The 43328-nt window shown below is 70.1% G+C and carries 42 protein-coding genes and 6 pseudogenes (1 of these 48 only partly in view); 26 read left to right on the top strand and 22 right to left on the bottom strand.

Annotated elements, in window-relative coordinates; translation table 11 throughout:
* Positions 1-316 precede the first annotated feature (316 nt).
* Positions 317-685, bottom strand: a complete 369-nt coding sequence (locus tag ACFY3I_RS40885; protein WP_390866024.1) for an ArsR family transcriptional regulator — start codon at positions 683-685, stop codon at positions 317-319.
* Between the two features lie 274 nt (positions 686-959).
* Here ACFY3I_RS40885 and ACFY3I_RS40880 point away from each other — a divergent pair, with 274 nt between their 5' ends.
* A complete protein-coding gene (locus tag ACFY3I_RS40880; RefSeq protein ID WP_390866016.1) occupies positions 960-1250 on the top strand; it encodes an STAS domain-containing protein in 291 nt (96 codons plus the stop codon).
* A pseudogene (locus tag ACFY3I_RS40875) lies at positions 1247-1438 on the top strand (transposase); the annotation flags it as partial. The gene ACFY3I_RS40880 and the pseudogene ACFY3I_RS40875, both read left to right, overlap by 4 nt.
* Positions 1439-1521: 83 nt before the next feature.
* Here ACFY3I_RS40875 and ACFY3I_RS40870 read toward each other — a convergent pair.
* Complete coding sequence (locus tag ACFY3I_RS40870; RefSeq protein ID WP_390866015.1) at positions 1522-2691, bottom strand: alpha/beta hydrolase family protein; 1170 nt, start codon at positions 2689-2691, stop codon at positions 1522-1524.
* Between the two features lie 94 nt (positions 2692-2785).
* On the opposite strand from ACFY3I_RS40870, the gene ACFY3I_RS40865 reads away from it, so the two are divergent.
* The gene (locus ACFY3I_RS40865; RefSeq protein WP_390866014.1) at positions 2786-3406 is read left to right on the top strand and encodes a TetR/AcrR family transcriptional regulator; all 621 of its coding nucleotides are present in this window, start codon (positions 2786-2788) and stop codon (positions 3404-3406) included.
* Between the two features lie 116 nt (positions 3407-3522).
* Here ACFY3I_RS40865 and ACFY3I_RS40860 read toward each other — a convergent pair whose 3' ends face one another.
* The 4 genes and pseudogenes from ACFY3I_RS40860 to ACFY3I_RS40845 all read right to left on the bottom strand — a co-directional run bounded on the left by ACFY3I_RS40860 (position 3523) and on the right by ACFY3I_RS40845 (position 6668).
* Positions 3523-3666: a hypothetical protein gene (locus tag ACFY3I_RS40860; RefSeq protein WP_390866026.1), complete on the bottom strand. Its 144-nt coding sequence runs from the start codon at positions 3664-3666 to the stop codon at positions 3523-3525.
* 46 nt (positions 3667-3712) lie between these two features.
* Positions 3713-3799, bottom strand: a pseudogene (locus tag ACFY3I_RS40855) (hypothetical protein); the annotation flags it as partial.
* 367 nt (positions 3800-4166) lie between these two features.
* Positions 4167-5258 (bottom strand): alkene reductase, encoded by a 1092-nt coding sequence (locus tag ACFY3I_RS40850; protein WP_390866013.1) that lies wholly within the window; start codon positions 5256-5258, stop codon positions 4167-4169.
* A gap of 888 nt (positions 5259-6146) precedes the next feature.
* A complete protein-coding gene (locus tag ACFY3I_RS40845; protein WP_390866012.1) occupies positions 6147-6668 on the bottom strand; it encodes a MarR family winged helix-turn-helix transcriptional regulator in 522 nt (173 codons plus the stop codon).
* A gap of 141 nt (positions 6669-6809) precedes the next feature.
* Here ACFY3I_RS40845 and ACFY3I_RS40840 point away from each other — a divergent pair, with 141 nt between their 5' ends.
* From ACFY3I_RS40840 to ACFY3I_RS40815, 6 genes and pseudogenes are all read left to right on the top strand, one after another.
* A complete protein-coding gene (locus ACFY3I_RS40840) occupies positions 6810-7373 on the top strand; it encodes an NADPH-dependent FMN reductase (RefSeq protein WP_390866011.1) in 564 nt (187 codons plus the stop codon).
* Between the two features lie 181 nt (positions 7374-7554).
* Positions 7555-7929: pseudogene (locus ACFY3I_RS40835) on the top strand (hypothetical protein); the annotation flags it as partial.
* 103 nt (positions 7930-8032) lie between these two features.
* Complete coding sequence (locus ACFY3I_RS40830) at positions 8033-9133, top strand: Gfo/Idh/MocA family protein (RefSeq protein ID WP_390866010.1); 1101 nt, start codon at positions 8033-8035, stop codon at positions 9131-9133.
* A 114-nt stretch (positions 9134-9247) separates the two neighbouring features.
* Complete coding sequence (locus ACFY3I_RS40825; RefSeq protein WP_390866009.1) at positions 9248-9820, top strand: DoxX family protein; 573 nt, start codon at positions 9248-9250, stop codon at positions 9818-9820.
* Positions 9821-10100: 280 nt separating this feature from the next.
* Positions 10101-10319, top strand: a complete 219-nt coding sequence (locus ACFY3I_RS40820) for a hypothetical protein (RefSeq protein ID WP_390866023.1) — start codon at positions 10101-10103, stop codon at positions 10317-10319.
* On the top strand, positions 10283-10447 hold the full coding sequence (locus ACFY3I_RS40815) for a hypothetical protein (protein ID WP_390866008.1): 165 nt from the start codon (positions 10283-10285) through the stop codon (positions 10445-10447). Before ACFY3I_RS40820 ends, ACFY3I_RS40815 begins: the two co-directional genes overlap by 37 nt.
* Positions 10448-10697: 250 nt before the next feature.
* Here the strand turns inward: ACFY3I_RS40815 and ACFY3I_RS40810 are convergent, their stop codons facing one another.
* Positions 10698-12188: an MFS transporter gene (locus tag ACFY3I_RS40810; RefSeq protein WP_390866007.1), complete on the bottom strand. Its 1491-nt coding sequence runs from the start codon at positions 12186-12188 to the stop codon at positions 10698-10700.
* Positions 12189-12431: 243 nt separating this feature from the next.
* Complete coding sequence (locus tag ACFY3I_RS40805; RefSeq protein ID WP_390866006.1) at positions 12432-13247, bottom strand: alpha/beta fold hydrolase; 816 nt, start codon at positions 13245-13247, stop codon at positions 12432-12434.
* Positions 13248-13427: 180 nt separating this feature from the next.
* Between ACFY3I_RS40805 and ACFY3I_RS40800 the strand changes: the two genes are divergently transcribed.
* Positions 13428-14000: a CGNR zinc finger domain-containing protein gene (locus ACFY3I_RS40800; protein ID WP_390866005.1), complete on the top strand. Its 573-nt coding sequence runs from the start codon at positions 13428-13430 to the stop codon at positions 13998-14000.
* A gap of 277 nt (positions 14001-14277) precedes the next feature.
* On the opposite strand, the gene ACFY3I_RS40795 is transcribed toward ACFY3I_RS40800, so the two are convergent.
* The 4 genes from ACFY3I_RS40795 to ACFY3I_RS40780 are packed head-to-tail and all read right to left on the bottom strand — an operon-like array spanning position 14278 to position 19470.
* Complete coding sequence (locus ACFY3I_RS40795) at positions 14278-16197, bottom strand: glycogen debranching N-terminal domain-containing protein (protein WP_390866004.1); 1920 nt, start codon at positions 16195-16197, stop codon at positions 14278-14280.
* The gene (locus ACFY3I_RS40790) at positions 16194-17612 is read right to left on the bottom strand and encodes a trehalase family glycosidase (protein WP_390866003.1); all 1419 of its coding nucleotides are present in this window, start codon (positions 17610-17612) and stop codon (positions 16194-16196) included. The genes ACFY3I_RS40795 and ACFY3I_RS40790 overlap by 4 nt, the downstream gene beginning before the upstream one ends.
* Entirely contained in the window at positions 17609-18412 is an 804-nt protein-coding gene (locus tag ACFY3I_RS40785) for a sugar phosphate isomerase/epimerase family protein (protein ID WP_390866002.1), read from the bottom strand. The genes ACFY3I_RS40790 and ACFY3I_RS40785 overlap by 4 nt, the downstream gene beginning before the upstream one ends.
* Before the next feature lie 11 nt (positions 18413-18423).
* On the bottom strand, positions 18424-19470 hold the full coding sequence (locus ACFY3I_RS40780; RefSeq protein WP_390866001.1) for a zinc-binding alcohol dehydrogenase: 1047 nt from the start codon (positions 19468-19470) through the stop codon (positions 18424-18426).
* Between the two features lie 127 nt (positions 19471-19597).
* Between ACFY3I_RS40780 and ACFY3I_RS40775 the strand changes: the two genes are divergently transcribed.
* The 9 genes from ACFY3I_RS40775 to ACFY3I_RS40735 all read left to right on the top strand — a co-directional run bounded on the left by ACFY3I_RS40775 (position 19598) and on the right by ACFY3I_RS40735 (position 29299).
* Positions 19598-21001, top strand: a complete 1404-nt coding sequence (locus ACFY3I_RS40775; protein WP_390866000.1) for an ABC transporter substrate-binding protein — start codon at positions 19598-19600, stop codon at positions 20999-21001.
* 29 nt (positions 21002-21030) lie between these two features.
* A complete protein-coding gene (locus tag ACFY3I_RS40770) occupies positions 21031-22050 on the top strand; it encodes a carbohydrate ABC transporter permease (RefSeq protein ID WP_390865999.1) in 1020 nt (339 codons plus the stop codon).
* A gap of 29 nt (positions 22051-22079) precedes the next feature.
* Positions 22080-22946 (top strand): carbohydrate ABC transporter permease, encoded by an 867-nt coding sequence (locus ACFY3I_RS40765; RefSeq protein WP_390866022.1) that lies wholly within the window; start codon positions 22080-22082, stop codon positions 22944-22946.
* A gap of 17 nt (positions 22947-22963) precedes the next feature.
* Positions 22964-24169 (top strand): ROK family protein, encoded by a 1206-nt coding sequence (locus ACFY3I_RS40760; RefSeq protein WP_390865998.1) that lies wholly within the window; start codon positions 22964-22966, stop codon positions 24167-24169.
* A 110-nt stretch (positions 24170-24279) separates the two neighbouring features.
* Positions 24280-25173 (top strand): Gfo/Idh/MocA family protein, encoded by an 894-nt coding sequence (locus ACFY3I_RS40755; protein ID WP_390865997.1) that lies wholly within the window; start codon positions 24280-24282, stop codon positions 25171-25173.
* A 464-nt stretch (positions 25174-25637) separates the two neighbouring features.
* Complete coding sequence (locus ACFY3I_RS40750; RefSeq protein ID WP_390865996.1) at positions 25638-26276, top strand: RNA polymerase sigma factor; 639 nt, start codon at positions 25638-25640, stop codon at positions 26274-26276.
* A complete protein-coding gene (locus ACFY3I_RS40745; protein ID WP_390865995.1) occupies positions 26273-27331 on the top strand; it encodes a CU044_5270 family protein in 1059 nt (352 codons plus the stop codon). Before ACFY3I_RS40750 ends, ACFY3I_RS40745 begins: the two co-directional genes overlap by 4 nt.
* A 373-nt stretch (positions 27332-27704) precedes the next feature.
* Positions 27705-28310: a TetR/AcrR family transcriptional regulator gene (locus ACFY3I_RS40740; protein WP_390865994.1), complete on the top strand. Its 606-nt coding sequence runs from the start codon at positions 27705-27707 to the stop codon at positions 28308-28310.
* A 44-nt stretch (positions 28311-28354) separates the two neighbouring features.
* Positions 28355-29299 (top strand): DMT family transporter, encoded by a 945-nt coding sequence (locus ACFY3I_RS40735; protein WP_390866021.1) that lies wholly within the window; start codon positions 28355-28357, stop codon positions 29297-29299.
* A gap of 50 nt (positions 29300-29349) precedes the next feature.
* On the opposite strand, the pseudogene ACFY3I_RS40730 reads toward ACFY3I_RS40735, so the two are convergent.
* The 4 genes and pseudogenes from ACFY3I_RS40730 to ACFY3I_RS40715 all read right to left on the bottom strand — a co-directional run.
* Positions 29350-29987, bottom strand: a pseudogene (locus ACFY3I_RS40730) (Tn3 family transposase); the annotation flags it as partial.
* A gap of 119 nt (positions 29988-30106) precedes the next feature.
* The gene (locus tag ACFY3I_RS40725) at positions 30107-30958 is read right to left on the bottom strand and encodes a methyltransferase domain-containing protein (RefSeq protein ID WP_390865993.1); all 852 of its coding nucleotides are present in this window, start codon (positions 30956-30958) and stop codon (positions 30107-30109) included.
* A gap of 322 nt (positions 30959-31280) precedes the next feature.
* Positions 31281-32111: an arylamine N-acetyltransferase gene (locus ACFY3I_RS40720; protein WP_390865992.1), complete on the bottom strand. Its 831-nt coding sequence runs from the start codon at positions 32109-32111 to the stop codon at positions 31281-31283.
* A gap of 136 nt (positions 32112-32247) precedes the next feature.
* Positions 32248-32868 carry a TetR/AcrR family transcriptional regulator gene (locus tag ACFY3I_RS40715; RefSeq protein ID WP_390865991.1) on the bottom strand — a complete coding sequence of 207 codons (621 nt, stop codon included), beginning with the start codon at positions 32866-32868 and terminating at the stop codon, positions 32248-32250.
* Between the two features lie 123 nt (positions 32869-32991).
* Between ACFY3I_RS40715 and ACFY3I_RS40710 the strand changes: the two genes are divergently transcribed.
* The 4 genes and pseudogenes from ACFY3I_RS40710 to ACFY3I_RS40695 form a co-directional block, all read left to right on the top strand.
* Positions 32992-33933 carry an amidohydrolase family protein gene (locus tag ACFY3I_RS40710; RefSeq protein ID WP_390865990.1) on the top strand — a complete coding sequence of 314 codons (942 nt, stop codon included), beginning with the start codon at positions 32992-32994 and terminating at the stop codon, positions 33931-33933.
* A 39-nt stretch (positions 33934-33972) separates the two neighbouring features.
* Entirely contained in the window at positions 33973-34857 is an 885-nt protein-coding gene (locus tag ACFY3I_RS40705; protein ID WP_390865989.1) for an alpha/beta hydrolase fold domain-containing protein, read from the top strand.
* A 37-nt stretch (positions 34858-34894) separates the two neighbouring features.
* Positions 34895-35128 (top strand): annotated as a pseudogene (locus tag ACFY3I_RS40700) (integrase core domain-containing protein); the annotation flags it as partial.
* Positions 35110-35301: pseudogene (locus tag ACFY3I_RS40695) on the top strand (transposase family protein); the annotation flags it as partial. The pseudogenes ACFY3I_RS40700 and ACFY3I_RS40695, both read left to right, overlap by 19 nt.
* A 1-nt stretch (position 35302) precedes the next feature.
* On the opposite strand, the gene ACFY3I_RS40690 reads toward ACFY3I_RS40695, so the two are convergent.
* The 4 genes from ACFY3I_RS40690 to ACFY3I_RS40675 form a co-directional block, all read right to left on the bottom strand.
* On the bottom strand, positions 35303-36892 hold the full coding sequence (locus ACFY3I_RS40690; RefSeq protein WP_390865988.1) for a phytoene desaturase family protein: 1590 nt from the start codon (positions 36890-36892) through the stop codon (positions 35303-35305).
* Positions 36885-37355, bottom strand: a complete 471-nt coding sequence (locus tag ACFY3I_RS40685; RefSeq protein WP_390865987.1) for an SRPBCC family protein — start codon at positions 37353-37355, stop codon at positions 36885-36887. The genes ACFY3I_RS40690 and ACFY3I_RS40685 overlap by 8 nt, the downstream gene beginning before the upstream one ends.
* 859 nt (positions 37356-38214) lie before the next feature.
* Positions 38215-38388, bottom strand: coding sequence for a hypothetical protein (locus tag ACFY3I_RS40680; protein WP_390865986.1), 174 nt, complete (start codon positions 38386-38388; stop codon positions 38215-38217).
* A gap of 184 nt (positions 38389-38572) precedes the next feature.
* Entirely contained in the window at positions 38573-39442 is an 870-nt protein-coding gene (locus ACFY3I_RS40675) for a UbiA family prenyltransferase (RefSeq protein WP_390865985.1), read from the bottom strand.
* Between the two features lie 148 nt (positions 39443-39590).
* Here ACFY3I_RS40675 and ACFY3I_RS40670 point away from each other — a divergent pair, with 148 nt between their 5' ends.
* The 3 genes from ACFY3I_RS40670 to ACFY3I_RS40660 are packed head-to-tail and all read left to right on the top strand — an operon-like array spanning position 39591 to position 42237.
* On the top strand, positions 39591-40658 hold the full coding sequence (locus tag ACFY3I_RS40670; protein WP_390865984.1) for a type III polyketide synthase: 1068 nt from the start codon (positions 39591-39593) through the stop codon (positions 40656-40658).
* Positions 40659-40684: 26 nt separating this feature from the next.
* Positions 40685-41227 carry an isoprenylcysteine carboxyl methyltransferase family protein gene (locus ACFY3I_RS40665; protein WP_390865983.1) on the top strand — a complete coding sequence of 181 codons (543 nt, stop codon included), beginning with the start codon at positions 40685-40687 and terminating at the stop codon, positions 41225-41227.
* Positions 41224-42237 (top strand): NAD(P)/FAD-dependent oxidoreductase, encoded by a 1014-nt coding sequence (locus ACFY3I_RS40660; RefSeq protein ID WP_390865982.1) that lies wholly within the window; start codon positions 41224-41226, stop codon positions 42235-42237. The genes ACFY3I_RS40665 and ACFY3I_RS40660 overlap by 4 nt, the downstream gene beginning before the upstream one ends.
* A 353-nt stretch (positions 42238-42590) precedes the next feature.
* Here ACFY3I_RS40660 and ACFY3I_RS40655 read toward each other — a convergent pair whose 3' ends face one another.
* Both ACFY3I_RS40655 and ACFY3I_RS40650 read right to left on the bottom strand, forming a co-directional pair.
* Complete coding sequence (locus tag ACFY3I_RS40655; RefSeq protein ID WP_390865981.1) at positions 42591-42950, bottom strand: STAS domain-containing protein; 360 nt, start codon at positions 42948-42950, stop codon at positions 42591-42593.
* Positions 42947-43328, bottom strand: the end of a protein-coding gene (locus tag ACFY3I_RS40650) for a PP2C family protein-serine/threonine phosphatase (protein WP_390865980.1). The gene runs 899 nt beyond the window's last position; the window shows 382 of its 1281 coding nt (coding positions 900-1281); its start codon lies beyond the right edge, outside the window; the stop codon is at positions 42947-42949. Before ACFY3I_RS40650 ends, ACFY3I_RS40655 begins: the two co-directional genes overlap by 4 nt.

The raw sequence follows: 43328 nt of genomic DNA, 5'->3' as shown, positions 1-43328 counted from the left end.
CGTGCGCCACGGCTGCCGGCGGTCCGGGGCGGCAGCGAACCGGTGGCCCGTTCCCTAGGGGCGCCGGCGGCCGGCTGTCACCGTCGGCTGCCCTCGCCCACCGCGGGCCGCACACAGCGTGAGGGCCCGCTCGGCGGGGGCGCCCCCGACCGTCAGTCACTCCCACCCATATGACGTGCACCCTGACGTAGACGAACCAGAACGCTTCGGACAGCGTGATCGTCGCCGTCCATCGGACGTCCTCCGGCCGTGGCGCGCGTGGCGCCGGTGCACCGTCGCCTGCCGGCTCGATCCCGGACGGCATGCTGGTTGCAGATCAGCCTTCACGCTTGTCGGCTGCGGTTTCGGCCAGACGTGCAGAGTCGTGACGGTCAACGAGTGTCAGCAGATCCGCGACGGTTGCCGGGGCATCCGCGGGGTGACGCAGGAACGTGCCGAGGCGATGCGGTAGACGTTGGAGCGGCCTTCCTGACATGGGTGAGGTTGCCGCCCTCTTCCAGGTCCGTGATGACCTTCTGCACTGCTCGCTGTCCGTGATGATCTTCTGCACGGCTCGCTCGGTGAGCCGGCAGCGGACGGCGATGTCGCGGACGCGGGTGGTGTTGTCGGCGGCGATGACGGCCAGCACCCGGGCGTGATCGGTCAGGAAGGTCCAGCCTGCGTGCGGCTCTTGCGCTCCGTCCATGCCCTCCACACTACGAGTCTGTTTCACGTCTCCGAAGAGGCGACTTTCCATTCGTGTAGTGGTTGACGTGAAAGGCAGGTGAGGTGAATCTGAAGGTAGTAAGACGGTATGCGCGAGAGCTGAGCATGTCCCACTACATGTCCATTTCCTCTGACTGGAAGGTCTGCCACGGGTGTGGCAGACCGTTTGCGCACCCGCACCCGCTGCCGCCCGTGGCCCTGCGGGCGGACGCGGCAGGGGACAAGGTCGTCGTGACGGTCACCGGTGTGAAGCCTTGGAGGACTCCCTCGGCGGCCTGGAGCTGGATCTCGCGGGCGTCGACTTCTGTGACTGCTCCGGCCTCAACGCCCTGCTGCGCTTGCGCCACCAGGCCCGCGAGAGAGGAAAAGGCTTCGTCCTGCTTCCCACCAGCCCGGCCGTGGAGATGCTGCTCTCCCTGACCAGCGCTCTCCCCCTCTTCCGCACGGAGCCGGCAGAACCCGGCGACACGCCCGCCGCCAACGACGCGCCGGCAGCTCACCCGGCACATCGAGACGGCAGCACCGAACCGACCACGCCCACGTGACTGAAGACCCGCAGGGGCAGACCTGGAGGGCATGGCTCGCAGACCTGAGGAACCGCGGCGTCGAGGACGTCCTGGTCGCCTGCTGCGATGGGCTGAAGGGGCTGCCGGAATCGGTCCAGAACATCTGGCCACACGCGGACGTCCAGGTCTGCGTCGTCCATATGGCCAGAAAAGCCTCAAGTAGGCCTCGACCAGGCACTGATCGCAGTTCGCCCAAGGAACTCCGCCAGGTCTGCACGGCGGCCACCGAACCTCTGGCCGCCGTGCGCCGTCAGCGCGCGAGCAGGGTGTCGAGCCAGTCGAAGGTGCGCTGGTGGAAGAGGGAAATGGCGCCTTCGTGGCAGTGTTCGCCCGCACCTTCGTCCTCGTGGAAGAGGATCAGTTCCCTCTGGCAGGTCATCTCGTCGACCAGGCGCTGTGGCTGGCCTTTGAAGAACTGGTCGTTCTCGGCGTCGAGGACGAGGGTCGGGCAGGTGATCCGGTCGGCGACGCCGGCCATGGTGTAGGCCTCGGTGGCCTTGACCATCTCCTCGAGACCCGAGAGGCCCAGGGTCCACTGACCGTTGCGCACCACCCACCGTACCTGGGTGTCCCGCGCCACCATCTCCTCGATGCCGCCGGGCGTAGTAGCGGCGCGGTCGGCCAGCCCCGCGACGACATCGTGGAAGTCGTAGACACCGTCGTGCAGCACGCACGCGGCGATGCGGTGTTCGAAGGCGGCCGCTCTGGCGGCCAGGTACCCTCCGAGGCTCGTACCGATCAGGACGAGCCTGTCGGAGTCCAGTTCGGGCACGGTGAGTGCGAAGTCGACGGCCGGGGTGACCACTGCTTCCCAGTCGGGCCGGAAGTGCAGGCCCTGCTCGCGCACGTTGCTGCCCTGTCCGGGACCGTCGAAGGTGAGGACGTTGTAGCCGCGGCGCAGTGCGCCCGCGGCCAGGGCCAGGTAGTTCTCCTCCAGGGTGGAGTCGTACCCGCCGTGGTAGACCACTGTCGGACGCGAGGTTCCCGATTCGTCGACGAGGAAGAGGTAGCCCGGCAGCGTGGTGTCCTCGTACGGGATGCGCACGGCGCGGGCCGGGGTGTCCAGCAGGGCGGACGCGTCGGCGAACGCCTGCTGCGAGGCCTTGGCCAGCCGCGCCGACTCGGTGTCGGCGGCAGGGTTCTCGCGGCGGTAGAAGTCGGCGGTGCGGTAGTAGTTGGATGCGCGCAGCAACGCCTCGCGAGCGCTGACCTTGTGGCCTGCGGCCAGCGCGTCCCGGCCGATACGCTCGACGCGCGACGCGGTGGCGGCCCACCTGGCCGACCAGGCTTCCTCATCGCCCTCCGGGATCTCCCTGCAAGTGACCAGGACCTCCCCCAGGTCGGCTCCGCCGTAGGCGGCATAGCCCGCAGCCCGCAGGGCCTCGAAGGAGAAGGACTCGTCGTCATAGAGAAACTTCATCACCGGCTCCCTTCGATTCATGGAACGGAACGATCCCGTTCCGTTCCATTGTAACTCGTGGAACGGAACCGTTCCGTTCGATAAACTCAGGGGTATGACGGGGCAGCAGAAGAAGGGCCGGACGGCGACCGGTGGGGCGGTCCTGCGGGAGCGGGTGACCGAGGCGATCACGGAGGCGGCCTTCGCCGAACTCGCGGAGACCGGTTACGCACGGTTGTCGATGGACGCGGTGGCCCGGCGCGCCGGGGTGGGCAAGGCCGCGCTCTACCGACGCTGGCCTTCCAAGGCGGCGATGATCATGGATCTGGTCCGCGGCAGAGTCGCCGACTCACTTCCCCGCATACCGGCCACCGGTGACCTGCACACCGATCTGCGTGAACTCCTCGCCGCCTACCGCAGCCAGCTGGCCAACCCCCTGCTCGCCCTGATCGGAGCCGAACTGCTCGCGGAGTCCCGCCGGGACAATACCCTTGCGCAGATGCTGCACGCGGAAGTGGCCGCGCCACGGCGGCGCGCGGCACTCGCGATCCTGCAGAGCGCGATCGACCAGGGCGAACTACCCGCCACGTTGGACGTGGACCTCGCCACCGATCTCCTCATCGCACCGCTCGCCTTCCGCATGGTGATCCTGGACGAGCACAGTGACGACGACTACCTGGAGACACTGACCACCGCCACACTCGCGGCACTGAAGGCGGCCGTCCGACGGCACTGATCACCAGGACGCTGGGCGACAGGGCCGCAAACGGCTCCTTACGCCAGCTCGCCCTTGGTCGCGAAGGCCCGTTCATCCGGGATCTTCGCCGCCCCGCACCGCTCACGGCCGGCTGTTCAGGTCTTGGGCAGGTACAACTCCCAGTCCACCAGGGCCCGTCCGCGTTGGGTGGCACAGGCTGCGAACACCCCGGTTCGGGAGTTGTCGATCTCTCCCGAGGTGCCGGTGTACTGCCGGCTCTCGCCCCCCCGCAGACGCACTGCCCTTCTTGACGAACCCGGTGTCGTCGATGATCAGCACACCACCCGGGCCGGGGCTCTCCGCCACGTAGTCCCGCACATCATCACGGACCGCGCCCGCATTCCAGCGGGCTTCCGCCGGCAGGTACTGCATCCGGCCGGATCTCGATGACCTGCCCATTCGGCAGGCTGCCGGCTGTTCTTCCGCGCCACCGGAGCCGGCAAGCCCCTCACCTACCCGCGTGCCCGCTGTGCCGGCCGGACACCGAGCTGGGCATCGCCTCCAACTGAACCTCCACAACGCGCGCTGGGCGGTGACTCACCAAGGTGCAGGCGGGAATCACTCGTCGGCGTTCAAGCCGACTCCACGGCCCGGCCCGCGATGCCGCGACAAGGAGAAGCCACTCGGGTCACGGGCCCGTGCGATCGCCGGTCAGGCCCTCAGGCCCTCAGGCCCTCAGGCGCTCAGGCGCTCAGGCGCTCAGGCGCTCAGGCGCTCAGGCGCTCAGGCGCTCAGGCGCTCAGGCGCTCAGGGTGGGGTAGTCGGTGTAGCCGGTCGCGTCGCCGCCGGAGATGACCTCGGGCCGCAATTCGTTGAACGGGGAGCCCTCCGCGAGGCGGCGCGGCAGGTCGGGGTTGGCGATGAAGAGGCGGCCGAATGCGATCGCGTCGGCCCAGCCCGCGCGCAGGACGCGGGCGCTCTTGTCGGGGGTGTAGTTGCCGGCGGCGATGATGACGCCGGCATAAGCCTCGCGGAGCTTGATCCGGAAGTCGTCGTCGAGCCCTGGGCCGCCGACCCAGTCAGGCTCGCACAGGTGCAGGTAACCCAGTTCACGCCTGTTGAGTTCACCGGCGATGTGCAGCCCCATCTCCAGGCCGTCACGGTCGTCGAGGCCGCCAGCCTTGATCATGGGTGAAATGCGCATGCCGACGTGGGCCGGATCCCAGGCATCCACGACGGCGTCGACTACCTCGAGGGGAAAACGGGCGCGGTTGTGGAGGCTGCCGCCGTACTCGTCCTCGCGGTGGTTGCTGCTGGTGGACATGAACTGCTGGAGCAGGTAGCCGTTGGCACCGTGGATCTCGACCATGTCGAAGCCGGCGGCGCGGGCGTTGAGGGTCGCACGGCGGTAGTCGTCGATGACGCGGGGCAGTTCGCCGGCTGCCAGGGCGCGGGGGGCGGGCGCGTCGACGGAGATGAGGTTGCCGTCGGGGCCCTGGATCCTGGTGGTGCCCCTGAACGGCAGGGCGCTGGCGGAGACGCCCGGTTCGCCGCCGTGGACGGCCGGGTGAGTGATGCGGCCGACGTGCCACAGCTGGAGGGCGATCCTGCCTCCCTCCTCGTGGACGGCGTCGGTGACGCGGCGCCACCCGGCGACCTGCTCCTCGGAGTGGATGCCCGGGGTGGCGTGGTAGCCCTTGCCCTCGGGACTGATCTGGGTGCCTTCGGTGACGATCAGACCCGCCCCGGCGCGCTGCGTGTAGTAGTCGCGCATGAGGTCGGTGGGCACGTCGCCGGGCTGGGCGGCGCGCATGCGGGTCAGGGGTGCCATGAACACGCGGTTACGGGTGGTGAAGGCGGGCAGGGCGAGCCCGTCGGTCAGATTGGGCATGTGAATCCCTCCTGCCGGCGTCGACCGGCGGTGATCGGGTGGTCTTGCGGATGTCCTGGCAACCTGCTGCCGGGCAGGCAGGTCTGCTTCAGTCGAGGCTGTGCGCGGCAGTTCGAGGCGGGGCGCGGACAGGCCGTCGCGCTGGTGAAGCGCGACAGCCCCGGGGCGCCAGCCCCTTTTCGGTCAGTCAGTGCTCGGCGCAGGCGCTGCCCTCCGATGCCGGAGCAACGGTGCGCGAGGACATCGCGTTCGACGAGCTCTGCGAGGCGGGCGCGGAGGATGTTCCTGGCGCAGCCGAGGCTGCGGTGGAACTCACTGAACCGGATCGTGGCGGGCAGGGCGTCACGGACGATGAGCCTTGTGCACCTGGTCCCTCCTTCCGGCCATTGGTTTCATCATTAAACCACATGGCCGGACCGCGGAACTGCACACCCTCTTCACGGCGCACATTGCATGCGCAATGTATTTTTGCTGGTTTCGTCATGAAACCACCACCAGCCCCACCTGCGGCCGCCGCCGACCGCCGAATCGAGACTCCCGAGAAATTCTCACATGATGAGCACTGGAGGACGGTAGACTCCGTGGTCACGAGCCAGAGCGGTTCGCGAGCGGCGGCACTCGTCCAAAGTGTTCACCAACGCAAAGCAACCTGGACTTGCCCGGGATGACGACGGAAACCCGACCCGTCTCTCCGCGGACGGCAGCCGCCCGGGATGGTCTCCTGATCGGCATCAACTGGAGCGGACGGCGCCAGGTCGGCTGGAGTTTCTCTCCCAGCGAGTTCTCAACCGGCCTCCGGCGACGAGCTCGCCCGGGGCAGGAGCGAGTGTTCCTCGGCATTCCTGGTCCGTGTCCACCACCACGGCCATCACCGCGCGGCCCCTGGTGTCAGGGTTGAGAGGCGGTGCCCTTGCAGGCGGCCCTCTGCTCCTGACGGTCGATCATTTCACCGATCTTCTCGGCGGCGGTGCGCAGGGTGCCCAGCTCGGCGGGGTCGAGCACGTCGAAGACGAGGTCACGCACCTGGGCCACGTGCCCTGGGGCAGCCTCGGTGAGGTGGGCGTGACCTGCGTCGGTAAGGATCGCCTGGGTGTACCGGCCGTTGGCGGGGTCGGGTTCGCGGCGGACGAAGCCCCGGCGTTCCAGCCTGCTGATCATGTGCGAGAGGCGTGACTGCTCGGAGTTGGCGAGGACGGCCAGGTCACTCATGCGCATGCGGTGTCCCGGCTGGTCGGAGAGCCCGGCAAGGACGTAGTACTCGACGTAACTGAGCTGAGCGTCCCGCTGGAGCTGCGCCCCCAGCGCGGCGGGCAGTCTGTGCAGCACCATCGCGAACTGCTGCCACGTCTCACGTTCAGCCGTAGTAAGCCAGCGGGGCTGATCGCTCGTCGACGGAGGCTGTTCAGACATGCCAGGAGTCTATCCGGCATGAACGCTCACACATCAGAGGCCGGACTTGAAATTTCATGAGTAGCCGACTTAGGGTCGGACATGAAAGTTCATATGAAGGGGCCGGCCTTGTCTCGGCGGCCCGTCAAGGAAGAAGACTCCATGAGTGACCTGAAGATCGCCGTCGTCCTCGGCAGCACCCGTCCCGGCCGCAACGGCAAGGCCGTCGCGGACTGGGTGGTGGACCGCTCCGGTGCCCGCGCCGGCGTCGACTACGAACTGATCGACCTTGCCGACTACCCGCTGCCTCACCTGGACGAGGCCTTCCCGCCGGCCATGGGGCAGTACCAGGGCGAGCACACCAAGGCGTGGGCGGCCAGGATCGCGGAGTTCGACGGGTACATCTTCGTGACCCCCGAGTACAACCACTCGACCTCCGGCGTACTCAAGAACGCGATCGACTACCTCTACGACGAGTGGAACAACAAGGCCGCCGCCTTCGTCTCCTACGGCTCCCTCGGCGGAGCTCGGGCCATCGAGCACCTGCGGGGCGTGGCCAGCGAACTGCAGGTCGCCCACGTACGCCAGCAGCTGTCCTTCTCACTGGTCACCGACTTCGAGAACTTCTCCGTCTTCAAGCCGGCCGAGCACCACGACGCCGCCGCGACCACTCTGTTCGAGCAGCTGGAATCCTGGGCCCGCGCCCTCAAGACGGTCCGAGCCTGACACCTCCAACCGCCGGAACGCGAGCCCGGGGACTCCCCTTGCCGTAACCGTGCAAGAACGCGAACGCCGCGCCCAAGGTATGTCCGGCCGACTCCACGGCTGAACCCGCAGCGGGGCCTGCGTCCCAGGGCCCCGCTGCGGGTGTGATGACGGCCCGGGGGCCAACCACCGGCCACGACCGGTGTCCGTCAAGCCCGCCTGGCTGGGTTTCATCGACTCCGGAATACCGGAAGACGATCCGCTTCCCGAGGGCTGCTTCGCGCTGGAGCCGGTGGAGAAGGCGGCCGAACCGCTGGTCCGGTTCATCCGGGAGTTCCGACCCCACGTGATCACCGACCACCCGGGTGCGGTGCGCCGACTGGTTCGAGGTACGCGACCGGGCACTGATCGCCCACGCCACCCAAATGGACCCGGACGGCCCGTGTTCCGGGTGCTGCTCGACGTCCGGCGTGAGATCTGGCCGACCGAAGAGTACGAACTCGCCCGCTCGCCGGCCGACACCTCACTCCCCGAGGACGCCCTGTTCGCCGGCGTCTCCGCCCACATCACCGCCTGACGCTCTCCCTGCCCGCTCCGGCCCTCAACGCCGCCCTCATGTGAGAACGGCCGCCGTCGTGCCGTTCGCCAAACAGTGACTCGAATGACAGAGGAGTCTCACCATGCCATCCCTCGAACCGGCCCCCATCGGCGTGGGCATCGTCGGTCTTTCCGCCAGGCGCGGCTGGGCCTCCCAGGCCCACCTGCCCGCGCTGCGACAGCTGGGTGGCTTTGAACTGCGCGCACTCTCTGCGAGCAGCGCCGCGTCTGCGCGGCAGGCCTCGGAGAAGTACGCGGTCGCACGGTCCTTCGGGACGGCCCGCGAACTGGCGGAGGCCGACGACGTCGACCTGGTGGTGGTCACCGTGAAGGTGCCGGATCACCGGGAGATCATTCAATCCGCCCTGGCTGCGGGGAAGATGGTGTTCTCCGAATGGCCGTTGGGCAACGGACTGGCCGAGGCCGAGGAGCTGGCCGCCACCGCTGCCGATCGTGGGCTGCGCACCTTCACCGGACTGCAGGCACTGTCGGCTCCGGTCGTGCGCTACCTGCGCGACCTGGTCGCCGACGGCTACGTCGGCGAGGTGCTCTCAACAAGCCTGGTTGCCTCGGGCGGTGGCTGGGGAGCGGTCTTCCCTGAAAACGGCACCTACCTGCTGGATCGCGCCAACGGTGCAACGATGCTGACCATCCCGTTCGGGCACGCCATGGCCGGCCTGACCATGGTGCTCGGGGATGTCGAGAAGGTCACCGCTGTCACCGCCACGCGCCACCGGGAAGTCAGGGACCCGCAGTCCGGACAGGTCTACCGGCCCAACGTCGCCGACCAGGTGGTGCTCGCCGGCGTGCTTTCCTCCGGCGCCGTGGCCTGCGTCCACTACCGCGGCGGCACGTCCCGCGGAACCAACTTCCACTGGGAGATCAACGGAACGGACGGAGACCTGGTTGTCACCGGCGACATGGGACACCTTCAGTTGGGTGAGTTCAGCATCGACGGGGCCCACGGATCCGACGCCAGGCCGATCCGACTCACCGTGCCCGAACGGTACTTCGACCCCGCGCTCCAGGAACTGCGCGGCACTCCCGCGTACAACGTCGGCGCCGCGTACGCGCAGATCCAGCGTGATCTGACACAGGGCGGCTCCGAGGTGCCCGACTTCGCCCATGGTGCCCGACACCACCGGCTGCTCGACCGGATCGAGCGCGCGGCGGAGGACGTCTGACTCCTCGGCGAAGCCGCCCCGGCAGGCCGCTTCACCAGGGGCCGTCTGCCACTGCGTGCGGCTCTGAAGGACCTCAGCTGCGGTTGCCGCGTCCGATGCTCCATCAAGACCTTCGTGTCGGTACCGGTCAACAGCCCGAGGGGGGAGCGCGATGCGGGCGGTCCGGTTGCGGGCCGCCCCGCGGTGCGCCGTCCCGCCCTCACGCCACGAACGCCCCGCTTCACCGAGCGGCGTGCGCCACCCGTTTCATCTGTCAAGGAAGAAGATATGTCTAATTCTGTACAGGAAGCCCGTAAAGTTGAGGGAAAGGCCCGAACCCGAAACATCGTCCTGTGGGTCCTTCAGGTCATCCTGGCCGTCGTATTCGTCATGGCGGGGGGTTCGAAGTTGGCCGGCGCCAAGGCCATGGTCGACCTCTTCCAGGAGGTCGGTGTCGGGCAATGGCTTCGTTACGTCACCGGCTCCCTGGAGGTGGCCGGGGCCATACTGGTACTCGTTCCCCGACTGAGCGCCCTGGGCGGCCTGGCACTCACCGGAGTCATGGCCGGCGGATTCCTGACCTGCTTGTTCGTCATCGACCAAAGTCCGGCACCGACAGCGGTGCTGCTCGTCCTGGCAGCGGTCGTCACGTGGAACCGCCGCGCGCTCACGCTGAGCACCATCAGCAGAGGCGGGGCGCCCGCTTGATCGGGCCGGGGCCGACCGGAGGACCCAGGCCTCCGCGAGGTAGTCGTCCTACCCGGATTTTCTTCGCGGTCCGCGACACAGCCGCGGATCATCCGGCAAGAGATGACGTTCGTCCCGTCGTAGCCCCGGACGCCATGCCTGCACTGCTCGGCAATGTGCCTGGAGACGGCGACATGCAGCGCGGTGACATGCTGTTCAGTCTGCGGTGAGTCCCTGAGGGGCTTGCGGTGGCCGACGCCCAGGCCGTCCGCGTTCATGCGGACCGGGCGTCGACCACCCGCTGGCCGCGGAACCGAGCGTTGCGGTGGACGAGCTGGAGGACGACACGCTCTTGTTCGTCGACGGCGGCTGCGGGCGCTTCATCCGCGAGGCGTACCAACGGGCCGACGTGTCCTTCCGTCCGACGCACCGGGTCAGTGAGCTGTCCACTCTGGTAGCCATGGTGCGAACGGGTGTGGGGGGATGTCGGTCGTTCCGGCGCTGGTGCGGCCCATGCTGACGCCGGAAGCCGTCTTCGTCCCGCTGCGGCCCCCGCTCACCCGCGCTCTGGTCCTCACCGGCGCTGTCCGGCCCTGGCCCCCCGCCGCCGTAGCCGTACTGCAGGCGTCCGCACCTGCGGGATCGTAGGTCCCTCGCCACCTGGCGGCAGACCTGCCGGTCCCCGACCCGACTGCGGTACAGGCCGAACCCGTGATCGTCGACGGCACGTTCGGTGTAGTGACCTGCTTGCCGACAGGAATCACCCACTGGACACTCCGCCCCCGGTCGGGGGCGTTCCGCCGAGCCACTCGGCGCCTCCCCCGCTCCCCCGACATCCGCCGACCGCCCGGCAAGCCGCACGGTGCACCCCTGGCACGTACAGCCGTCCAGCCCGCCATCACTTGTTCAGGTTCAGGTGGCGAGTCGTGGCGCCCGGCCACTTCTCGGTTCCCGCCACGGCCGACGTCTCTCCGTCCTCCGTGGGCAGGGACGATCCGTCACGGTGCTGTCGCGGAAGGACGACCGCGATCAACACTGCGGCCGCGCAGATCACGACCCCCAGGGCTGCGGCGACGCCGTAGCCACCCGGGGCCGGGAGTGCGGATCCCGCCGTGGTGTGGGACTCGAGCACGACGGCGCTCAGTGCGCTTCCTGTGGTGAACCCGACGTAACGGAGCACCTGGTTGAAGCCGATGGCGCTCCCGATCTCGCGGGCCGGTACCGCGCTGACGACCAGCGTGGGTACGAGGGCGAAGACGCTGCCCACACCCAGGCCGGCTATGCCCATCACGACGAACAGCTCCCACAGGCGGGCGCGGGCAAGTCCGAACATGAGCAGGGCCGCCAGGATGAGAACGCAGGACAGGGGAAGCGCCAGGCGCCAGGACGCGTGGTGTGCCACCAGCGGTACGACCTTGCTCGCCAACAGGCTGGCGACCGAGAAGGGGAGCAGGATCAACCCGGTGACGACGATCGACGCCCCGAATCCGTGGCCGGGGCCCTCGGGCGTCTGGGCCAGGCGCGTGACCAGCGACACCAGCAGGTACATGCCCAGACCCGCGATGAGTCCGACCACGGCCGCGGTCAGAACGACTCGGTTTCGCAGCTGGCGCAGATCCACCAGCGGCCCGCTGGTCCGCAGCTCGAACACGATCCAGACCGCCAGGCACACCAGCGAGGCGGCAGCCAGGACGAGCAGTCCCGGCGATGTCCAGCCCCACGATTCTCCCTCGCTCAGGACCAGCAGGAGGCCGGCGAGGAGTCCGCCGAACAGACCCGCACCCACCAGATCCAACCGGTGGCGAGTCAAGTGCCGGGTGCCCGGCAGGATGATGACAGCCGCCGCCAGGGCCATGCCGCTGACTGCCGCACCGAACCAGAAACTGGCTCGGAAACCGAGGTGCTCGGCGATCAGACCGGTCAGCGGATATCCCAGGCCGACGCCGCTGACGACGGTGACGGAGAGCAGCGCTATCGCCGGGCGTGAACGGGCCGCCGGCAGGCTGTCACGGGCGGTCGCGATGGCCAGCGGGATCAGACCGAGCCCCGCCCCCTGCATGGCCCTGCCTACGAGCAGCCAGACGAAACCGACCGGCAGGGCGGCCACCACATTGCCGATCAGTACGACCCACAGCGCACCGAGAATCGTCGCGTGCCGCAGCGGACCGTCACCGAGCCGTCCCATCGCGGGGGTGGCAACGGTTCCGACCAGCAGAGTGATCGTGAGGGACCACTGGGCCTGGGAGAGCGACACATGGTCGGCGGTGGCGATGGTCGGGATCAGCGGCGCACCGAGGCTGCTGATCACCGCCACCACCGAACTCAGGTAGACGAGTACCGGTACCAGTGCTCGTCCACGCCAGGCGGTGGACGATCCCTCTATTGCCATGACTGGATTTCCGTCCTTCTTCATCTTCGCCGGCGGCCGACGCCGGCAGGCATGGATCATGGCGCCGGGGCCGGGGCTCGCCCTGTTCGCCCGGCCCCCAGCCCCGAAGGGGCGGTGGAGCCGTGCGCCGTGACCGCCGCTGCGGCCCATGCGCACCACGTGGCCGGCGACGGTGCCAACCGCCACACCGTCCCGCGACCGGCCGCGTACCGGCCGCCGCCCCGGCACATTTCCGGCCGGTGCTCAGTGCCGCTGCCACCAGTCGGTGACGATGCCGGCGTACTCGTCCGCGGCTTCCTCCCAGATGAAGTGGCCGCCGTCGATGATGTCGAGCCTGCTGCCGGGCAGGCGTTCGTGCAGGTACTCGGCGTTGGCCACCGGTACCACCGGGTCCTTGAGGCCGTTGATGATCTGGACCGGCGTCTCGATGGTGGGCAGCAGCTCGCCCAGCTGGGGCAGCTCGGTGGGGTACGCGCGCACGTAGCGCATCTGCTCGACGAAGCGCAGGCCGGTGTAGGAGGCGAGGTAGTCCTCGAGCACCGTTTCCGGCAGCTCGTAGCCCTCGATCTTGCCGACCGCGACGTTCACGATGACCTTCGGGTCGATGGAACGGTACGGAGTGAGGTCCTCGGCGTGCACCCAGTCATGCAGGGGGCTGCCCAGCTGCAGCGGGACGGCCGCGCCACCGGTGCCCACGACCACGCTGCGGAACCGTTCCGGGTGCCGGGCGGCGGCGAACAGGACCGCGCTGGTGCCGATGTCGGGGCCGACGACGTGCGGCGCTGCCAGCCCGAACTCGTCGGCGATCCGCACGATGAAGTCACCCATCGCCTTGGGAGAGAGCAGATCCTCGCGGAGCTGGGAATGTCCGAACCCCGGCAGGTCCACGGCGATGAGACGGGCGTGCCGGGCCAGTCGTGACCAGGTCGCGTCGTAGGCGTACAGGCTTTCCGGCCAGGGGCTCAGCAGCAGGGCCTCGTGGTCATGGGATCCGTCGCTCTCGGCGTACCGGACGGACAGCCCGTCGATCGTCCGGAACCGTGTCTTGATCTCACTCATGTCCTTCTCCTCTGCCAGGACATCACGAACCGAGTGCCCTTCGCGCGTCGCCGCTCGGCACAACCCGCGGGGACGACGACGGGAGTAATGGTCTTTGAATTTAGACACTTACTTTGTAGCACGGATCACCGTCGCCCTGTAAGGCCCTTCCATGAAAAGACCATGTGTTAGCGTGGCGAAGTGACCAGCGAAGGGCAGAGCGCCACACAGTCGATCCCCGCCGATGCCACCGCCGTTATCGATCTGCTCAACTCGCGAGCCCACGGCATCACCCCGGCACTCCCGGAGACGCTCGACAGCCACCGGACGGCGAGCGAGATCCTGCGCCCGTTCGGCCAGTGCGACGGGCGGCAGCCGACACCAGAGCTCATCGCCCGGGTCCGCGACCTGCGCACAGCCCTCCTGGACATCGTCACAGCACCAGACCCCGAGGACACGGCGGCCGCCTGGGCGCGGCTCACCCGATTGTCGTCCTCGGTCACGCTGAAGCAGGTCTTCACGTCACCCGGGGAGGTCCGCCTGCGACAGCGCGGCGGCGATCCCGTGATCGGCGGCATCGCCCTCGCGGTGGCCGAACTCATCACGGACGGCAGCTGGCCACGCATCCGCACGTGTGCCAACGAGTCATGCGCCCACGCCTTCTACGACACCACCCGAAGCCGCACGCAGCGCTGGCACTCGTACGAAGTCTGCGGCAACAGGAACAACGTCGCCGCCTACCGAGCCAGGAAGAACGCCCGCTCCGCGCCCTGACGACCGGGCGGGCAAAACTCCGAACGCTTGGCGAACCCGGCCGCAAGCCCGGTCACACCAGGTTGGGTGATCCGGATGAATTGATGACTTGTCAGACACCGAGCCCGCGCTACGACCGACTCGCCGTTCCGACCCCGCCGGGCCGCATCACCGTGGACCGGCGGTCCGGTCCGCGGAAGTGCGTAACAGCCCCCGACGTCCGAACGGGTGGAGGAACCAAGCGGCTGCCAGGGCCGCCATCGCGGCCGTCACCTGCCGCGTGGCCGTCACCGGTTCGTCAGTGGATCCGGCCCTCTCGGGCCGAACGCAGGGCCAGTGGTGTCGCCGCCGCCCATGCCTGCGGTGAGCAGGAGTGCGGGTACGGGACGGGGCGCCCGGTGTCCGTCCGGGCGTAGCCGGCCATGACCTCGGGCAGCCGGTCGCCGTGGTGGGCCGCCGCCGCGATCAGACCCTCGGTGACGGTTTCCGCCTGCTCTGTCAGGCCGTGGCGGGCGAGGCCGAGGACGATGAGCGCGTTGTCGTGCGGCCAGGCACTGCCGCGGTGGTACGAGAGCGGGTGGTACGGCTTCTGGCCCGCGGCCAGGGTGCGGACGGCCCAGCCGGAGAAGAAGTCCGGCCTCAGCAGGCGTTTGCCCACCCGGTGCGCGTGCTCTGTGTCCAGGATGCCGGACCAGAGCAGGTGTCCGGCATCGGAGGCGAGAGCGTCGGCCTGGCGGCCGGTGCCGTCCAGGGCGAGCGCCGGGAAGCCGGCTTCCTCCATCCAGAAGTCGGTCAGGAAGCGCGAGCGCAACGCGTCGGCGTGCTTGCGCAGTTGCTGGGCGTACGCCCGGTCCTGCCAGACGAGTTCGGCGAGTTCGGCGGTGCGCACGAGGGCGTCGTAGGCGTATCCCTGGGCCTCGCAGACGGCTATGGGGCCTTCGGCCTGGGTGCCGTCCGCGAAGCAGATGGCACCGGCTGAGTCCTTCCAGTTCTGGTTGACCAGGCCGCCGGGGTCGGGCCGGTACACGAGGTAGCCGTGTTCGCCGATGCCGCCGTCGGTGAGCATCCAGTCGACCGCGCGCCGGGCATGCTGTTCGAGCCGGAGGGCGGACGACGGGTCGCCGGTCGCCTGGTGGTGGGCGTGGAGCAGGACGAGGAAGAGGGGGGTGGCGTCCACGGAGCCGTAGTAGCGGCCGTAGGGGACCTGGCGGAAGTGGGCCAGTTCGCCGTGGCGTGTCTCGTGGACGATGCGGCCCGGCTGTTCCCCGCTGAATGCGTCGTGGCGCTGTCCCTGGACCGCGGCGAGCGCGCTGAGGGTGGCAGCGGCCGTCTCTGGCCTGTAAGGCAGCAGGAAGTAGGAGGTGAGCAGGGAGTCCCGGCCGAACAGGGTGAGGAACCAGGGGATGCCGGCCGCGGGGACGTGGACGTCGTCGCCGTCGACGCCGGGGGCTGCGACGGTGAGCAGGTCGATGTCGGCGAGGCCCTGGGCGCAGGCCCGGTCGAGGTCGTCGCCGACCCGGCTGTCCACGGTTTCGGGTGCGGGGCGTGCGGTTTGCGTGAGGGGCCGGCCGTTGGGGCGGGCGTGCGCGGTGAGGTGGAGTTCGGTCTCGCCGTGGCCGACCATGTGCAGGCTCCAGCCGAGGACGCGCCCGGTCGGGTCGTCCTGCGTGCCGGGGGGATTTTCCGTGGTGTCGGGTGCGGGCCGGCAGGTGAGCTCGGTGGTGGACTGCCAGTCGGCACGCCGGTAGGTGAAGCGGACGCCCGCGGGAGTGTTGTGGGTGGTGCGGCGGGCGTCGCCCTTGTCGTAGTGGCGGCCGTCGGAGCGGAGTTCGAAGAGATCGGCGAAGTCGCAGTCGACGGTCAGGGTCACGTGGGCGGTGACCGGGCCCGGACGGTTGTTGACCAGCCGGAGGTGTTCGGTGAAGGTGCCGGCGCTGATGCTCTGGCGGCGGAAGACGGTGTAGGCGGGGGGCTCGTCCCGGGTGCCGTGCGGGGTGAGGACGCAGGTCACCGTTGCGTCGGTCTCCTGCACGGCGGGACCGAGGGCGACCGGTGTGTCGCCGTCGACGGCGAGCTGCCAGCGGCTGAGGTGCCGGGCGTCGCGGGCGAACATCCCGTCGGGGGTGGCGCCGCGGGTTCCGCTGATGCTGCTCTCCGCGCCGAGGTGGGCGAATGTTGCGTCGCCGACGAGCTGGATCAGGGTGCCTGCGGTGGTCATGTGCGTGACTCCTTCGCGACCGTGCGGATACGGAGGAGCGCGGCGGCTTCCTTCGCGGCCCCGTCCCTGTCTCCGGCATCGGTGGAGCTGAGCAGGTCCAGGGCGAGAGCCGCGGTCCAGGAGAAGTTCCGCGCGCCACGCCCGTCGCCGGTGACGGGATCGATGTATTCGGCGAATCCCGAGCGCCGCGCCTCGGTGAGGATGCCCTCGCGCAGTCTGGCCGCGGTGGAGTGCAGGCCATGGGTGCGCAGGCCGTGCTGGACGAGCCAGGCGGTGTTGAACCAGGCAGGTCCGCGCCAGTACCGCTGGGGGTCGAAGGCGTGGCCGGTCAGGTCGTAGCTGGGGACGAGGCAGGTGCCGGGGGCGGCGAAGTGCGGTCCGCGCAGTGCCGCCTCCAGGCGTCGTACGGCGTTCTCCGGCAGGTGCGGCACGATCAGCGGGACCAGGCCGCTGATCGTTCGCTCGTCGACGAGTCCGCCGCCGTTGAGGTCGCGGACCTTGAACAGGCCGGCGTTCTCGTCCCAGAGCCGCGTGACCAGTTGTTCGGTGAGGGTGGCGGCGCGGTGCAGGTGGTGGCCGCTGTCGCCGCCGAGTTCCGCGGTCAGTTCGGCTAGTGCGTACTCGCTGGCGATGAGGAGGGCGTTGAAGCCGGGGTCCTCGACGGCGAAGGCGAACCGCGTGGCGCGGTCGTCGTAGCCGGCCGTGCGGTAGTCGGTGGCAAGTCGGACGTAGCGGCCGTAGTCGAGGTCGGTGGGACGGTCGGTGGGTTGCCCGTGGTTCAGGTCCGCGCGCCGGAAGGTGTCCGGGGCGATGGGTTCGACACGGGCCAGTGCGGTGTCCCAGGAGGGGCTGTTGTCGGTACCGGCTTCCCAGGGGTGGACGACGGCGGCCAGGCCCGCGCCGCCCAGGTCGCGGTGGACGAGGAGGTAGTCGTGCCACGCGGTCAGGTGCGGGTGGACGCGGGCGAGGAAGCCGCGGCGGCGGGACTCGTCGGGGTCGGTGCGGTGGACGAGCAGCGCGGCCAGGGCGTGCACGGGGGGCTGCACGATGCCGGAGGTCTCGGCGGCGGCCGGTGCCCCGGCGGCCCGGCCGGCCGTGGAGGACCGCCAGAAGCCGGGGCTGGGGAAGTAGGCGTCGTGCGGCAGTGCGGGGTTGAAGACGATGTGCGGGATGCGGCCGTCCGTCCATTGCGCCGCGAAGAGCGACTCCAGTTCCTGCTGGGCCCGGCGCACGGAGAGGTGGCGCAGCCCGATGGAGATGAAGGCGGAGTCCCAGCTCCACTGGTGGGGATAGAGGGTGCGGGAGGGGACGGTGGAGGTGCCGGTCCAGTTGTCCAGCAGGACCCGCGCCGCACCGCGCCGGAGTGTCAGGTCTTCGGCAGCGGTGGGCGCCGGCCGGTCCAGAAGGGTCTTCACGCGCCGGACCTCTTGAGGAACGCGGGTACCGAGCGGACGGCGGCGGTGGGGTCGCCGGTGAGGCGGCATTCGGCGGCGAGGTAGCCGTCGTAGCCGATGGTGTGCAGGGCGCCGAGCCAGGCGGCCCAGTCGAGGTGTCCGGCGCCGGGCTGGAAGCGGTTGGAGTCGGAGACCTGGGCGTGCCCGATGACGTCGGCGTGGGCCACGATGGCGGCGGCCGGGTCGCTCTCCTCGATGTTCATGTGGTAGCTGTCGATGCCGATCCTGACCGAACTCGAGCCGACTTCGCGGATCAGGTCGGCGGCCTGTTCCAGCCGGTTGACCATGTGGTCCTCGTAGCGGTTGAGCGGTTCGAGGAAGAGGGTGACGCCCTCTTTGCGGGCGTGCTCGCCGAGTTCGGTGAGCCCCGCCAGGAGCACCTCGCGGTCCTCCTTTTCGGTGCGCGGAGGCTCGAAGGGAGGCAGGCGACGCGAGAACATGCCGTAGGACGCGGGCGTCTGCGCGCCGAGCCCGCCCAGTTCGCCGATCACGGTGAGCTGGGACTTCATCTGGGCGATGGCGTCGCGGCGCAGGTCGTCGTCGAAGGCTGCGAAGAAGTGCAGCATCTCGACGCACACGGTCGGCATGACGACGCCGTCCTTCTGTGCCTGCTTCAGCTCCCCGAGGCGGGAGGCGAAGTGGAAGTCCCCCCTGGCGCGCAGCTCGATCGCGTCGTAGCCGGCGTCCTGTGCGAACTCCCACTTGGCCTGCAGGGTGTCTCCGGGCAGGAGTTGTTCCTGCGCGGCGGTCTTGAGCGTCATCGGGGGGCCTTTCAGAATTCCAGGACGACCTGGAGCGCGTCGGCGGGGCGCTCGTCCAGCAGTACGTAGGCGTCGGCGGCGTCGGCCACAGGGATGACGTGGCTCACCAGGGAGGCGACGTCGACCTGGCCCTCGGCGACCAGCCGCAGGAAGGTCTGCTGGAGCCGTTCGATGGTCCAGCGGTTGGACAGCTGCGGGGGGACGCCGCCGATCTGGGAGACGACGAGCTGCACCCGGTTGTGGTGGAACTCGTCGCCGAGGCGCAGTCCGATGCCGTCGCCCTGGTAGAAGCCGGAGGCGACGACGCGGCCGCCGACCGCGACCGAGCGCACGGCCTCGTGCAGGGCGGGATAGGCGCCGCTGATCTCGATGGCGAGGTCGGCGCCGAGACCGTGGGTGGCCTCACGGACACGTTCGGCGACGGATTCGGTGCGGGCGTTCAGGGTGTGAGAAGCGCCATACCGCCTGGCGGTCTCCAGTCGGCCGTCGAGGGCGTCGACCGCCGTGACGCGGGCGCCGTTGAGCTGGGCCAGGCGGGTGGTGATCAGGCCGATGACGCCCTGGCCGAAGACGGTGACGTCCTCGCCGACGTGGATGTCTCCCGCGAGCACGGCGTTGTAGGCGATGGCGCCGACGCGGGCGAAGGCTCCGGCCAGCGGCTCCAGTCCGGCGGGGAGGGTGTGGCCGATCATCCGTTCGACGGGGACGATGCCCTCGCTGCGGTGGCCCCAGATGCCCCACACCAGGTCACCGACGACCGGTACGCCCGGGGTTGCGGCCAGTTCGGGAGAGACCTCGGTGACCTCGCCGACCTCCGAGTAGCCCCAGCCGGCGACCGGGTACTCCATGCCGGGAGCGCCGTCGCGGAACAGGCGCGCGTCGGGGTCCCAGGTGCGGGTGAGGTACGGGTTGGTGCCGCGGTAGGCGGTGAGCTCGGTGCCGGCCGAGATGCCCGAGTAGCGGGTGCGGACCCTCAGGTGGCCGGCGGGCAGTTCGGCCCTGACGTGCTCGGCGACCTCTACTTGGCGGGGGCCGGTGAATTGGACGACGCGTTCCACGGATGACTCCGGATGAGGATGTTCGATCGGGTTGCGTCGACCATATCCGCAACTTATGTCTTGTCAACAAGCAAAAGTGATGCTGAGATGCGTGACCAGTAGACGTAAGCCGACACGAGGACACAGCATGCACACCAGGAGCCGGCGGTCGACGATGACCGCGGTGGGCATCTCGGCCGCTTTGGGGTTCGGGCTGCTCACGGGCTGCGCGAGCAGTACCGGGCCCGGGAAACCGGACCGCGAGATCACCGTCTGGTCGCAGGAGAACCTGCCCGACCGCATGGCCGTCACGCAGAAGGTCGTGAACGGGTTCGAGAAGAAAACGGGGATCAAGGTCCACCTCGTCGGCGTGGACGAAGGCCAGATGCCGCAGCTCATCATGTCCGCGGCCGCCTCGGGCACGTTGCCGGACGTGATAGGCGCGGCCCCGATGGGCCAGGTCTGGCAGATGTACTCCAACGGGCTGCTCAACACGAGCATCCCCCGGCAGATCGTCTCCGAGCTGGGCAGGGGAACGTTCAACGCCAACGCGCTGCGCCTGACCGCGGACGGCAGGACCACACTCGGGGTGCCCTCCGACGCCTGGCTCCAGCTGCTGCTGTACCGCAAGGACGAGTTCGACGCGAAGCACCTGCCCGTCCCGGACACCTACGCGAACGCCGTGAACGGCGCCAAGGCACTCACCGGCAAGGGCAACTACGGCATGGCGGCCGCGACCGACCCCAACGACGCCTTCACCTCGCAGAGCTTCGAGAGCACGGCACTGGCCAACGACTGCCAGCTCGTGAACGACAAGCACCAGGTCGCCCTCGACTCTCCGCAGTGCGCGGAGACGTTCAAGGCGTACGACGCCCTCGCCCGCCTCTACGGCGCACCCGGCACCCAGACCGTCGACTCGACCCGCGCCACCTACTTCGCGGGGCAGTCCTCGCAGATCATCTGGTCGACGTTCCTCCTGGACGAGCTGGCCGGACTGCGGTCGGACGCCCTGCCGAGCTGCCCGCAGTGCCACAAGGACCGTGCCTGGCTGGCGGCCCACACCGGCATCGTCACCGCGATGAAGGGGCCCGACGCGGCACAGCCCGCCCAGTTCGGCGAGGTCACCTCCTGGGTGACCACCAAGACGGCCGAGACCGCGGCCTCCCGCGAGTTCATCGAGTACATGATGGGTCCCGGCTACAAGGCGTGGATCGGCATGGCCCCCGAGGGCAAGATCCCCGTCCGGGACGGCACTCCGGCCGCGCCACAGGAGTACATCGACGCCTGGCGCCACGCCGACATCGGCGTGGACATCCGCAAGCCCTTCGACCAGGTGTATCCCAAGAGCCTCCTCGACCAGCTCGTCGCAGGCGTCAGCAACATGCACCGCTGGGGCATCACCCAGGGCGAGGGCGCCCTCGTCGGCGCCACCAACGGCGAACTGCCGGTCCCGAAGGCGATCAGTGCCATGACCAGCGGCCAGATCTCCCCCGCCGACGCGGCAAGCGAAGCCCAGGACGACGTCGCCGCCCTGAAGAAGTCCCTGCAGTAGCCGCCCGCCGCACGTACCGAAGGTCCCTCATGACTACAGCTCCAACCGGCGCCCCCGAGCGCCCGCGGACCGGCGACCGGGACGCTCACCGCTCCGCCGCCCGGACCCCCCGCCCGATGACCGCGAGCCGGCGCGCCAACCGCGCGGGCCTCGCCTTCGTCACGCCCACCTTCGTCGTCGTCCTCGTCGTAGTGATCCTGCCCATCCTGTGGACGGTACTGCTGGCCTTCCAGAAGGCCAGGCTCGTCGACATCCAGGGCATGGGCCTGTTCGGCAACTGGTCCCTGCGCAACTTCGACCAGGTCTTCGGCTCCGCCGGATTCTGGTCCAGCCTCGGCACCACCCTCCTGTACACCGCGGGCGGCACCGTGGGTTCCGTCGCGCTCGGCCTCATCGCCGCGCTCGCCCTGCGCCGGCCGTTCCGCGGCCGGGGCCTGCTGCGCGCCGCGATGCTGCTCCCCTACGTCGCGCCGGTCGTCGCCGTCTCCTTCGTCTGGGAGGTCGCGCTCAGCCCGCAGTACGGCATCGTCAACAGCTGGGGACGCAAGCTGTTCGGCTGGGACGACCCGATCGCCTTCCTCTCCACCCGCGAGTACGAAGTCCATCTGCTCGGCGTGCACTTCGACATACCGCTCGCCCTGCTGACCGTCATCGCCTTCGAATGCTGGCGGTACTTCCCCTTCGCGTTCCTGTTCATCCTGGCCCGCCTCCAGGCGGTCCCGGACGGCCTGGAGGAGGCCGCGCTGGTCGACGGCGCCACCCTCACCCAGCGCTTCCGGCACATCCTGCTGCCGCAGCTCATGCCGGTCATCGCGCTGCTGTGCGTGCTCCGCTTCATCCTGACGTTCAACAAGTTCGACGACGTCTACCTGCTCACCGGCGGAGGCGCGGGCACGGAGGTCGCCGCCGTCCGCGTCTACGACTTCCTCACCGCCCGCTACGACGTGGGAGCCGCCGCGGCCCAGGCCCTGGTGCTGGCCGTCGCGCTCATGATCCTCCTCGGCCTCTACTTCAAGTTCTTCGGCAACAAGGTGCAGGAGGAATCGTGACCGCCAAGCCCGCGACCGCAAGGCCCGCCCTGACCCGGGCCCGCTTCGAGGACAAGTTCTTCGGGGTCCTGCGCTGGGTCGTCATCGCGTTCCTCGCGGTGATCACCATCCTGCCCTTCTACTACATGGTGCTGCTGTCCCTGAAGCCCATCGACTCGCTGCTCCTCGACCCGGGCTCGCTGTGGGTCTCGACGAAGGACTTCACACTCACCACCTACCGGGACGTGCTGCGGCCCACCTCCGACGGCGGCCAGGGCTTCCTGAACTTCCTGATCAACTCCGCGCTCGTGTCGTTCGGCACGGTCGTGCTGACACTGCTCGCCGCGGTGCCCGGCGCCTACGCCGTCAGCCGGCTGAAGTTCTTCGGCCACCGCCAGATCAGCGCGCTCTTCCTCGCCGTCTACCTCTTCCCCTCGACCCTGCTCGCCGTCCCGCTCTTCGTGATCTTCGCCAAGATCGGCCTGTCCTCCAGCCTCATGGGTCTGGCCGTCGTCTACATCGCGCAGACCGTTCCGGTGTCGATCTACATGCTGCGCAACTACCTGGTGACCATCCCCGCCTCCATCGAGGAGGCGGCAGCCATCGACGGAGCCAGCAGACTCCAGACCATCCGCAAGGTCATCCTGCCGCTCGCCCTGCCGTCCCTGATGGCGACCGGACTGTACGTCTTCATGATCGCCTGGAACGAGTTCCTGTTCGCTCTGCTGTTCCTGGCGGCCAACCCCGACCGGTGGACCGTGTCCCTCGGACTGTCCCAGCTGTCCAACGGCGTCGAGGTGCCCAAGACGATCCTCATGGCCGGATCGGTGGTCCTCACCATCCCCGTGGTAGTTCTGTTCTTCGCCGCCGAACGGATGCTCACCGAGGGCCTGACCAGCGGCGCGGACAAAAGCTGACATCAAGGGGGAAAACCATGATCACGCCGAGCCAGGTCAGCGCAGGCGGACTGCTCCAGATCATCCGCAGCGGCCGGGCCAACACCCGTGCGGACCTGCAGCGCGTCACCGGGCTGTCCCGCTCGACCATCGGAGCGCGGCTCGACCTGCTGGGCGGCGTGGGCTGGCTGCGGCATGTCTCCGGAACCTCCACCGGAGGCAGGCCGTCCAGTCGGATCGAGTTCGACCCGGGCCACGCCTGCGTCATCGCCGTCGACCTCGACACCCGTCACGCCCGCGTAGCCGTGCTCGACCTGGCCGGCACCGTCCTGGCCGAGACCACCGCACCGCTGGACATCACCGACGGACCCGAGGCGGTCCTGGACCGGCTCGCCACCTGGCTCCCCGATCTGCTCACCCGGGCCGGCACAACCCCGGCCCGGGTGGCGGGCATCGGGCTGTCCGTGCCGGGGCCGGTCGAATGGGAGTCGGGCCGCGTGATCGAACCCCCCATCATGCCGGGCTGGGACCGCTACCCCGTGCGGGAACGTCTCCAGCGCGCCTACGCCGAACACGTGCACGACGAACGCGCCGACGGCCGGCCCGTGCCCGTCTTCGTCGACAACGACGCCAACCTGATGGCACTCTCCGAGCAGCAGGCCGGCCACCGCGACTGCTCGGCCTTCGTCCTGGTCAAGGTGTCCACCGGCATCGGCGCCGGCGTCGTCATCGGCGGCGAGGTGTTCCGCGGCGTCGACGGCGGTGCCGGCGACATCGGGCACATCCGGCTGCACGACCGCCCGGACGCCCTGTGCATGTGCGGCGGCTACGGCTGCCTCGCGGCCGTGGCCAGCGGCCGGGCCATCGCCCGGGAACTGTCCGCGCTCGGCCTGGACACCGCCTCCGGCCAGGACGTCAGGCAACTCCTCGGCGAGGGCCACCCCGACGCCAACCGCCTCACCCGGGAGGCCGGACGCCGGGTCGGCGAGGTACTCGTCACCGTCGTCACACTGCTCAACCCCGGCGTGCTCATGCTCGCCGGCGACCTGTCCAGCGTCCCCTTCATGACCGGGGTGCGCGAACTGCTCTACCAGCGCGCCATGCCCCGCGCCACAGCCAACCTCCAGGTCCTCACCTCCCACCTCGGCGACCACGCCGGCCTGCTCGGGGCGGGAGCGATGGTCGTCGAATGCCTCTACTCTCCCGCGAGCGCCGACGCCCGGCTGGCCCACCTGACACGGTGACGTCACCGCCGAAACCGAACCGCCACATCGGCGGGCCCTCGCCGAACTGGCCCGCTGACCGGGTCTCGCCGGAGCCCGCCGAACTCCGCACAGACAGGAAGCCGCCTACCATGAACGCCACAGCAACCGGCTGGAGCGATGAACCCGTCGCCGTCGGGCTCGTCGGCGCCGGCCCCTGGGCCCGCACCATGCACGCCCGCGTCCTGGCCGCCGGCCCCGAGACCCGCCTGACCGCCGTATGGGCCCGCCGCCAGGAAGCGGCCCGCGAGACCGCCGCCCCCTACGGCGCGCACGCTGCCGCCGAGTTCGAGGAACTGCTCGACCACTGCGAGGCGGTGGCCTTCGCCGTCCCGCCGGCGGTCCAGGCCGAGCTCGCCCCGCTGGCCGCGAAGCGGGGCAAGGCCCTGCTTCTGGAGAAACCACTCGGCCCCGACGTGACGGCGGCCCGGCGTGTGGCCGACGCGATCGCCGAGGCAGGTGTCATCTCTCAGCTCGTCCTCACCAAGCGCTACCACCCCACCACCCGGGCCTTTCTGGACGCGGCCCGCGGGCTCGACATCTCCGGTGCCCGCTCCCACTACCTCCACGGTGCTTTCCTGGGAGGGGAGTTCGCCACCGGCTGGCGCCTGGAACACGGCGCGCTGCTCGACCTCGGCCCGCATCTGCTGGACCTCCTGGACGCCGCCGTCGGCCCGATCACCTCGATCCGCGGCACCGGCGATCCACGCCGCTGGATCGAACTGACCTGCGAACACGCCAACGGCGCGGTCAGCCAGGCGTCCCTGTCCGGCGCGGTCCAGGTCCCCAAGGCCCTCACCCGAGTCGAACTCTTCGGCGCGCAGAAGCCGTTGTCCTACGACACGGCCGGCATCGACCACGAGGAATGCTGGCCGATCCTGCGCCGCGAGTTCGCCACCGCGGTCCGCACCGGCGTCCCCACGGAACTCGACGCCCACCGCGGCCTGTACCTCCAGACCCTCCTGGACCAGGCAGTACCCGCCTGAACGACCGAGCACCCGACCGCCTGGCCAGTGCTCGGGTGCTCAGGTGGCCAAGTGGGCCGTCGCCACAGTGACAGCCCCAGAAGACCTGGTCGATGAACCGCCCGTGGTCGTTGCGTAGAGTCGCGGTGACCCGGTTGAGGAACAGGTGAGGGTTGGCGGTGGCGGGCCATGTCCGGTGGCGGTGGGCGAGGCAGGTATCCAGGCGGTCGGCCACCGCGCGGGGCGAGGGGTTTGTGGCGGCCGCCGACGCTGAGGTGCCGCCGATTGGCCGGGGGCCGGTGTCGTAGTCGGTGGTGAGGTGCTGCGACGACATCTCGGGGCGCTGCCGACCGAAGTCGGCGGCGAACGGGCCGCGTGAGGCCTCTCATTGAGAAGTCCCACCGGGACGCCGTAGTCCTGCTGTGCCTCATCTGACTGTGATCCACCTCACGGGAACTGGCCCCGTGTATGCGACAGGTACGTGCGTGAAGCAATCCTTGCGAGTTCGTCTGCGAGCCGGCGATCCCGAAGCCTTCCGCCAGCTGTACCAGGAACTGGGCCAGGCGATCTACGCGCACGCCTACCGCGCCACGGGCGACTGGTCGGCCGCCGAGGACGCCGTGTCACTGACCTTCCTCGAGGTGTGGCGCCTGCGGGGGCGGCTGGAGGACGGCGACGAGAGCGTCCGCCCCTGGGTCTACGGCATCGCCACCAACGTCCTGCGCAACCGCGGCCGCGCAGCGCGCAGACACCAGCAGACCCTGGCCCGCTTCCCCGCACCCGAGAGCGTCCCGGATTTCGCCGACGAGATCGCCGAGCGCATCGACGACACCGACAGACTCGCGGCCGCCAGAGCGGCGGTGTCCAGGCTGCGCCGCTCGGACCGCGACGTGTTCATGCTGTGCGTCTGGTCTGACCTCAGCTACGCCGAGGCCGCCGAAGCTCTCGGCATCCCGGTCGGTACCGTCCGCTCCCGCCTGTCACGCGCACGGGCACGTCTGCTCAAACTGACCGAACAGGAACTCAATCGCGCCGGAAAAAGGATGGAACCGCCCGCACCCGTCCGACAGATACAGGGCGACCGCGGACCCGCGGTCCGGTCGACACAGGAGAAAGCCCGATGAATGCTTCCCAGCATGGTGACGAGGCCGAGCGCCAGGAGTTGTCCCACCTGCTCCCGCGCCCCGGCACACCGGGTATCTCCCCCGCCCGGTCTCAACGTCTTGAGGAATATCTGATGCAGGAGGTCACCCGGACCGGCACGCAGACGCAGCCGTCTCCCGCGGCCAGGCGCGGCATGCCGCGTTGGAGCCTGATCGCCGCGCCTGCCGCCGCTCTGGTCGCTGCGGCGGTCGCGGTCAGCGTCACCGGGACCGGCACGGGGCCCGCTGACGACAGTGTGGCGATGGCGTCGGTCATCACGGTGCAGCCCGCCTCGGCCCACGGTGCCGCGGAATTCCTGAGCCAGGTCGCGGACGCCGCGAGCAGGCAGAAGACCCCGTCCGTGGGCGCCCACCAGTTCATCTACGTCAAGAGCAAGGTCGGCTTCACCCACCAGGTCAAGCAGCGCACCATCGGCGGCGCGGGCAAGCTCGACGCCGTCCACCAGCGCGAGGTGTGGCTGGCCGCCGACCCCTCCAAGAACGGCCTCATCCACGAGGGCGGCCAAAACATCACCATCCACAACAGCGGCGCCGGCGTGATCAACCCCGATGCAGGGTCGGAGCCTCCGGCGCCGGGTACGATCCCGCAGATCGCCCAGCTGTCCACGGACCCCGACACACTGCTGAAGCAGATCTACTCCGCAACCCGCGGTCAGGCCCCCGGCAAGGACGCGGCCGCCTTCGACTGGGTCGGCGAGACCGTGTCCGAGTCGATCGTCCCCGCAGACGTGGCCTCCGCCATCTGGCGGGCCGCCGCGAAGATCCCCGGTGTTGTCCTCGTCAAGGACTCCGTCGACGCGGCCGGCCGGCACGGCGAGGCCGTCGCCCACGTCTCGGACGGCGAACGCACCGAATACATCTTCGACCGCAACACCCACCTGTTCCTCGGAGAACGCAGCTACCTCATCAAGGACACCCCGATGGGCGAGGCAGGCATGCTCACCGGCACCAGCGCAGTCCTCTCCCGCGCAGTCGTGAACAAGATGGGCGACCTGCCCGCAGGCGCCCGCGCCTGACCCCCGCACCACCTCACCGCTGACAACCACTCAGCTGCCAGGCGGACCCGTTTCCCCACCGGTCCGGTGCCGACCGGGCGGACGAACTGGTGGAGATGCCGCGGAACGACCAGGCGATCCAGACCGCGGACACCCTGATACGCGCAGCGCCGTGGTCGACCAGCTCGAAGCGCCCACGAGGCGCCCGCGGCCGCGTCGTACGGGCAGGCCCTCGTTGGTGCCGATGATGCCGCCCTCGCGGATGAACTCCGCGAGGGCTGCAAAGCAATGGAAGACGAGCCGGCCGCCGGGGGTGGTGATGTCGAGGTTGCTCGGCGACCGTCACGGTTCCACTGATATTCTAGGTAGACCTACCTACCTAATTTGGACTGTGATGAGCGCGGCTGATGTGAGCACGGCCGGGACCGGGCGGCGGCGTCGCGCCCGCCAGCGTCTGCTGGAGGCGGCAGCCCGTCGCTTCTACGCGGATGGGGTCGCTGCGACCGGCATCGACACGATCACCGCCGAGGCCGGCGTGGCGAAGATGAGCCTCTACAACAACTTCTCCTCCAAGGCCGACCTGGTCCGCGCCTACCTGGACGCCCGGCACGAGGAGTGGCTCGGCCTGTACCAGGCCCGGCTGGAGGGCGCCGGCGGACCGCGCGAGGGGGTGCTGGCCGTCTTTGACGCGTACGCCGATCACGCGGCCTTCGCCTACGAGCATGGCTTCCGCGGCTGCGGCCTGCTCAACGCCGCCGCCGAGCTCCCGGCCGGCGACGAGGGCCGGACCGTGGTCCGCGCCCACAAGGAGGAGGTCGAGCAGCTGATCGCCGGTCACCTTGAGCAGCTCCTGCCAGGCCGTCCCGACGAAGCGCACGCGACCGCCGAGCACCTGTCCTTTCTCCTGGAGGGGGCGATGGTCCGTGCCGGCCTGGAAGGCGAAGGCGACCGTGTCCAGCACGCCCGCTCGATGGCTGCGGCGCTGCTGGACCGGCTGTGAGCCGCGTCGCCCGCGGCCGGTCCGCGGGCGTCGGGGCCCTGTGCGTGCTCGCCGCTTCCGTCCTGTGGGGTACGACGGGCACGGCCGCCACGCTCGCTCCCGGCGTGGGCCCGCTCGCGATCGGGGCCGCCGCGATGGGCCTCGGCGGACTGCTCCAGGCCCTCATAGCGGCACCGCAGATCAGCCGCCACGCAGCCCGGCTGCACGACCAGCGCGGCACGGTCCTGCTCGGCGCCACCTCAGTGGCGGTCTATCCCCTGGCGTTCTACAGCTCCATGCACCTGGCCGGAGTCGCCGTCGGCACGGTCGTGTCGATCGGTGCCGCTCCACTGGCATCCGCGGTGATCGAACGCGTCATGGACGGTCACCGGCTCACGCGCCGCTGGATGCTCGCAGCCGCCCTCGGCCTGTTGGGCACCATCCTGCTCTGCGTCGCCGAGGCCTCCCATGCGACCGGCAGTACCGGGCACGGGTCCGTGGCGACCACGCTGCTTGGTATCGGCCTCGGCCTTGTCGCCGCTGCCACGTACGCCCTCTACTCCTGGGCCGCGCACCGGCTTATCACCCGCCAGGTCCCCGCCCGGGCGGCGATGGGCGCCGTCTTCGGACTCGGGGGCCTGCTCCTCCTGCCCGTCCTCCTCACCACGGGCGCCCCTCTCCTCGCATCCTGGTCCAACGCCGCCGTAGGCGCCTACATGGCTCTTGTCCCCATGTTCGCCGGATACGTGCTCTTCGGCTGGGGTCTCACCCACGTACCTGCCAGCACCGCCACCACCCTGTCCCTGCTCGAACCGGCCGTCGCCGCCCTACTCGCCGTCCTGGTCGTCGGCGAACGCCTCCCCGCCGCCGGATGGATGGGTATCGCCCTCGTCATCGCCTGTCTCGCCGTACTCACCGCCCCCACTGCCACCCTCCGCGGCTCTCGCCGGCAGCTGCGCAACACCCTGACCCACGGCAGCAAGGCCCGCGTGACCAGCCACGCTGACTGACCGTCGGCCGTCGCGCCCCAGTGTTCGGCGCCGTCGCCTTCGTCGGGATTCGGGTCCCGCAAAGGACGTAGGCCTCGGCCGGGGCCGCGGGCCTTGATGTTGAACAGGTAACGGCCCAGGAAGTTGACGTGCCGGTCCTTGAGCGGGGAGAGCCGGGCGACGTCCTCGTCCTTGATCTCGTGGCCCTCTGCGCGGAGCTGGGCCGCGTCGAGGTAGCGGGTGTTCCACAGCACTACGGCGTCGAGCACCAGGCCGAGGGCGGCCAGCTGTGGTGGCATTCAAGCAGGAACATCCGGAGCAGGTCGTGGGCCCGGACCTGATTGGTGATGAGCGACCCGGCGACGCGTCGCATGTCCGGCCGGTGCGTGGCGATCGCTCGAGGTTCACCTTGTTGCGGGCGACGGCCTCCAGCGGCCCGTACCCGGAGGCCGGCGCCTCGCCGTCGGGCGGGTCGGCCCGCCAGAACCTTTGATCCGCGAGGTCACGGAAGCTCGCGGCGAACCGGAAGCCGAGCATCTTGTACAGGCACAAGGCCATGTCCGAGTACCAGGCGTTGTCGGTCGCAACCCATCCCCGGCTTCACGACACCGTCGAGGTTCAGCAGCGTGTCCAGCGGCTCGAGGCTGTCACCCGGGGTACCACGGACGACCTTCGCACCGATCTCCGCGACCTGGTCGTTGACCGCGTTTCCTGGCCGAAGCCATCACCGCCCCGAGGTCAGCCCGAAGTGCGCACTGACCGGCGGCGGCTGGTACTCGCCCTGCGCCCACTGATCGTCGGTCAGTAGGCGCATGCGCCCGCTCGTGGTCACCGAGGCTGGTAGGCGGTGGCCAGCACGGAGACGGTGACCTCATCGGGCAGGAGACCTTCATCGTTGAGGTCTGCACGGCTCATGTGGCGTGCGCTTGGTGTCATCGCCACCAGATCCAAGGCGTCCAGCCTGGTCAAGGGCGCGGTGTACTCCACTTGTTCGGTGACGGTGCTCTCGAAGAATGGGGCCAGCGCCCGGTGCAGGCGCTGTTCCTTGGCCGGGTCGATCGTGACCATCGCAGGCAGCCGGTCACGAAGCTCGGCCAGGTGCCGCTCGGTGGGACGGACCACGATCAGCCGACCGGCCGGCCGGAGCACGCGATGGAACTCGGCCGGGTTGCGTGGGGCGAACACGTCCAGCACGACATCGGCCACCCCGTCGGCGAGCGGAAAGGGACGGAAGATGTCCCAGGCCACCGCTGCGGCTCGGTCGTGGGCTCGGGCTGCCGAGCGCAGTGCGCGCACCGACGTGTCCAGTCCCAGACCACGGGCGCCGGGCAGCCGGTCGAGTACGCCGGCCAGGTAGTAGCCCGTGCCACACCCCACGTCCACGACCGTGGCCTGCTCAGAGACGGCGTCGGCCGCCAGGCGGGCCCCGACGTCGCGGATGGGCACGTAGATACCGGTGGACAGGAAGCGGTTCCGGGCTTGGACCATGGCCGTGTCATCGCCGCTGGTGGCACGGGTGCCCGTCAGCAGGCCGGCGTAGCCGTGGCGGGCGATGTCGAAGGTGTGGCCCACCGGGCAGCGCAGTGCGCCGCGGCCGGGATGCAGGTGGCGCGTGCGGCACGTTGGGCAGCGCAGCAGGTCGAGGGACAGTTCGAGGGCAGGGGGAAGCGACATGGGCACGAGGCACTCCTGGCAACGGTGAGGGGAAGAGACCGTGCCTGCGCGCGCTCGGAGCGTCACTGCCTCAGGGACGACGGGGCAGCGTCGGGAGCGTGGTTCATGCGACAGGCACGCCAAGGAGGGCGACGCCGTCCGGCATCGCCCTCAACTCTTCCGATCACAGGAAGCAGCAGTGCGGGGTGCTCATGAATGCCACGTCATGAGTCTACGAGCATCGGGCGCCTCCCATGCCTCACCGAAGTCGAGAGACACGTCCTAGTTCGCCGGGCGGGCGAACCCGCCCCACAACCGGCCGAGTTGAGCCCGCGCGCACGGGTGCTGGTCAGCCCAGCATTCTGAGACCCTCCGGCACGGCGATCCCGAACTCCTCGTTCACCACGCGCCGCGCCTCGGCCTCATCGGCGAGGGTGCGCTTGTTCACCGAGCCGTCGGCGTGAGTCTCGACCAGAACAGCGCCATCGAGAGCGAGGTGCCGCTCGGGAGTAGTCCGCTGGAGGTAGGGGCGTCGCGTGAAGGGCGAGCGTGGGTTGGTGGCGACGTGCCAGTTGAACACTTCGAAATCGGAGGCGGCGAACGGTTCCAGGGTGAACGCGTACTGGCTCGCCCAGTCCCCCGTGGCGAAGTCGTAGGCCTGGAGCGCCCACAGTTCCAGGGGGCCGTCGTGCGGCAGGCGCACAAACCGGTGTCGTCGGCCCGCACCGTCGTACTCCTCGCCCAGGATCAGCGGGACCGGCTCCAGAAGCGCCCCGGCCGCGCCGAAGCCGACGTCGGCCAGATAGGACTGCGGGTCACCGGGCACGGTCACCCGCAGCATCATGTGCGTGCGGGGCCTGCTCTCCACGCTCGGCGCTCCGAGCACGACCCGGCCGGCCAGCCCGGTCACGGTCAGGCCGAGCCCCTCCAGGGCCAGCCGCAGGAGGGTGTTGTGCTCGTAGCAGTAGCCCCCACGTCGTCCCCGGACCAGTTTGGCGATCAGGTCTCCGGGGGCGAGGGAGGGAGCGGTGCCGGTGAGCGGCTCCAGGTTCTCGAATGGCAGGGACAAGGCGTGGGCCAGGTGCACTGACCGCAGGGTCGCAAGGCCGGCGCGCCTGGCTCCGTCCCATCCGATGCGTTCCAGATAGGCGTCGAGGTCGAACGGCTCGTTGTCGTACATGCCACGAACGTATGCGAGGTCGAGGTGCCCCTGCCTCGGCCGTCGGACGGGGGTTCGCCTACTTCAGTAGTCGTACGCCCCGCGCCGAGTTCTGCTGAGCGATCACCTGCGGGCCCGACGACTCGGTGACCCGAGGTCAGCGGGTCTGTTCGTAGGTGACGCCGAGGATCGTGCCCAGCTGGTCGAGCAGGAGCGCGTGCACGGCTGCGGGCGAAGGGGGGGTCTGGCCGATGGCGCTGGGGATGATGAGACCGGCCAGAGTGGCCAGCACGTAGTCCGCGATGTCTTCCGCGGTGTAGCGGGAAGTGGTGAACACGCCCTGGGCGGCTCCGTCCTGGATGGCCTGGACGAACGGGTTCCGGTAGCGGGTCTGGACGTCGCTGCTTGCCTGCCGCAGTTCGTCGTCCCGGATCGCTGTGTGCCAGAACTCTACGAGGGCCATGTGGGTCGGTCGGGGTGTGTGCAGGGACCGGTCGAGCAGTGCGACAAGGCGCTGCCAGGGACCGGGCTCGGATGCGGCCACCTTCTCGAGTTCGGCGACTTCCCGCGCGGTCAGGCGCAGCAGTGCCTCGATGAGCATGTCTTCGCGGGAGCCGAAGTAGTTCTGCAGGGTGCTGATGGCGATCCCGCTCGCTTCGGCGATGTCGAGGAAGCGTGTTCCTTCGAATCCCCTGGTCGCGAGTACGTCCAGCACCACGTCCAGCGTCGCCTCTCGCCGGGCTCCGCCCGCTCGCCGGCGTCTCCTGCCTTCCACCATGTCCATACGGTACAGCGGACCGTTCAGGGTCAGGGATTCACTATCCGGTATGGCTGTACCGGTTTTTCATACGTACAGGTGTACGGTGGAGAAAGATGGTCCGGAGCTCGAACGGAGAGACCCATGCGCGTCGACGTGCACGCCCACTACTTCCCAGCCGACTACCTCGATCTGCTCACAGCCCACGGCTCGCGGCATACCGACATAGCCCGGATCCCCTGCGCGGGTGACGCCGAGGGGGACATCGACGCGCGGCTGCGCATGATGGACACGGCAGGTGTCGACCTGCAGATCCTGTCGGCGGCCCCGCAGATGCCCTACCTGGAGGACGCGGGGAACGCCGTGGAGGCCGCGCGCTTCGTCAACGACCGCTACGCCGAGCTGGTCGCCGCACACCCCGGCCGCTTCGCCGCTCTGGCGGCCGCACCCCTCCCCCACACCGACGAAGCGGTCAAGGAGACCGTGCGGGCCCTGGACGACCTGGGCTTCGCCGGCGCAGCCGTCAGTACGACCGTCCTGGGACGCACTCTGGGTGACCCGTCCTTCGAGGCGTACTGGGCAGCCCTCGACGATCGCTCCGCCCCCGTCTTCGTCCACGCCGCGGGCCGCGACCTGGACTCACCCCAGATCGCCGACCACGGGCTGACCTGGATCGTGGGCGCGCCCTTCGAGGACGCCGTCGGCGTGCTGCACCTGCTGCGCGCCGGCGTCCCCACGCGCTACCCGCGCATCAAGTTCGTCGTCCCCCACCTCGGCGGCGGGCTGTCGTTCCTGCTCCAGCGGATCGACGACAACTATCTGCACTACCACGAGGCCTTTCCCGCTCTTCCCAGCACCCTGTTGCGACGGATGTGGTTCGACACGGTGGGAGCCCACGCACCCGCCCTGCGCGAAGCCATCGACTCCTTCGGCGCCGACCGCATCGTGCTGGGCAGCGACTACCCCTACTTCCAGGGCGACCTGTACACCCGCGCCGTCCGGTACGTCAGCGAGGCGGATCTGCCCGCCGAACAGGTCCGCGCAGTGCTGGAGGACAACGTCCGCGCCGTGTTCGACCGCTTGTGACACCTCTCCGCACTCCGGGAGAACGCCATGAACCGTGCCATGCGACAGGCACACGCGCTGCTGGCGCGCCTAGCCACCGAGAGCGGCACCGACGTCGCGCAACAACGCGCCGCCTACGTGCAGTGGACACGCCAGTTCCCCACCCCACCGGGCACCGTCACCAAGCCGCTGGGCTTCGCGGACGGAACATGGGTCAGCGCACCCGGGCCCGAACCCCAACGCGTCGTGCTGCACCTGCACGGCGGCGCCTACCGTCTCGGCTCGCCGGACACCCATCTCGAAACAGCCGCACGGATCGCGGCAGCCGCACACGCGCGCGTGGCACTACTCGACTACCCCCTCGCGCCAGAGCACCCCTTCCCAGCCGCCCTGGACGCCGCGCAGAGCGCCTGCACGGCCCTTCTCGGCGCCACCTCCCCCGGCTGCCTCGCCATCACCGGCGAGTCGGCCGGCGGCGGCCTGGCCCTGGCCACCCTGCTCAGACTCCGAGACCAAAAGCATCCGCTGCCAGCCTGCGCGGCGGTCCTCTCCCCTTGGGTGGACCTGCGCGTCGGCTCGCCCTCCATGGCCGAACGCGCCCACCGCGACCCCTTCCTCACCCAGGCACAACTGCAGACCGCCGCCGCCGAGTACCTCGCAGACGCCGGCCCCGGAAACCCCTACGCCTCACCCCTGCTGGGTGACCTCAGCGGCCTGCCACCCCTGCTGGTGCAGGTCGGCACCGAGGAAATCCTCCACGACGAAGCGCTCGCCCTCCACCGGCGCGCCGAACAGGCAGGCGTGGACTCACAACTGATGATCTTCCCCGGCGCACCCCACATCTGGCAGCACTTCGCCTCCTTCCTGCCCCAGGCCCAGCAGGCGATCTCAGCCGTCGGCAACCACGTACGCCACCACACCCACCCCCTCTCGACCACGCCATGAACAACCAGCCGGTCTCTCGAAGCCGGCCGGCAAACTCACCCGCGCCTACCGGCCACAGACCAACGGCAAGGTCGAACGCTTCAACCGCACCCTGCTCGACGAATGGGCCTACCTACGGCCCTACACCAGCAACACCGAACGCAACGCTACACTGAACAGCTTCCTGCACAGCTACAACCATCACCGAAGCCACACCGCACTCGGAGGACAGCCACCCATCACCCGCGTGAACAACCCTGCGGGTCAATACACTGGTGGCGCACGTACTTGACCTTGTGTCAGCCGGCTCCGCTGTTCGGTGTCTCCGTGTCGGCGGCCTGCCGGATCATCCAGGATCTCGGCCCGAGGCTCGCGCTTCGGTCCCACGAACGGTTCCGTTGGGACACCGTGCTCGTCGTGGATGGCACCCTGGTGCCCACCCGGGAGTCCTGTACTGCCGAGCGGTTCAGAGTCGTTGTGCCCGGTGGAGGAGGATGGTCGGTGCGCAGTGTGCCAGCGCGGCCCGGGCGGCGTTGGCTCCGGGAGCTCCATGGACTCCGCCGCCGGGGTGAGCGGCCGCGGAGGCGAGGTAGAGGCCCTTCACCGGGGTCTCGGGGCGGCCGGTTCCGGGGACGGGGCGGAAGAGGGCCTGTTGGTACAGGGCCGTGGTGCCGTTGTTGATGGCTCCGTTGTGAAGGTTCTCGTCCATGGCCTGGAGGGTGGCGGGGGCCAGGATCCGGCGCGCGAGGATCCGGGTACGGAAGCCGGGCGCGAACCGTTCCACCTGGGCCTCGACACGGTCCGCCATGGCCTCCTGTTCACGGGCGTCCCAGCGGCCGGTGATGCGGTCTGAGCCGGCGTCGGAGGCGACGATCTGCGGAACGTGGGTGTAGGCCCAGGCCGATTCCGTGCCGGCCGGGGAGCGGCTGGGATCCGCCGTGGTCATCTGTCCGAGCAGGGCGAACGGCTCGTCGGGGACCTGGCCCATGGCGATCTGCGAGGCGAACCGGGTCAGGCCGTCCACGCCGTCGGCCACATGGACCGTTCCGGCGCCGGAAGCCTGCGGAGCCGTCCATGGCACCGAGTCGGAAAGGGCCCAGTCGACCTTGAAGGTCGCGAAATCCCACTGAAAGCGTTCCAGGTCCCGCAGGAGGCGGGACGGAAGGTGTTCTTCGCCCACCAGTTCCCGGTACAGGGCCGGCGCCGACGTGTCCGCGAGCACCGCGCGGCTAGCGCCGACGGTGTCCCCGGCCGCCGTTATGACGCCCACCGCCCTGCCCCGCCGTACGACCACGGACGCGGCGCGTTCGCCACACCGCAGAACGCCGCCGCGTCGCTGGAAACGGCGCACGAGCGCCGCGGTCAGGGCGTCGGCCCCGCCGACGGGTACCGGGAAACCGTGGCTCTGTCCGAGCATCGACATCAGCCAGCCGAACCCGCCGCTGCCCACCGCCTCGGGCGCCAGGTCGGCGTGCAAGGCGTTGCCAGCCAGCAGGAGCCGTCCGCCCTCACCCCGGAACTCCTCCTCGCCCAGACGGCGCACTGGCAGGGCAAGGTTCCTGGCCAGCCGCAGTCCGCCCGCGGCCCGGAACGCCGCCGCCAGACGAAGCGCGGGGCGGACCGGTGGGAAAGGCGTGAACATGGCCTGCACCAGGTGCGGCCCGACACGGCTCCACGCCTCGTACATGTGCAGCCACGCATCGCCGTCACCCGGCGCGAATGTCTGCAGCCCCGCCGTGGTCTCCTCCACCCGGCGCTCCAGCACGGCGCATCTCCCGTCCCTGAGCGGGTGGGCCAGCACGCGCGGGGCGTGGCTCCAGCGCAGTCCCTCGGCCGCGAGATCCAGGCGGGCGAGGACCGGGGACACGGCGGCCAGCGGGTAGAAGGCGCTGAAAAGGTCGGAGACGTAGTCGGGGTGGACACCGCGATCGCTGCGCACGGCGCCTCCGGGTTCCTGCTGTGCCTCCAGGGCTTCCACGCTCCACCCGGCGTCCACGAGTACATTCGCCGCCACCAGCCCGTTGGGGCCGGCACCGATCACCACGGCGTCAGGCATGGCCGGCCCCGGCGTCGACCTGCTCGGCAGAACCCTGTTCCACGAGCCTGGCCAGGCGGGCCAGCATGCCACGATGCCGCAGCAGGATCAGCGCTTCACTGGCTGTGTTGTGGAGGGTGCCGCCCAGGCCGCGCAGGGGGTGCTCGTCGCAGATGACGAGGGTTTCCTCCTTGCCCCACGGCCTGAGCTGGAGAAAGATCCTCGCGGTGCCCAGCTGCTTGAACGAGGCTTCCAGTTCCAGTTCGCTTTCCGGTTCCTGGTGGCGGACGGTCGTCACCCCGTCCGCCGACCACGGACCCAGCCGCACGGTGTAGCGGAGCCTGGAGCCGACGGTCGGCCATGTCCGGTCGAGTGGCACGGACTCGGTGGTCCCCACCACCCAGTCTCCATAACACGTCGGGGCGGCCAGCACCGCCCACACCACGTGCGGCGGCCGCCGGATCAACTGATGGTGGACGGCCATGGACAGGCCCCTTCCACGGGAACGGTCGATGTGCCGCACAGCCGCCTCACGCGGCCCCGAGAGCGCCTGCCGGTGTTCGTACCCGGCGCTCGCACAGCGCTGGAACACGCGGAGACGTCGGACGTCCTCTTCCGCCATGCGGTGTCACCGCCATAGTGCGCGCACTCGAATGCCCTCGCATCTCTCCCAGGCCGGACGAGTCTGCGTGGAAGGTGTGACTCGGCCTGCGTCGGCGCATTCCACACGTGCCTGGCCGCCCGGCGCCGAAGCAGCGGCCGGCCGCCCCGGTCGGCACGCCTCTCGCTGTTCTACGACGGCGTCGAGAACGGCATCGGCCGGTGGTATCGAAGGGCCAGACGGCGGAGAAGATCCGGAAGACCACGACGCAGACGGGCCCGGACGCCGCACGGCAGCAGGCGTTGCCACGAGCCGGTCTCTCGTCCCCCGCCTATACCGGCAGGTACCGGTTCGCCCGGCTGGTGACACGACCGCTCCGTGTGCCCGCGGCCCCCGTGTCACTCATGGAGCGGGCAGGTGGAAACGTGCCCCGCGCCGGCGCGGGTCGATTAAGGTCCTCGTCGTTGTTCGCGCGGTCCCGGTAGCCGAGCAGGGCACGCCAGAACTCCACCATGTCGGAACCTGTGAGGGCATCGATCGTGACCGGGACGGTCCGCACAGCGGACGGGTCAGCCCGACGCCAGGAGTGCGGGTCAGCGCCGGGATCTGCCGGGCCAACTCGTCATGTCGTCCGGTCAGCCCGAAGCGGGCCCGCGTCTGCTCACCCCGGCGGAAGCGAGTGCGCGGCCGGGGAATGCGGCGGCGGCCGGCGGTACGCCGAGAACCGGCGCACCGCCGGCCATCAGGAGTCCCGGTCCGGGCTCACCGGCACCAGACCTCGGTCAGCGGTCTCTGCCCACTCCGCCTCCCTGGTCTCACCGTCGAGGACCAAGGCGGTGTAGACGACGGCGAGAAGCTGGTAGCGGCAGAGCACGCCCCAGGCGACTGCGCGTTCGGTCCGCTCCAGAAGGGGCATCCGGTGCTGCCACGACGAGGCATCGCATTCCGCCTGCTTTTCAGCGCGTTCGGCTTTCGCCAAGCGGCCTTTCCCTGCTCGACGTTCTCCCTGGTGGTCCGTCGGCAGCTCGAGTCCTGGTACAGGAGCGGCCATCACCCACCACCTTGATCCACTTCCTGTACACGCCCTGGATCCGGGGCGATCAGGCGATCCCGGTGCCGCGCAACAGAAGCAAGGCCACGTCCACCACCGCCACGGCAACGGCTGCCGCGAAGGCGGCCCTCTGGCGGCGGCGTCCCAGCACCGTCCCGGCCACCGCGACCAGGCCGGCCACCGCGAGCGCCGCCGCTCCCCGTCTGCCGGGACCTCCGGCGGGCCCCAGCACCAGAACAGCGGACGCGGTCACCAGCGGAACCGGCAGCAGCAGCCGCGCGCCGTCCGCGCCCAACCGCTGCGGCCATCCGCGAACGCCCGTCGCCAGATCCGCGCGGATGTCCGGCAGTACGTCGCCCAGATGGGCTCCGACCCCCAGTAGCGCACCGGCAGTGACAACCCACCAGGCCGGCCACGGCTGCCCCGGGAGCCCGAGCGCCACGAACGCCGGGAGCGCGGCGAAACCCAGCGCGTACGGCGCCCAGGACCATACGGTCGCCTTGAGCCGCAGGTCGTACCCCCACGCCGCCGCCACCCCGGCCAGGTGGACGGCGCCCGCCCACAGGCCGCAGGCGAACGAGAGCGGCACGCACAGCGCCAGCGCGGCATACGCGGCCACCCACACCTCCGCCACACCGACCGTGCCGTCGACGACGGGTTTGCCACGGCGGCCGGAGGCGATGTCCCGGCGCGCGTCGAACGCGTCGTTGGCCCAGCCGACGGACAACTGCCCACTGAGAACCGCGGATGCGGTCAGGACACAACGCGCGGCGCCCTGACCGGCGGTCACGGCCAGCGCGGCCATCAAGGCCGTGACCGCCACGGCAGGCCCGGGGTGGCACGCCCCTGCCAGGCCACCCACCCGGCCGGTCCGACCCGGGGCCGCACCGCCGGCCGTCGACTGCTCACGGGTACCCACTCCGCCGATCGTAGGCGCCCCGGACGCCACCCGGCTGGAACACGCACCCCCGGGACGACGGCCGGACGGGCTATCCGTGGTGTCGAAGCCCGGGTCCGGGGAACACGTGCAGAACAACTCATCCCAGTCGACACCGGACGGGAACCACATGACGCGGATCGCCGCCGTTCACGGTGCCCTCGCACCGCACCGTCGCACCCAGTCCGAGATCACCGACATGGTGGCCCGCGTCTGTCTTCCCAAGGACACCGACCGCCGGGTCCTGGACCGGCTGCACCGCAGCACGAAGGTCCGATCGCGCCATATGACGCTGCCGCTGGAACACTACGGGGAACTGGACGGATTCGCCGCCGCCAACAACGTCTTCACCGCCGCCGCGACCGACCTCGGCGCCCAGGCCGTGCGGGACGCGCTGCACATAGCCGGTCTGTCCGCCGCCGACGTGGACCTGCTGATCTTCACCACCGTCACCGGGATCGCGGTCCCCTCGATCGACGCACGCCTGGTCGACCGCCTCGGACTGCGGCCGGACGTCAAACGGCTGCCCCTGTTCGGCCTGGGCTGCGCCGGCGGCGCTTCCGGACTGGCCCGCGTGCACGACTACCTGCTGGGCCGGCCGGACCAGGTGGCGGTACTGCTGTCCGTCGAACTGTGCTCGCTCACCTTCCAACGCAACGACGCCTCCATGGCCAACCTGGTCGCCACCGGACTCTTCGGGGACGGCGCCGCGGCGGTCGTCGCGTGCGGAGCGAACCGGCCGGTCCGACCGGACGGGACCGCCGGCCCGACGATCGTGGACACCCGCAGCCACCTGTATCCGGACACCGGGCGCGTCATGGGCTGGGACATCAAGGACTCCGGCTTCCAGGTCGTCCTCGATCCGCGGGTCCCCGACGTCGTCCGCCGCCATCTCGCCGACGACGTCGAGGGCTTCCTCGGCGACCACGGCCTGAAGCCGAGGGACGTGACCGCCTGGGTGTGCCATCCCGGCGGCCCCAAGGTCCTGCGGGCCGTCACCGAGGCCCTCGACCTGCCCGAGAAGGCGCTCGACGTGACCTGGCGTCACCTGGCCGACGTGGGCAACCTGTCCTCGTCATCGGTGCTCCACGTCCTGCGCGACACCCTCGCCGAACACCGCCCGCCGCCGGGCACACCGGGTGTGCTGCTGGCGATGGGGCCCGGCTTCGCCTGCGAACTCGTCCTGCTGCGCTGGTAGTCGAACCCTCGAAGGACACAGGGCACATGATCTGGTACGGACTGCTGGTGGCCGCCGTCGCCGCCGAGCGCGTCGTCGAACTCGTCGTCGCCCGCCGCAACGAGCGATGGAGCGCCGCCCGCGGCGCGGTCGTGGCCGGCCAGGGCCACTACCCGGCCATGGTCGCCCTCCACTCCGCCCTGCTGATCGCCTGTCCGGCCGAGGTGTGGCTGGCCGGCCGCCCCTTCGTGCCCGTCCTGGCCTGGCCGATGCTGGCCGCGCTGGCGGCCGCCCAGGCGCTGCGGTGGTGGTGCATCGCCACCCTGGGACCCCGTTGGAACACCCGGGTGATCGTCGTACCCGGACTGCCGCTGGTGACGAGTGGCCCCTACCGGTGGCGGTGGCTGCGGCATCCGAACTACGTGGCCGTCGTCGTCGAGGGCGTGGCCCTGCCGCTCGTCCACACCGCCTGGCTCACCGCAGCCGTGTTCACGGCGCTCAACGCTGCCCTGCTCACTGTACGCATCCGGTGCGAGGACCGGGCGCTCGCCGCCGCCACCCCGACCACGACCTCGACCGCTTCGGCATGATCGACGTACTGGTGGCCGGCGGCGGCCCCGCCGGTCTGGCCGCCGCCATCCACGCCGCGCTCGTCGGCCTGGAGGCCGTCGTCGTCGAACCCCGGACCGCGCCCGTCGACAAGGCTTGCGGAGAGGGCGTCATGCCGGGCGGTGTCGCCGCGCTGCGGGCACTGGGCGTCGAGGTCACCGGCCGCGAACTGCGCGGCATCCGGTACGTGGACGGCACCTCCCGCGCCGAAGCGTCCTTCCGTGGCCGCGGTGGGCTGGGGATCCGCCGTACGACGCTGCACTCCGCACTGCACCAGCGGGCACTGAGTCTCGGCGTGCGGATGCTGCCGGGCAAGGTGGGCGAGGTGCACCAGAGCGCCGACACGGTCACCGCCGCCGGAATCACGGCCCGTTGGCTGGTCGCCGCCGACGGCCTGCACTCCCCGGTGCGCCGCGGCCTGGGGCTGGAACTGCCGGCCCGTCCGCACGGCCGCTACGGACTGCGCCGGCACTACCGCACCGAGCCGTGGTCGGACTTCGTGGAGGTCCACTGGGCCCGGCACGGCGAGGCCTACGTGACACCGGTCGGCGACGACCTGGTGGGCATCGCTGTCCTCAGCCGTAGCCGTCGCGGCTACGACGATCACCTGACCGGCTTCCCGGCTCTCACCGCGTCGCTGCGCGGCCCGGCCGCGTCGGCTGTACGCGGAGCCGGACCACTGCTGCAACGGGTACGGCGCAGAGTGGCCGGACGTGTCGTGCTCGTCGGCGACGCCGCGGGCTACGTGGACGCCCTCACCGGCGAGGGCATCGCCCTCGCAGTGGCGACGGCCGGGGCCGCCGTCCGCTGCCTGGCCGCCGGGCGACCGGCCCCGTACGAGGGCGCCTGGCTACAGCTGACCCGGCGCCACCGACTGCTGACCGGAGCCCTGCTGGCCGCGAGCCGCCGCCCCAGCACCGCCCGCCTCATCGTCCCCGCGGCGTCCCGGATGCCCGCGGTGTTCTCAGCCGCGGTGCACGCACTGCAGTAGCGGCCTGAACCTGTTCGCCCCGAAAGCGAACGAAGCCAACCGCACGCGCCCGGCGTTCGGCGGAGGTCGGTCGGTTGGAGAGGTGGCCGCCCCGTTCACTGAGCCGAATCTCGCCGCGCAGGGAATGCGCGAGTGATCCGGACGTCGGCGTGTGGAGCGCGGTATGCGGGATGAAGGCCGACGCGCCCTGTGCACCAGGTTTCCTGACTCGTTCGGCACCGAACCCGAGGCCGACGTCATCATCTTCGCCGGCCGTCTGCACCCGCCTTCGGCTCCTGATCCCCGCGGCGGCCTTCCCTTTGTGGCCCGGCCACGGCTCCGCCGTGCCGCGCTGTAACGCGTGCGCGGGGAGGTCAGCTGCTTGCGGGCCGCCAGGAGGCTTCGGCGGCCTGGGCGGTGGAGTGGGTGGGGAAGATCGCCTCCAGTCCGACGATGCGGAAGATACGGCCGACGTGGTCGGGGACGGCGGCCAGAGCGATGGCCGCATCGGCGGCCAGGGCGTGGTTGCGGGCTGCGATCAGTACGGTGATGCCGCTGGAGTCGCAGAAGGTGACGCCCGCGAGGTCGAGGACGAGTTGCTGGCCCGGCCGGAGATCGAGTCCGGGCAGCGCGGCGCGGACCTCGGGTGCGGTGTGGTGGTCCAGTTCTCCGCTGAGTTCGATCACCGCTCCGGTGGCGGTGGCGTGGGTGTGGAGGGTCAGTTGCTGGGTCACGGCTGCTCATCACTGGGGGGTCGGGGCACGTGGACGGCGAGGACGGCGGAGTCGTCCTCGATGCCGGTGCCGAAGGCGTCGAGCAGGTCACGGACCGCGCCGATCGTGTCCGACGCCGTGGTGGGGGCCAGGTTGCGGCCGAAGTCGAGCAGGGCGTCGTCGCCGTAGCGGTCCGCGCCGGCGGCGGTGTGTGCTTCGGTCAGGCCGTCGGTGTGCAGCAGCAGGGTGTCGCCGGGGGCAAGGTGGACGGTGGTGACGGCGATGTGGGCGTCCGGCAGGGCGCCGATGAGCTGCCCGCCAGGGGTGTGAAGGAAGTCGGCGCTGCCGTCCGTGCGCATCAAGAGGGCCGGGGGGTGTCCGCCGCTGGCCAGGGTGACG

It is taken from the genome of Streptomyces sp. NPDC001068 (genome assembly GCF_042897315.1).
Classification (GTDB): domain Bacteria; phylum Actinomycetota; class Actinomycetes; order Streptomycetales; family Streptomycetaceae; genus Streptomyces.
This window is presented reverse-complemented; position numbering and strand designations above follow the sequence as displayed.

Bases quoted from the DNA above. Each gene is read 5' to 3' on its own strand.
- ACFY3I_RS40830 (WP_390866010.1), top strand. From the start codon at position 8,033: ATGCCATCCCTCGAACCGGCCCCCATCGGCGTGGGCATCGTCGGTCTT.
- ACFY3I_RS40660 (WP_390865982.1), top strand. From the start codon at position 41,224: ATGATCGACGTACTGGTGGCCGGCGGCGGCCCCGCCGGTCTGGCCGCC.
- ACFY3I_RS40740 (WP_390865994.1), top strand. From the start codon at position 27,705: ATGAGCGCGGCTGATGTGAGCACGGCCGGGACCGGGCGGCGGCGTCGC.
- ACFY3I_RS40670 (WP_390865984.1), top strand. From the start codon at position 39,591: ATGACGCGGATCGCCGCCGTTCACGGTGCCCTCGCACCGCACCGTCGC.
- ACFY3I_RS40705 (WP_390865989.1), top strand. From the start codon at position 33,973: ATGCGACAGGCACACGCGCTGCTGGCGCGCCTAGCCACCGAGAGCGGC.
- ACFY3I_RS40720 (WP_390865992.1), bottom strand. From the start codon at position 32,111: ATGTACGACAACGAGCCGTTCGACCTCGACGCCTATCTGGAACGCATC.
- ACFY3I_RS40795 (WP_390866004.1), bottom strand. From the start codon at position 16,197: ATGACCACCGCAGGCACCCTGATCCAGCTCGTCGGCGACGCAACATTC.
- ACFY3I_RS40690 (WP_390865988.1), bottom strand. From the start codon at position 36,892: ATGCCTGACGCCGTGGTGATCGGTGCCGGCCCCAACGGGCTGGTGGCG.
- ACFY3I_RS40665 (WP_390865983.1), top strand. From the start codon at position 40,685: ATGATCTGGTACGGACTGCTGGTGGCCGCCGTCGCCGCCGAGCGCGTC.
- ACFY3I_RS40715 (WP_390865991.1), bottom strand. From the start codon at position 32,868: ATGGTGGAAGGCAGGAGACGCCGGCGAGCGGGCGGAGCCCGGCGAGAG.
- ACFY3I_RS40850 (WP_390866013.1), bottom strand. From the start codon at position 5,258: ATGCCCAATCTGACCGACGGGCTCGCCCTGCCCGCCTTCACCACCCGT.
- ACFY3I_RS40685 (WP_390865987.1), bottom strand. From the start codon at position 37,355: ATGGCCGTCCACCATCAGTTGATCCGGCGGCCGCCGCACGTGGTGTGG.
- ACFY3I_RS40680 (WP_390865986.1), bottom strand. From the start codon at position 38,388: ATGCCCCTTCTGGAGCGGACCGAACGCGCAGTCGCCTGGGGCGTGCTC.
- ACFY3I_RS40885 (WP_390866024.1), bottom strand. From the start codon at position 685: ATGGACGGAGCGCAAGAGCCGCACGCAGGCTGGACCTTCCTGACCGAT.
- ACFY3I_RS40785 (WP_390866002.1), bottom strand. From the start codon at position 18,412: ATGACGCTCAAGACCGCCGCGCAGGAACAACTCCTGCCCGGAGACACC.
- ACFY3I_RS40840 (WP_390866011.1), top strand. From the start codon at position 6,810: ATGAGTGACCTGAAGATCGCCGTCGTCCTCGGCAGCACCCGTCCCGGC.
- ACFY3I_RS40775 (WP_390866000.1), top strand. From the start codon at position 19,598: ATGCACACCAGGAGCCGGCGGTCGACGATGACCGCGGTGGGCATCTCG.
- ACFY3I_RS40810 (WP_390866007.1), bottom strand. From the start codon at position 12,188: ATGGCAATAGAGGGATCGTCCACCGCCTGGCGTGGACGAGCACTGGTA.
- ACFY3I_RS40745 (WP_390865995.1), top strand. From the start codon at position 26,273: ATGAATGCTTCCCAGCATGGTGACGAGGCCGAGCGCCAGGAGTTGTCC.
- ACFY3I_RS40805 (WP_390866006.1), bottom strand. From the start codon at position 13,247: ATGAGTGAGATCAAGACACGGTTCCGGACGATCGACGGGCTGTCCGTC.
- ACFY3I_RS40770 (WP_390865999.1), top strand. From the start codon at position 21,031: ATGACTACAGCTCCAACCGGCGCCCCCGAGCGCCCGCGGACCGGCGAC.
- ACFY3I_RS40815 (WP_390866008.1), top strand. From the start codon at position 10,283: ATGTCGGTCGTTCCGGCGCTGGTGCGGCCCATGCTGACGCCGGAAGCC.
- ACFY3I_RS40760 (WP_390865998.1), top strand. From the start codon at position 22,964: ATGATCACGCCGAGCCAGGTCAGCGCAGGCGGACTGCTCCAGATCATC.
- ACFY3I_RS40870 (WP_390866015.1), bottom strand. From the start codon at position 2,691: ATGAAGTTTCTCTATGACGACGAGTCCTTCTCCTTCGAGGCCCTGCGG.
- ACFY3I_RS40755 (WP_390865997.1), top strand. From the start codon at position 24,280: ATGAACGCCACAGCAACCGGCTGGAGCGATGAACCCGTCGCCGTCGGG.
- ACFY3I_RS40710 (WP_390865990.1), top strand. From the start codon at position 32,992: ATGCGCGTCGACGTGCACGCCCACTACTTCCCAGCCGACTACCTCGAT.
- ACFY3I_RS40845 (WP_390866012.1), bottom strand. From the start codon at position 6,668: ATGTCTGAACAGCCTCCGTCGACGAGCGATCAGCCCCGCTGGCTTACT.
- ACFY3I_RS40865 (WP_390866014.1), top strand. From the start codon at position 2,786: ATGACGGGGCAGCAGAAGAAGGGCCGGACGGCGACCGGTGGGGCGGTC.